Consider the following 57,671-nt stretch of genomic DNA (forward strand, 5'->3'; position numbering starts at 1 on the left):
AGACATTTCGTATTGGTTGTTTTTGTCACTGCGTATTATTTAGTCTTTTCTGCTTGAATTTGAGCTTTTATCTTTTGGGTAAATTCAGGGATGTTTGCCTGGCGATCGGCTTCTACGTTTTGAGCAATGATCGACTGGCTCATAGAATCGTTCCATGCTTTCATTCCTGGTACTTCTGCAAGTATGTCCCAGTCAAGTTGGCTAGAACCAAAAGTGCTTACAATGATGTTGACATAATAAACGTAGATATCAGCCATCGTTAATTTGTCTCCTGCAATCCAAGGGGAGAATTTACATAAGCGACTTAAGGCTGTGACTCCACGTGTTAATACTTGGCGTACTTCGGCTTTAACGGGTTCTGGAACGTCAGTACCTGATAATACATAGGGTATAAATCGTCTGCTTGGTAATTCCAAATAAAGCTCTGCTATTTTCATTATTTGACGGACAACAGCACGTTCGCCTGCATTTTCAGGGTATAGCGGAGTTGCAGGGAATGTCTCTTCTATAAAGTCACAAATAACACTCGATTCTGAAAGATGAAGGCCTTCTTGCGTTGTGATAGCAGGTACTTTTCCCGCAGGACTGATTGTTAATAGCTCATCACTACCACCGTAAATGAGGTTTTCTTGGAATGGCAGTTGCTTGTATAGAAGTACATGTTTCACTAGGTTGTAATAGTTACTAGCGGCAAAACCGTGCAAAGTAATCATAATCAGTTTTCCATCATTAACGTGAAGGGTGCAATGTGTAAGTTAAACGTATTATTACTTGTTTTAATCCGGTTATATATAAGGTAAAACGTGAATCACTATTGCTTTTAAAGCAATAATAAATCGTAATAGAGAAATGAATAATGCCGTTTTTTAGATCAATATTGATGAGCTATATAAAAGAAACGGTGTCGAAATGAGCGTTAAAACTGACTAAACCAACTATTATCAGTGGATAAAATAGGTATTTTTCTGGTTGTTTTGTGAACCATAACGCTTCTTTTTACGTAATTATATTGATGAGTATGGGTAGCCACAAAGTACACGATTTCGACTATCTGTAGTGAAGTCGAAGAAGAGTGAAACGTTGTTGTTACGATAGGTTTGGTGAGTAGGAAACGATGAAAAAATCACAGTTACCAGAAAAGATATGTGTCGTTTGTCAAAGGCCGTTCAGTTGGCGAAAGAAATGGGAGCGAGATTGGCCTATGGTTAAATATTGCTCCAAACGTTGTCAGTCTTTACGACATCAGAATAAAAAAGAGATCACCACCAATAATTTAAGTTAAAGGATGATTATGAACGCCACCCCTTACCGTTTACGACTCATTTTAGGTGACCAATTAAATGCCAGTCACTCTTGGTTTAGCCAAACCGATCCACAAACACTCTACGTCATTGCTGAAATGCATCAAGAGGCTGTCTACGTAAAACACCATGTTCAAAAGGTGTGCGCTTTTTTTGCTGCAATGGCGCAATTTGCAACAGCGTTAGAAAGCGCGGGGCATCGGGTAATACAGTTAACCTTAGATGATACTGAGCGATTTGAAAAAATAGACGATCTATTAAATTATCTTATTACTGAGCATCAAATTACTCACTTTGAATATCAGCTCCCTGATGAATATCGTTTACGTAACATGCTCGATAAATATTGCTTGTCGCTATCGATATCTTCTCAAGTTTATGAAAGCGAGCACTTCTTTCTCTCTGAAGCGCAAATTGAAAAAGAGTTTAAGCCGAACCATCATCATCGCATGGAACCCTTTTACCGTAAGATGAGAAAGCGCTTTAATATACTGATGGAAGAGGGAGAACCCGTTGCAGGGAAGTGGAATTTTGACAGTGCAAATCAAAATAAATTAAAGCGTACTGAATTTGATAGTGTGCCTACGCCTTTATTATTTGCGAATGATGTCACTGATATTCTTGAGCGTTTAGAACGACATAATATTGAGACGATAGGCCAAGCAGATAAACAATTATTGTGGCCTGTGAATCGGCAGCAAGCGAGTGAACTGTTGGCATTCTTCTGTCGTTATTGTTTGCCATTGTTTGGCCAATTTCAAGATGCGATGACGTGCAAGCTTGATGATATGCTCACTCAAAAGCAATGGAGTTTGTTCCACAGCCGTTTATCTTTCGCATTAAACGCAAAAATTCTCAGTCCTAGGCAAGTGATAGATGCTGCCATTATGGAATTTAACCAACGACCTGATGATATTAATATTGCACAGATTGAAGGCTTTGTGCGTCAGATATTAGGTTGGAGAGAGTTTGTTCGCGGGATCTACTGGCGAAATATGCCAACCTATCAAAACTTGAATAAGCTCGGCGCTTCATTGTCATTACCAAGTTGGTTTTGGACAGGTAATACAAAAATGAATTGTATGCACCATGCGATTAAACAATCACTTGATTTTGCCTATGCACACCATATTCAACGGTTAATGATTACCGGTAACTTTTGTTTATTAACAGGCATTAAACCTGATGAAGTAGACGAGTGGTATTTAGGGATTTATATTGATGCGATTGAATGGGTAGAAATGCCAAATACGCGTGGAATGAGCCAGTTTGCAGATGGCGGCATTGTTGCTTCTAAGGCTTACGCAGCCAGTGGTAACTACGTGAATAAAATGAGCGACTATTGCTCAGATTGTCACTATAACGTGAAGCAGGTGAGTGAAGAGACAGCGTGCCCACTAAATGCGCTATATTGGCACTTTATGCATACACACATTGAGCAGTTTAATAATAATCCCCGCACCAGAATGGTCTATGCGAATTGGAAGAAAAAATCAGCAGAGCAACAACAAGCTATTTTAGATAAAGCGAAACTGTTGTTATTGGATATTGAGGGGCTGTAGGTTTTATTCATTAAAACTTTGAGGAATGTAATTTGTTTTTGCCTCGAAGTTTGTTTCAGCATATTCGCTCTAACAGCACGCTAAGTGATGACGAATACGAAAAGTTTGTTACTGCTTTAAATTCAGCTCCAGATCTTGCAGCTTTAAAAGGCATAAAAAAGCTATTTAAACGAAAAAACCCTTGGGAGTGAGTGCCCCATTATCATTCAGAGTAAATACTCATTCATATCGCATTAACGTGATTTTGGATTAGTTTTTGTTATGTATCTAGCTTTGTGTTCTTAATTAAAAATCCGCTCTTATGTTTTATATGTGATTTATATTTAATGGTCATAAAGTGCTACCAAGTTCATGAATTTGAATGCTAAAGCCAAGTATAATTACTCAAATTTTTAATCATAAATATTAATATGAAAACGATAACTAAAATTCAATTGCGTAATTTCAAAAAATATAAGGAGTTTAGCTTAGATTTAGATCCCGAACTCAACCTCTTAATAGGAGATAACGAAGCAGGAAAGAGTACTATTCTCACGGCTATCGAATTAGTGCTTAGTGGGAGCAAGAGCAAAGTTGAAACTTCAGGGCTTGAAACTCTATTTAACACGAGCATTGTGCAAGGATTTTTAGTTAGTGATAAAAAAATTGAAAACTTACCAGTCCTCATTGCCGAATTACACCTTAATGAACAAGATAACCCATCATTAAATGGTAAAAACAATATAGATGGAGTTACGGCAGATGGGCTTCAGCTTATCTGTGAACCAAATGAAGATCTCAGTTATGAAATTGCACAAGTACTAGCTCAACCTGAAGCTAATTTCCCTTTTGAATACTATTCTATTAAATTTATTACTTTTGCTGGCGAAGCATATACTGGCTATCGTAAGTTCCTGAAATACCTAACACTTGATAGTTCACAAATAAATAATGAGTATGCTACTAGAGAGTATGTAAAGACTGTTTACGAATCACATGTTGAGCAACCACAACGGATCGGATTGCAAAATGACTATCGCCAGCAGAAAGCTAACTTTAAAGAGAATAACTTAAAACCTATTAATGACAGTCTAAAGAACTATCAATTTGCGATTAGAACAGGAACAAAGTCTAATCTAGAAACGGATTTAACCATTACAGAAGATGATGTTCCACTCGACAACAAAGGCAAAGGACGGCAGTGTTTTATTAAGACTGAATTTGCGTTGCAGCAAAATAACCAAGGACAAGATCTTGATGTTCTCCTATTGGAAGAACCTGAGAATCACCTCAGTCATACCAATATGAAGAAGCTGGTAGATCGAATTTCTGAATCCGAGGCAAAACAAATCTTTATTGCTACTCATAGCAGTTTGATTAGTACAAGATTAGATCTTCGAAGAACAGTTTTTATGAATAGTTCTTCAACTGATCCACTTTTGCTAAAAGATCTGCCTAGAGATACAGCTAGATTCTTTATGAAAGCACCTGACAATAATGTTCTGGAATTTGTGATGTCACCCAAAGTTATTCTGGTTGAGGGTGATGCTGAGTACATGCTCATTGAGCAGCTATATAAAAATACTACAGGCTCAACACCTGAACAGGACGCCGTGCATATCATTTCAGTTGGTGGAACAAGCTTCAAGCGTTATCTTGATATTGCAAAGTTGCTTGATATTAAAGTCGCAGTTATCAGAGATAATGACGGTGATAAGCAGACAAATTGTATTGATAGTTTTACTGATTATATCTTTGATAATATGCAAGTATTCTGTGATGACGATGACAAAAATTGGACATTCGAACTATGTATGCTAGTTGCAAATCCCAACATTTGCGATGAATTGTTTACGAAAAAGTTGAGAAAAAAACCTAAGAAAGACGAAAAAACGACACTTACAGAATTCATGTTAAGCCATAAAGCAGATGTGGCCTTTGAGCTACTTGATAACAAAGCTGAGGAATTAGTTTCACCCGATTACATTGCTAAGGCGTTTATATGGATAAACAAGTAATTTTTGCAGTAGCTGGTTCTGGTAAGACCAGCCATGTTATTGATACTTTAAATGAGAAGTCGCGCACTCTTATCATAACTTATACTGAAAATAATTTTAAAAACCTAAAGAGTCGAATATCAACTAAGTTTGGGTACGTTCCGAACGGGATTAAGGTGTATACCTATTTCACTTTCATATATTCATTCTGCTTTAAACCAATATTAGGTAATGCAGCAAAAGTTAAGGGTATAAACTGGGATATGCCGCCTCAATTCACGCTGCGCTTAAAAAGAAACGATAGATGCTATTATATTGACCAAAACGAGAGGCTTTACCATAACCGTATAGCTAAGATGTTCGAGCAATATAAAGTTGTTGATGAGATCATATCTAGGGTGGAAAAATATTTCGATAGTGTTTGTATTGATGAAGTTCAAGACTTTGCTGGGCATGATTTTAATTTTTTGCTTCAGATTGCGAATGCAAATGTAAATCAGCTATTGGTTGGTGATTTCTATCAGCACACTTTTGATACCAGTAGAGATGGTTTAACAAACAAGACGTTGCACGACAGTTATGAGAAATACAAGCAAAGATTTATCAAAGCTGGATACACGGTTGATACAGATACTCTCTCCCGTAGCTATCGTTGTAGTGCAAATACATGTGATTTCGTTTCGAATAACATAGGGATAATGCTTTTTTCACACAGAGAAGATGTTACAAATGTGGAATACATAAACAGCAAGGAACGAGCTAAAGAGCTTTTCACTTGTCCTAAAACTGTAAAATTGTTCTATCAAGCAAGCTATAAATATAAAGGATTTACTGAAAATTGGGGAGCAACAAAAGGTGAGGATCATTACGAAGATGTCTGTGTGGTTTTGAATCCAAATACCTTGAATAAATACTCTAAGGGTAAGCTACGAGAACTTCCTCCACAGACAAAAAATAAACTTTATGTTGCTTGTACAAGAGCAAAGCGAAATCTTTATTTAATACCAGAACGTCTTTTATCAGATTGTAAGTGTTGATTATTAAGCAGTTATGCCTCCAGAGGAAAATTTTCAAGGCGATGTTTGAAATTCGAATAGACCCTTATTTTTCCTAATATCTATCAGGCTGAATAGGGCTAATACTCTAGCCAATTTCTGTCCAAAAACAAGTTACCTAACTAGAAAAATGGATGCAGTTAATACTTGCATCCATTTTTTAATCACTCAAAGCTATAAAGAAATTTTTAGCTTTTGCCTCAAATAATATCCTCTAAATGTGCAGTAAAGAAGCTCCCATTCAGTAGAACAGCCATATTCATTCCAGATATTCTCTGATTATCGAGTAAAGATATCTCTTAAATCATCGTTACCGCAAATCATTACTCAAGCGGATCTTCTTTATCATTCTCAATGCATTACTAAATATGCTGTCAGAGATACTCTTTGGAAAACCGTTTGGTAATTCTGCTTCTACTTCCTTAATAGCCTTAGGCATATCTATCGCAAATTCTTTCATTATCTCTTCCATTCTCGCAGTATCAAATCCAACAGATTTAGCCGTATCAAGAAAATGACGAGTGTATATTTTATCAATAGGGTATTTCTTTCTTTTTGATGCTGTTAATCCCATTGCCAGTTTTAATGAGCGAATATTCATCCCTTTACCACCTAAGATTGGGTAGGCGGATAAAATGTCATAAAAGGGCGTAAGGTGATAACTGCCTTGTGCATTAATAAAAATGGAAAAGTTTTTTGCGTGTCCATCTGTTGCACCAATTAACCATTGAAATACCTGAAATCGCATGAAAAAATCATGATTTTTGAATGATTGACTAATTGTTTCGGATTATAAATCCCTATGCCTCTATCATATTTGCGATATCCCCGATCGGGGATAAAGTGGGTATTATCCCTTGTCGGGGATAAAGTGATACTCAAATACAAAATGAATGCAGCTTAAGTTTATATATTTATTGAATAATTTAAGTAAAAAATACGATGATAGCGACATATTTTAATTATTTATTTTTAGAAGAAAGTAATGAATAGAGTATAACTGGAGTAAGAATTTATAAAGGTAGTTGTCATGCGTGTACCATTTGGTTTAAAAAATAATAAAATCTATCACGTTCAGGATGTTCCTAATGGTTTAAATTGTGGTTGTGTCTGCCCAAATTGCTATCACCCATTGATTGCTAAAAACCAAGGGCAACATAAATGTGCGCATTTTTCACATCATTCAGGAACAGAATGTTCTGACTATCAAGTCATGAGTTATCTTCATAGGTATGCTCAACAACTCATTGAATCAAAAAAATATATTGTTCTACCAGAGTTTTCTTTCACACCAGAGGTAATTCTTTTAGATAACTCTATATTAAAAGGAAAAACAATATTTAAGCCAACAAGAAAAGTGAATTTAGATTTAGTTCAAAATGAATACGTATGGCAACGATATAGGATTGACTCTTTTGCCACATTGAAAAGTAGAGAATTGTTTATTGAAATAACAGTTACTCATGAAAATAATGAAGAAAAAGTTGAGGCTATACAAGCTGCTGATAAACCAGCAATAGAGATTATTCTTTCTGATTTACATAACAATATACAGTTATTTTCTGATGAAGAAATTAAAAAAGCTGTCTTCAATCCTAATAATGTAAAGTGGATTCATCACCCTAAGGCAATGAATGAAGTTAACGCAGAATTAAATAAACTGAAAGAAGAGCAAATTAAAAAAAACAAATTAATTAAAGCTCAGTTAGATGCTGATGAACGCAATAAATTGATTGAAAGTAAACGAAAAGAATTATGGCTAGAAAACAGAGATAAAGCGAAACTACGTTATAGAGAAGAGTTAAAAGAGGAGTTAGATTGGTTATCGAATGTTAATGCTAGTTGGATTAAAGCTTATGAATTACAAAAACGAGAGTTGAAACCATATTTCTTAGATTGGGTTAATCTGGATGAATGCGGTGAATTAATTGGATTTTCAGTTAAAGGAGATTGGATATTTGAATCTTGTCGTGATCACTGGCAGGCTCTTTTACTTACTCGCTTGTTTCAATTTGATATAAATGAAGGAATTAATGCTAATACACTAAAGAAATTTATTGAAAAGCATGCTCAATTAAATCTAAATATGCGACGTTTGAATATAGCCCAGTATAAAGCAAAAGAAAAAGCCGTTGAGAATGGCTCAACCAAAAATTGGAAAGGAGCATGGTATTTAGATTGGGAAGAAAATAAAAAAATAGAGTCACCATATTCTCCTATTATTAAATACTTAGAGTTTTTAGAGACGAATGATTTACTAAGTAGGACTAATGAAAAAAATGTTTTTTTCTTAAAGGATAACTCTCTTAAACAATACTTTTTGCGAATGAAAATTAAACAACAAGCATATGAAAAATTGAAGGATCAGGAGAGAAAACGTGAACAAGATAGAGTAAATTTAATTATCAGGAGAAATCAAATAACAAAAGACCAACAGAATCAAAGGGCTGCAGAGATGATTAAAGCGGATGAATTTGTTTTTTATCATCATGAAGGCAAGGGCATTAGATGCCAAAATTGTTTTTTTATTACCTCTGAATTTGAGAACCATAAAAATACTGAGTGTCCTACATGCGGTAAGTGTGATGGGTTTGTTGGAGAGATTATTACTAAAAATTTTATAGATAAAGCTGTTCATATATACCGATGTGATAATTCTTCTCGTAAGAGCTTATTAAACTTCCCGCAGAAATACCGTAAATATAACAACGGGATATAGTTATCCCGTTGAAATTAAATGGAATTAAAGAGGCATGCCATTAAGCATTGGTTGGCCATTAGATAATTCAAAGGAAGCGCTAAAATTACCATTTGGCTCGGCATTAAAGTATCTATCTACAACGCTTTTTAATGGTGAGATATTTGCAATAGTATTTGGATCTACAATAATATCAATTTGAGAATAAATATTGCGAATTACAGCATCATCAACTTCGTATTTAGGTATATTATTATAATTAGCAGGTTTGAGTTGAATATTTCCGTTTATGCTTGATTCGTTAATTGATAATGAAAGTTCTTTTGCATTGATACCGGCTTCAAAAAGTTGTTGTATTATTTCTTGTTGTTGTTTGTTGGAATTGTTATTTTTTGAATGTAACGAAAGATCTCCTAATTCTTCTAGCAGTTCTAGTTGGATACCTTCAATTGCTGTTTTGAAATTAAAACTTAAATCAGGTGTTGCGAATTGCTTCGCTTGAAGTGATACTTTTTGTATATCAATGTTAGTTGAAAAATTTGCTCCGGTTTCATTTTCAACAAGATTTATTGTCAGATTGCTATCTGATAGCCTTACACCTTCTTTTGAACGAGTGTTTTGAAAGTTTAAATCACCAAGATTAAAATCGATAGAGCTGTTATTAGCTTCAATGTTATCAAGTAGTGTAAGATTTATACCTTTCATATTCAGTGCAAAAAAGTTATCTCCCAGACTTATTGTCGGTAAATTAGCTTTAAGAACTTGTTCTTTGGAATCTGCAATTAGATTAACTGAAAGCTTACCAATATTAATTGTTTCTCTACGTGATTGAATTGCGCCTAGTTGAATATCAGCATTCAAATCAAGTTTTTGAGTAGTTGTTGAGAATGTGTAGGTAATATTTTCATTGAAGGTAGTAGCTTCTTTTATAAATTCAGCAGCTAAACCTTTATCTTTCGGTAATGAAAGTGTCCCGTTAACATTTGAACCAAAAAGGCCAATTTTAGCATTATGAGTCACGAGGAGGGGAAGCTTTTGTTGGCGCTTACCATCGATAATAAAGTAAAAAGAGTATTCTTCTTTTATTTCTTTCCCATTAACTTGGCTAGAAACACGTTGAACTTGTAGTAATTGTGGGTCAATACTCTCTAAAGCATTTAAAGCTTGAATTGGAATCTCTTGACCTACTTTTTCAATCATATAGTTATTGGCAGCAAAAGCGCCACCTAATAAAGCTAATGATATGCCGCTAGCAACTAACACCTTATTCATGTTAAATCCTTATTATTAATTATTTGAAATGAGCTTTTACTCATTCGCTTAGTATATATATAAAGTAAAAATAATCACGTTATAAATGCAATGGTAATTAGTGTAAGTTATTGATTCAAGATGTTAAAGGTGGTTTTTGTGTGCCACATATTTCGTGTCTTTCTTATGGTGTTTAGTTAAAGAGTTTAAATAAAAAAATGGATGCAGCCAATAACTACATCCATTCTTTTAATTACTCAAAATTAAAAATAAGCTTCTCGCTCTTATCCCAAATAACGCTTCTCTAAATGATCTTTAAAGAAATTAGCATTCAGTACATCACCTGTCGCTTGCTTCACTAACTCATCGGTTGAGAACAGCGATGCTTTGTTCCAGATATTGTCTGATAGCCAAGTGAATATAGGGTTTAAATCGCCGCTTAATGTGGCTTTCTCTACATCTACGGTTTGCTTCATTGCTGCCATAAATTGGGCTGCGTACATTGCGCCGAGAGTGTAGCTTGGGAAGTATCCGAAACTTCCGTCTGTCCAGTGAATGTCTTGCATACAGCCATTTTTGTAATTGTTTTTAGTTGATAAGCCTAAGTACTGCTGCATCTTTGTATCCCACAACTCAGGGATGTCTTTATAGCTGATTTTACCGTTCATCAAATCTCGCTCAATTTCATAACGAAGAATAACGTGAGCAGGATAAGTTGCCTCATCAGCATCAACACGGATGAAATCAGGGTTTACGCGCGTGTAAATGGCTTGGAGGTTAGTCGGTTCAAAGATGGCTTGGTCAGCATTGCTAAAGTTCTTCGTTACTAACGGAGACAGTTGAGAGATAAACTCTTGACTACGACCTAATTGCATTTCAAAGAACAAGCTCTGAGACTCATGAATACCCATAGAGCGAGCTTGGCCAACAGGCAGCCCTGCAAACGTTTTTGGTAAGCCTTGTTCATAACGAGCGTGACCCGTTTCATGAACGGTGCCCATTAAGGATTGAACAAAATCATTTTCATCATAACGTGTGGTAATACGAACGTCTGTCGGAACACCACCACAAAAAGGGTGCATGCTGACATCTAAGCGGCCATGATCGAAATCGAATTTAAGCAACTGCATTACATCTAAACTTAATTGGCGTTGTTGCTCTGTAGGGTAGTGGCCTTTTGGAAGATAAATAGATTCAGTTGCTTGTTTCTCTTGGATTTGTTGAATAAGAGTCGGAAGCCATGTTTTTACATTATCAAAGACGATGTCTAATTTTGCCGTGGTTGTGCCCGGTTCATACAAATCAAGCATGGCATCGTAAGGTGTTAATCCTGAAATGTCGGCTCGAATTTGTGCTTCTTCTTGAGAAAGAGCCACAACTTCGGCAAAGTTTTTACTGAATCCTGCCCAGTCATTTTCTCCACGCTGTGTTCGCCATGCATGCTCACATTTAGATCCTGCAAGGGATTGAGCTTGAACCAGTTTCTCTGGTAATGCTGTGGTTTGTTGCCATTGAGATTTCATTTCACGCAGACTAGCGAGTTCATGTTCAGAAAGAGATTCTGATTCTGCGTTAGTAAACCATTCAGCTAATTGTGGGGCATTACCAAGTTGATGTAGGTGAACAGACAGCTCTGCCATGGCTTCTGATCGTGCTTCATTACCGCCCGATGGCATAACAGCGGCTTGATCCCAACCACAAATAGCGGAGAGGTGTTCAAAGCGAGAAATTTTCAAATGATGTTGAACGAGTTTCTGATAATGGCTCATGAGGCGTCCCTATTTTTATTATTAGTAATATCGTTAAATTGTAACTCCCTAGTTGGTTATTTTTCAAATAAAAAAGCCTCATCATTATGACGAGGCTTGAAAATTTGGTTATGAATATGAAAGTAAATTAGCTTACTTTTACTGGCCATCCATAAGATTTGTATTCTTCCGCGAGTTTGTTTGCGATTTCAGCGGATACCGTTGCTGAAACCCATTTGCCAATGCCCATTACTTGATATTCTAACGTTACGTGATTCATTATTTATCTCCCCCGATTGATGTGCGTACTTTATCGATCTTGGTTCCAAATAACTTTCGTATTCAGGTCAAATGGTTCGATATTTGGGTTATTTTATATAAACGAGACAAATAAGTTAAATGTAAATATATGTGTCGAGTAATTACTCTGTTTTATAATTGATATTAATTTTAAGTAGTAATTAAAAGAAAAACCGATATATTAATTAATCTCACAATTAAATGGACATTAACGTGATTCTTGATTTTTGGGCGTTTTTTATCGCTATTCTCTTATTAACGATGACACCGGGGTTGGATACTGCTCTGGTTATTCGTAATACCACGCGTGGTGGCTGGAAAGACGGCATTACTTGCAGTTTTGGTATTTGTTGTGGCTTGTTTGTGCATGCCACTATGTCAGCCATTGGTTTGTCAGTGTTGCTAGTCAGCTCTTCTGAGTTGTTTACGGTGATAAAAACCATCGGTGCTATCTATTTGATATGGTTAGGCATTCAATCAATAAGAAGTACGTTTAAAGCAGGGGCAGGGCTGACGATAGAAAAGAACGTGTCGCATGAAGACATACCTTTAACGCTTTCGTTTAAAGAGGGTTTTTTATCTAATATTTTAAATCCCAAAACGGCGGTTTTCTATTTGGCATTATTGCCTCAATTTATTAACCCTGAATATAATGCGTTTCTTCAATCTTTATTGATGGCGAGCATCCATTTTATTATTGCGATGTGTTGGCAGGGAGGGATTGCGTTGTTGGTTGAAAAAGCAAAGCAGTTTATGTCTAGCCCAACGGTTACAAAAAGAATTGAAAGGATCACGGGGGGAGTATTAATTGCCTTGGGTTTCAATTTGCTGGTTTCAAAATAAATTGATGATGTCGATAAAATAAGAATGCTATTCTTGAAAAGAGCACCTAATTTAAGATGCTCTTTTTTATGGGATGGTTTAGCTGTCTTTTGATCGAACAGAGTCAATGACGTTACTCAGCTTTCCCGCTATCCCTGTTGTTGCTTTTGGTTTCTTCGCTTTTTTAGCAAAATGTACATGCACATCTTGTTGAGCAAAAGGAATCGAGATCCCTTCTTTATCAAAGCGCAATTTCACTTCACGAGTCACATCCCAATACACATCCCAATAATCTTCGGTTTTTACCCAAGGTCGTACAATAAAATCAACCGATGAGGCACCAAGAGTATGTACTCGAATATTAGGCTCTGGTTTTTTTAAGGCCGCAGGGTGAGCGTCAATAATTTCGGCTAAGATTTTTTCAGCGTGTTCGATGCTGTCTTCGTAGCCAATGCCAAACACCATATCGACACGGCGTAATCGTTCGTGAGTTACGTTTTTTATTACGTCTCCCCAAATTTTACTATTGGGTAAGATGATAATTTGGTTATCAAACGTTTTAATCGTGGTGTTTACTAAACTCATGTGACTCACTTTTCCTGATACGCCCCCTGCATCCACTAAATCACCCACATCAAACGGGCGATAAATCAGCAGCATCATGCCTGATGCAAAGTTGGATAGCGTATCTTGCAATGCAAAACCAATAATAATACCGGCAACACCGAAACCGGTGAGAACCGGAGCCAAATCCAAGCCAATTTTAGAAAAGGCAATGAGAATACCAATGAAGAAAATCAGTTTACTCGACATCGAAACAAAGAAATCTTGCATCAATTTACTCATACGTAAATGAGGTTGAACAACGGCTTTGAGTACCACACGTCGAGTCAGCCTTGCTAATAAACGAGTGGCAAAAATGATTAAGATAAAGACAAAGAATTTTAAGAGCTGATCAGGTGCGTGTTTGAATAACCAGTTACTGCCGTCGGTGATCCAATTACTTAAAATCGCGGCAATCACGGGAAAGCTTAAAATATCTTCCGTTAAATTGCCCGTAGTGGCAAAGACCTGACGTTTGTAGTTTGTCGTGCTGATATTTAATTGGTCAGCAATGTTAATCAGTTTAATTAACCCATCCGTTGAGTTGGTCACTTTTCTTTGAAAGAAGAGGTGCTCTAAGGTCAGAGAGGATTTCTCTGAATCAGACGAACGCTGAAGTTGATCCGCTAATAGCTGTTCTCTGCTTGAATCAAAACTCAAAGAGGCAGACAGAAACTTAATTTTTTGGTCGATAACTAACTTGAATGCATCGACTTTTGCTTGGTTTGGTTTGCCGAGTTTGTTTAACCAGCGGTAATTTTGAAGTTGATCTGAGAGGGAAGTGTAATAATAACTTCTTGATTCATTTAATGTGTTTTGTAAAGCGAGTTTATGCTCGACATCCGCCGTATCTATTTTATCTTTTTTTGATTTCAGCTCTTTGCCTAAATAGAGAAAAGAACGATCAGCATAACGAATTTGATCTTCAACTTCACTCACCAATAGTGGCGTATTTTCTGCGGTGTGCTTGTTGATTAACTCAGACAGAACGATTCTGAGTTCATTGTTTTTTTCTACTTGCTGCACGCGAATAACCGCTAAGTCATTGCCTTTGAATGAGGCCGACTCTTGCTTTAGTCGTGCAATTTCAGCATTAATATTTTGTAATTGCTCGATGTCTTGAGTTTCATTGGCATAGGTAAGGGATGAAAATAAAAGAAGAAAACAAAGTAAATAGCGCATATTACCTCTATGACCGTAAAGGGTGGGTCAATGTAACTTAAAGTAGTATTGTAGATAAAATGCATCGGGAGTGGCAGGTATTTTTAATAAAGCTTTGTCACAGATGTGAAAAAGCAGCAATTAATGCTGCTTTTGAAGGGTTCTGTTTTCTTGTTAACACGTTACTTAGAGTCGCTTGAGTTCAGTAATAATGGCTTTGATAAATGAAAAAGCAAAGCCAGCAACCATAACAAGAATAACAGATCCAAGTACCAGAGTTAATATTTCCATATATCACCTCGTTCAGTAAGTACGAGGTGATCATAACAAGTTTAGATGATACTTTGACCAACTAAAGGTTAAGGAAATGTGTCAAATAACAGTTAAATAATCACACTGTGATATATGCATCATTTCTATGCGTTAGTTAATACCGATTTCTTTTTCTTATTGTCTGTTTGATTAAAGAAAAGGTGCGTTTCTTCAATAATTATATGGCGAAGCGCGATTAAACCAATCAAATTTGGGATCGCCATTAAGCCATTTACAATATCGGCAATCACCCAGATAGTGTCTAAATGCATATAAGCACCTGAAGCCACTAAAGAGATAAAAATGATTTTGTAAGGTAAAACCCCTTTATTACCAAATAAATAGGTAACACAACGTTCGCCGTAATAGTTCCAACCTAAAATGGTCGTAAAGGCGAAGAACATCAAACCGACAGACACAAGGTAAGGGCCAATTTGGTCTGAGCCTAAACCAATAGCAAAAGCTTGTGTGGTCATTAGTGCACCCGCAGCATCACCTTGCCAGACTCCGGTAACAATCAATGTTAAGCCTGTCATTGTACAGATAATCACGGTATCAAAGAACGTACCGGTCATCGATACTAATCCCTGCTTAACACAAGAATCTGTTTTTGCAGCGGCAGCAGCGATAGGAGCACTACCCAAACCCGATTCGTTTGAGAATACACCACGAGCAACACCAGATTGAATGGCCAGCATAATAGAGGCACCGATAAAGCCACCAGTGGCTGCGGTTCCTGTAAATGCAGACGTAATGACTAATTGAAGAGCCGCAGGTACGGCTTCTGCTTGCATCACTAATACCGTAAGACAAGACACAACATAAACCACCGCCATCGTTGGGACGACTTTCTCTGCAACTTTAGCAATCGATTGAATACCGCCAAGGGTCACAATCGCTACCAATACGGTTAAAATACCGCCAGTTAACCATGCGGGTGAATTTAAGGTTAATTGCGCGGATTCAACAATGGCGTTAATTTGTGGAAAAGTGCCGATACCAAAACAAGCCACGCCTAACGCGAATAAAGCAAAAAGTTTAGCGAGCCATTTATTGCCCATGCCATACTCAATGTAATACATTGGGCCGCCAATCATTTGGCCGTTGCTGTCGGTTTTTCTGAATTTTACCGCCAGTAAACATTCTGCATATTTTGTTGCCATACCAAAAACGGCAGCAAGCCACATCCAAAATAGAGCGCCTGGGCCACCCATTTTAATCGCGGTTGCAACACCAACAATATTACCCGTACCAATAGTGGCAGAGAGTGCAGTACATAAAGCGGCAAAGCTTGAAACATCGCCTTTCCCCTTGCTTTCATTTTCTTCTTTTGAGAAGACCATTTTAAGCGCGGTTGGCAAATGACGTAGTTGGAATATACGAAGTCGGAACGTAAAGTAGATACCTGTACCAACCAATAATATCAATAGAGGTGGACCCCAAATGAAGTTATCAACGGTAACAAGTGTGTTGTGCAAGGTGTTCATGGTTTCCCCTTAATAAAGCATATAGTAAGGAGAAGAGAGAGTGGTGTACCAAAACCGAAAGATCGGCAATAGTATAGAGCCGAGATTAATCGGATCACTTTCTCCTCTGTCCTTTTGCCTGAGAGTTTCACCTTTATCATTTTTCAGATAAGGGCTTGCTCCTTCGGCGGTCGATTTAACGACTCTCTCCAGAGATTCCTCCAACTACAGTCCTCACCTTATTCATGGTTTTGAATTAGGCACCTGAAAGATTTACTTCTTCGGTGGGCGTTGCCAAATAATGGCGTTGCCGCTCTCCTGCAGTCTTCATCGGATCAACAAATTGTATAAATTTCTATCTGTACGACTCAAAATTTATGTGTGAACTCTATCATGTTTTTTAGCCAAATCAATGGGATTTTTGTTAATCAAGATCAGTTATTTAAATATAGAGTTAAGAAGAAGGATGGAATCGTTTGCTTAATTAGGGAAACCGCTAAAACTCAAACAATTAGCAAGGCAAAGTGTGCTAAAGTAGAAGAAAAGCGAGGTGTACTATGTTACGAATTGCGGTCATTATTTTACTGTTTGCATTAGCGATATTACTTTTTAAATTTAGAAGTAACGAGAAGGTGCAAAAATCGGTGGTTTATACATCAATATCAGGCGTTGTGATTTATGTGGCATATATCATGATTAGTGAATTGATTCGGTAAATTGTCTTGTCATTAACACAAAGTGTGGTGTTTATAGCTACACTAGAAAAATATCCATTGTTCGAGGTTAGCGCGTGAGTGTAGAAAATAAAAACAATAATGAAACTGAGCACGATGATGAGGTAATAATCATTGAAGAGAAATCTAAATCAAGCCATTGGGTTGCTGGCGTAACGTTAGTGATTGGCTTGATTGCGGGTGGATTAATTGGTTCAAGTGTTTCTGATAACAAATGGTCAGAGACTTACACTCAACTCGAATCTCAATCAAAAGACTATCAAGGTCAATTAAAAGACGCGAGCACGAAAAGTGCCGAAGTTGATGTGTTGATTGCACAAGAAAAACAAAAAGCGTTAGAAGCACAAAAACAAGAATTAGACGAGCAAAAAGCACAAGCAGTCGCTGAAGAAGCAAAGAAATACACGACATTAAGTAAAGAAGTGAAAGCGCTTAAATCGAAGAAAACCTCTTTATCTATGCAAGTTGAAGAGCAAAATAAACAAATTGACCAATTAACAAATCAAGTTGATCTGCAAATCACAATGCTAACGCGTTCGAAACAGCTTTTTCAACGTCAACTGCAGTTGAAAGAAGAAGCGGGTGATTTACAGGTTAAGATTGATGTCATTAGTGGTAATGAGAAGAAACTCGCGAAAGATTGTGCCGTTTACCTTGAAGGTAAAAGCTGGGACGCAAAATCGGATGTGTGTAAGAAGCAAGAGAAAGCAAATAAACAAATTTCTCAATTGAAAGACGAACTGCAATTACTGCAAATGGACATTAAAGAAATTGATAGTATTAGTGAAAGTATTGGTATGTGATTCACTTCGGTACTACTAATGCTACTGACGCATAGAAACCACAGTTGCTGTGGTTTTTTTGTATCGTAAATTTGAGATGAGAATGACTTGCATTTAAGTGATTCGCACATATTTTAAAAAATATACTACGCTGTAAGTTGTAATGAAGGGAGAGGTGTATGAGCAATCAATCCGCTAAATTTGTCCAAGGGTCTACCATGAGACATATTTTAGTGATGTCAGGAACGTCTTCCGTTGGGTTAATGGCGCTGTTTGTCGTTGACTTGTTAGATATGTTTTTTATCAGTTTGTTAGGGCAAGTCGAACTTGCTGCCGCTATCGGTTTTGCCGGAACCATTATTTTCTTTTCAACGTCAGTCTCTATTGGTTCTTCTATTGCGATGGGAGCGTTGGTTTCAAAAGCCTTAGGCGCAAAAGAAAATGAAAAAGCGAAACAACTTGCCAGCAGTACATTGGCCATCGCCTTTATTGTAAACACGATTATTACGGTCATCATGTTTTGTTTTATTCCCGATCTGTTGGCGATGATCGGAGCAAAAGGTGTGGTGGCTGAGCGCGCTCAAGCGTATCTCTCTATTTTATTACCAAGTACACCAATTATTGCGATTGCAATGGCGGCAGGCGCTGGATTGAGAGCGGTTGGGGACGCTAAGCGTTCGATGCTAGCGACCTTATACGGCGGTATTGTGAATGCGATACTAGACCCCATTTTTATCTTTGGTTTTGGGATGAATGTTGAAGGCGCGGCGATAGCGTCTGTTATCTCTCGGATCACCGTGTTGGCATTTTCATTGTACCCATTAGTGAAGACGCACCATTTAGTTAAATTACCGGAATGGTCAATGATCAAAAGGCATACGCCAGCCATTTTAACCATTGCCGCGCCTGCCATTCTCACCAATACTGCGACGCCTATTGGCAATGCTATCGTGACTGCGACCTTAGCGCCATTTGGGGAAGATTTTGTGGCGGGCTTTGCGGTTGTTGGACGATTAATTCCCGTTACTTTTGCGGTTATTTTTGCAATGTCAGGGGCGGTTGGCCCTATCATTGGCCAAAACTTTGGGGCGCAACGGATTGATAGGGTGAAAGATACATTGCGTAATTCACTCTATTTCACGGCTATTTATTGTATTTTTGTTTCGTTAGTTCTCTTTTTACTACAAGATTACATCGTCTCTGCATTTAGCTTAGTAGGGGATGCGGCGACAATCATGGTGACATTCTGTAGTGTGATTGCGATTACGTTTATTTTTAATGGCGCAATGTTTGTTGCAAATACCTCGTTTAATAATCTAGGTAAGCCTTTGTATTCTACCGCACTTAATTTGAGCAAAGCGACGTTAGGTACATTGCCTTTTGTTTACTTTGGTTCGCACTGGTTTGGTGGTGTAGGCGTACTTTATGGGCAAGCGGTAGGCAATATTGTGTTTGGGATAATCAGTTTGATTGCCTTGAGACTGCACGTTATCAGCATGGTAAAAGAGCATTGCGCTGCGGTGTGTACAGAAGACACATTGGCCGATATTAGCGTTACCATGACGCCATTTTGTAATAACGATGCGGTTATTATGCAAAGTGGAATTGAAGATAATGATGATGTAAATAAGCCATTACTTGTAAAATAACGACCTAAGAAAAATAAAAATGGCGGCGTCTATGAGTATATAGACGCCGCCATTTTTATTGTTACCTTATATGCTTATTTATTGTCTTTGTTTAGTTTTCGACGCAGATAGCCAAAACCAAAGAGTGAAGATAAAGCAAGTAGGTTGAGTGAGCCTGCATATTCAAGAGAAATAACAACAGGATCGTGGTCAGAAGCCGAATACATATCGTTGTATTTTGCCATGTCACCCGTGTACTTTGAGCTGTATTCAAACAAGTTACTTTCTGTGGCATTAATGTGCCAATCTTCAATTTGAGTGACTCGTTTTGCAAGAGATTCATTAGCAAGTGCGTGATCAAGATTACCTAATTCCCCTGAGTAGGTATAAGAGAAGGTTTCTGTGCTGTGTAACAAGGTATTTAGATTAAGGTATCCGTACCCTTTTTTGATTTGGCTGCCTGTTTCTTCATAAGGAATAGGGTTACCGGCGGCATCGTTTCCAAGAGTGGTATAAGACGCCGTAAAGATGTCGCGATCGTATTTATTTGGGCTGTAATCTGTCAGCGTAAGTAATGGGTCTTCCATGCCATACGCATTCATGTCACCTAAGATCAGAATATCGCCTTCAACTGTACTTAATTCATCACCAATGGCTTTTACTGCTGAGACTCTAAAGCGGTTACAATTGCCTTGTAAGTCAGGCGCTTCTGAGTCTTCATTGAAGTTCTGCCATTGTTCAATACACTCTGATCCTTTTGATTTTAAGTGATTAACGACAACGGTTAGCGGCTCTTTGGCTTCTTTTACAATAAACTCTTGAACCAAGCTGTGGCGTTGGTATTTATCATACGCAGGGTTTGATTCAATAGTGCCGTTGTTATCTCGAGTGACGGTGTTTGCCGTAACGTGTTGCTCCGGTGTTTTTATTACGCGTGCATCACCTTCTAATCTTACTTTGTCAGGACGATACAACAGGGCGACCATAATGGCGTCAGAGCCTAAATACTCACCTTGGTATTTATCCGCAGCGTCTATCTCAACGTATTTATAGTGATCTTCTTTGTCTTCAAATTGTGCATTTAACACGGCAGTGAGATCATGAATGGCACTGTTTTCACCAAAGCCATTATTTTCAATTTCCATCAAACCAATAATGTCAGCATCAATGGCGGTTAAGGCCGATAGAATTTTTGCTTGTTGAATTGCAAACTCATCAGCTGTTGTTGCGCCACGGTTTTGACCTGTTGGGTTTGCATCACCGTTTATAGAAACAGAGGTGAAGTAGTTTAAAACGTTAAAACTGGTAATAGTTAAATCTTCATCATCAATGCTTGGTTTGTCAGTACGTTCTACATTGAAGAGCGTAGAGCCATCGGTATTTAAGGCTTTAGTAATGATGTTTTCTTGTGTGATGGTGTTACTTGCAACCAAGCGATATTGACCGTAAGAATAAGCAACCACTCCTTCTAGTCCTTCAATTCTAGCACCAAGACGAAGGTAAGAATCGGCACTGCCATCTTGGTCGATATCAGAGGCAAACTCTGGGAAGTAAGGCACTTTTCCGTTTGCGGCTTTGTTGTCTGATTCTATGGTGATTTGACGCTTAGCATTCTCTTTTGCTAGCTGAATGGCCTCTGTACTTTCGGCTGCAAATAACTGAGTTGGTTTATACAGTGGTGCACCATGAGACAACACCATATTGTTGCGTTTACTGTCGTAATCAAAACTGAAATTACGCGTAATTCGTAAATCGGAATGAGAGGTTAATTTAACGTGCATGCCTTCGTGACGCTCTAATGCATCTGCTAATGTTTCATTCCCATTGATGATCAGTTCTGTGACATCAACAGGAGATTGTGAACCTTGAACAACGACGTTATTGGTGTCTGGTTTTAATTGTGTTTGGCTGTAATATTCTTGAACTTTTGCTTTAACACAGACTAATGCACCCGGTTGGATCTCTTGGGAAGGCGCGCTGCCAGTACTGACGAAAATACCTTCAGAGCTGTTTGGATCATTGTCATCGTTTAGGCCTTGCAGGTAAAAGCCTTTTAATAAACTGTCGCCCCGAGCAGTCACAATGCCTTGAACAAAATACTCGTCGTCTGAAATAAAGCCACTCGTGATTAACGGCGATTTATTTCCTGTACCTTGAATCTCATTAATCTCCGTAAAAGTAGGGGTCGTGCCTGAATCGGTTTCACAAGCAAAAGGGGCTGGAGGAGTAATGCCTTCTTGGTAAGTACCAAGGCCATCAATATTGTCTTTTGGTAACTCAAGCCACATTGTTGGATCAAATGTTGTACTTGGACTTAATGTTGAACGGACAAAGCTCTTATCTTTGCCCCAATCTACGTCGCCATCGACCCCAATACGGTCGTGTTCTATCCCATCTTTAAACAGCATGTAAGTGTCATCGCCGTTATGATTTACGATGCTTTCAATATTATTGGTTACGGCTTTGATCGCATCAGAGGCACGACTGTTTGAGATGACATAAACGCTCTTTGCATCAAGCGTAATGGCAGAAAGATCAAGATCCTTTTGCCATTCGTTTAAACCATTGTATTTTGATTTAAGAACATACCCCGCGAGAGAAACTGAACTGTCTGCTGTGTTACTGATTTCTAACGATTTATTGTAACTTCCGCCTTCTACGTATTGAGATATAATCACATCCGCGTAAGCGCTGCCTGAGAGTGCTAAGCCAATAGCTGCTGCAAGTGTTGTTTTTAATTGAGTTGTTTTCATTTCACTGCTTTCCATAGTCACGTTATATGAATGATTCACTGTTATTTGTTTTTTCTATCGATTAAACTTCTCATATTGATATGTCACATTCATTTCTTTTACATGAATAGTGAGATCTTAGACGATGTGGAGAGGCGTAAATTTGGCAGAGGTCAATTTACTAACAGGAATCGTTATAGTGAGTATTTGAACAGTTGAGCTCTAATGTAGAGGCTGTGCAAAAGTAATCATGCCAGAAAATTGGTAGTTACATTGAATGTAGATATAGCTCGAAATTGCGCAATAGAAGTGACTAAATTAGGGATAAATCGTTGTTCAACATGCAATGATAGAAAACATCAATATTAAAAACCATTAAGCTAGGTATCTATGAAAGTATCAACATTATCGACACTCATTGGCATCGGATTGTTCTCTGCTCCCGTGCTTTCTTTTGATAAATCTAATACAGTACCTGTTTCTGTATTGTTGGCAACAAGCTATGAAGAAGGGATAGAGGTTGATAAATATTGGGTCAGTGAAAAGCTCGATGGAATAAGAGCGTATTGGACGGGGTCAGAGTTACTTACTCGTAAAGGTCATAAAATAATGGCACCAGATTGGTTTATTGCGCCGCTTCCTAAGCACGCGATTGATGGTGAATTATGGGCCGGACGTGGTGGTTTTCAGCAAGTAGCGAGTACCGTATTAGACAGCCAACCTGATGATGAGTTATGGGCAGAAATTACGTTCATGATGTTTGATATTCCTCATTCTATTGGCATGTTTCCTCAGCGTTATTCTGACTTATCATTATTGGTGCAAGGCCTAGCAACTCCCCACCTTAAATTAGTAGAACACCACCCAATTAGCAGTGAAGATGATTTACTCAAATCCCTTGAAGAGATGGCAGTGAATAAAGGCGAAGGCTTAATGCTTAGAAAGCTCGATTCTATTTATCGAGCGGGCAGAAGTGATGATCTGATCAAGTTAAAAAAACACTATGATGACGAAGCGATTATTGTGGGTTATACCGATGGAAAAGGTAAATTTGAAGGGATGGTCGGGGCGTTAATATTGCAAATGCCAAATGGACAAGAGTTTAAGATTGGCAGCGGATTAAGCAATGAAGTGCGAGAAAATCCACCAATATTAGGGCAGCAAGTGACTTATCGTTATAACGGATTTACGGACAGTGGTATTCCTAAGTTTGCGCGATATATTGCGGTTCGTGAAAAATATTAATAGAGTTTCTACATGGATAGAAACTCTATTTTTTAATGCGGCTAGCGGCTTGATATTAAATCGTTTTAACACTGTCACGAATCATTAATGTCGGTTCTAGTTGAATTACACGATTAGTATCAGATTTAGTGGCAATCTTTTCTAACAATGAATCAACGGCTTGTTGGCCTAAACGATGCTTTGGCTGATGAATTGTGGTTAGCGATGGTGTGATGTATTTCGCCATATTAATATCATCGTAACCAACCACTGAAATATCATTAGGCACCGAAATCCCTTTTTTACTCGCGCAATTAATCATGCCCATTGCCATCATGTCATTACACACAAAGAGTGCGGTTGGTAATGCCCCTCTTGCATGAAGAGCGTTAAATGCACTTTCACCGCCTTCACATTCAAAATTTCCTGAGGCGATCCAGTTTTTATTGATGGTTAATCCTGATTCTTCCATTGCTTGTACAAAGCCACTTAAACGCTGTTGCGCTTGCAGTTTATTCAATGGACCCGTTAAACAGCCAATGTCTGTGTGTCCTTGTTCTATTAAGTGTTTTGTCGCTAAATAACCGCCGTGATGAGAATTGTCTTGAATTTTATCGCTTGGAAAATCAATCAAGCCCCAATCCATCACCACCGTAGGAACGGCTTGATAACGAGAAAATAATTCAAGTACTTGATGCTCTATTTCGGTACACATTAGAAGCAAACCATCAACGCGCTTTTGAAGTAGGGTATCTAAGCTTGAATGAACACGTTCGGCATCGCCTTCGGTATTACATAAAATAAGGTTATAACCTTTCTCATAACAACGACGCTCTACGCCTTTTACCACTTCCCCAAAAAAAGGATTGGTTGATGTCGTCACGAGCATACCAAAGGTTTTCGTGTGATTTACTTTTAAGCTGCGAGCTAATGCGGATGGGGCATAGTTGAGTTCTTTAACCGCAAATGCGACGCGATCTGAAATGTCTTCACTCACAAAACGCGTTTTATTCAATACATGGCTGACAGTAGAGGTTGAAACGCCGGCATGTTTGGCTACATCTTTGATCGTTGCCATAAAATCCAATCCTTTGTTTGTGTCTTTGACTGCGTTATTAATGGCAGTCAAAGGCACTGAAATAGAGAGTAATGATCAATGCTCTAATAGAAAACGCTCTACTTCGGTGATAGAAGGAATAGAGGTTTGAGCACCCATTCGTGTTACTGAAATTGCCGCTGCCGCGTGAGCGAATTTAATCGCATCATCCAATTTACGACCAGATTGTAGGCCAGTTAAAAATGCACCATTGAAGGTATCGCCTGCGCCTGTGGTATCGGTAGCTTGTACTCTAAAGCCTTCCACTTGACGGCCTTTGCCATTTTTACTGATCCACACACCTTTGCTACCTAGGGTGATCATCACGGTTTCAATGCCTTTTGCATGAAGCGCATCTGCTGCGCGTTGTGCGCTTGCCATATCCGTTACTTCAATGCCTGTTAATAATTCGGCTTCAGTTTCATTTGGCGTAATCATATCAACAAGTTGTAATAAGTCATCACTTAATTGCTGAGCAGGGGCTGGGTTTAATACGACTTTCGTTCCGGCCGCTTTTGCAATTTGTGCTGCTTTTTCGATGGTTTCAATAGGGGTTTCAAGTTGCATTAATAAGGTATCAGCCGCTTCAATTAACCCATGATGAGGTGCAATGCGTTCTGCGGTTAAACGTGCGTTTGCTTCTGCTGAAATACAAATGCTGTTTTCGCCCGTTGCTGCGACTTGGATTATAGCGATACCTGTTGGGGTGTTCTCTTCGATCATTACCGCTTCGGTATTAATGCCATCAAACTTGAATGCTTCAATCATTTGTTGACCAAAACTGTCATCACCAACACTGGCAATAAAAGCAACATCTGCGCCTAATCGAGCGGCAGCAACCGCTTGGTTTGCGCCTTTACCACCAGGAATAACGGAATAGCTGTGACCGTGTAACGTCTCGCCCGGACGAGGGAAAGAAGCCACTTGTAGAACGTGATCTGCATTTACGCTACCTAAAACAACTAATTTATTCATAATGTGCCTTTGTTTCTTATTTTAAAATTGCCGGAAAATTGGCCTTAAAACGTATGGATAAATGGGTGAGAAGACTCTGTCATTTAGCGATACATTTTCTATGAGATTGAAGAGAGAGTGGAGCACTGATACTACGTTGTGAGCGCATCAATGCTCCAGTTGTATTATGTTGTTACGGTTTTATTTAGTGATAACTTTTAGCTCAACAGGGATATATTTAGCAACCGTTTCGCCTTTAAGTACTTTATCTGCCGTTTCAACACCCAGTGCACCGATTAAATCGGGTTGTTGAGCGATAGTTGCGCCCAAGATGCCACGGTTAACGGCTGCAATGCCATCTTCAGTGCCATCAAAGCCGACGATTAATACGTCTTTACCTGACGCTTGCACAGCGCGAAGTGCACCCAATGCCATTTCATCATTTTGAGCAAATACCGCTTGCGCATCAGGGTTTGCAGCAAGCATGTTTTCCATTACGTTTAGACCTTTAGTGCGGTCGAAATCAGCCGGTTGGCTACCAAGTAGCACTAAATCACCGCTGTTTACTGTTTTCATGAAACCTTCGCCACGTTCACGCGCAGCAGACGTACCTGCAATACCTTCCAGTTGGATAACGCGCGCTTTTTGGCCCACTTTTTCCATGATGTATTTACCCGCCATTTCACCACCAGCCACGTTATCAGACGCAATATGGCTCACTACATCACCACGGCTTGCACCACGATCAAGCGTTAGGACAGGAATTCCAGAACGGTTAGCCATGCGAATTGCATTTGATACCGCATCTGAATCGGTTGGGTTAATCAAAATGGCTTTAACACCACGAACCGTTAGATCTTCAACGTTTGAAAGCTCTTTACTTGGATCATTTTGAGAATCCAGAACAATCAGTTTGTAGCCTAGTTCTTTTGCTTTTGCTTCAGCGCCTTCTTTCATTGTTACAAAGAATGGGTTGTTCAAGGTAGAGACGACCATTGCCATTGTATCTTGAGCCGAAGCCGTCGATGAGAAAGAGGCAGAAAGTAGTGCCGCAGAGATTAAGGTTGCTAACTTTTTCATTCTATATTCCTTATAAGGGTGTAGGGCGACACAATTCAAACAGGGTACGTTTGGTTGTGCCTTTTTATAAAAATAATAATATTGATAGAGCTAATTTTTAGTACAGCTAACGAGTTACAGGGTGGTTCTTTTGGATTTATTTGTTTTTATTATCGACTAATACGGCCAGTAAGATAACCACGGCTTTTGCGATCATTTGGTAGTAAGACGATACATCTAATAAGTTAAGTGCGTTGTTCAAGAAGCCGATAATCAGAGCACCAACAAGCGTACCCATAATACGACCTTTACCACCAGCAAGGCTTGTACCACCAAGAACAACCGCAGCGATAGCATCTAACTCATAACCCATACCAGCGGTTGGTTGAGCTGAAGAAAGACGAGACGTTACGATTAAGCCAGCCAAAGCAGCAAGTAGACCACAGATAGCGTAAACACCAATCTTAACGCGATCAACATTGATGCCCGATAAACGTGTTGCTGATTCATTGCCACCTAGTGCGTACACATAGCGACCAAAACGTGTGTGATTTAATAAGTACCATACTGATGCGAACACGATAACCATTAACCAGATTGGCACTGGGATACCAAGTGCGTAACCCGTACCGAACCATGAAAAGCTATCAGCAACATCAGTAAAGCCAGTAGAGATAGGGCGGCCTTCTGTGTAAACCATGGTTACACCACGAAGCAACGTCATCGTTACCAGCGTTGCGATAAAGGCTTGAACCTTACCTTTGGCAATGATAATTCCGCTAATCGCACCAAGAATCGCACCTGCAAGTAAAGAGGTCGGAACCGCAATGATTGGGTGGATCTCAAGGCCAATCATCGTAGCGGTAAAGGCACCACAAAGCGCCAATACTGAGCCAACACTCAAATCAATGCCAGCGGTCAAAATAACTAATGTCATACCAACAGCGATGATCGCGTTTACCGAGGTTTGACGTAAGATATTTAGAATATTGTCGACAGTAAAAAAGTTGTCGTTTAAAAAAGAAACCACGACAATGAGTAGCAATAGCGCGATTAACGATTTTTGCTCAATCAGCCATTCTTTTGAGAACATGCCGCCTTTCTTTTTTTGCGATTCAGATGGAGTCATAGATTTAGTGCTCATGCTGTTACCTCGACGTTTTGCTGAACAGTTTTACCTACTGCACAAGCCAATAATTTTTCTTGATCGGCATCTTTAGCCATGAATTCACCACTAATATGGCCTTCATGCATCACTAAAATGCGGTCACTCATTCCTAACACTTCTGGCATTTCAGAAGAGACTAAAATAATGCTCATGCCTTCGGCTTTAAATTGATTAATTAATTGGTAGATCTCTTTTTTCGCACCGACATCAACGCCACGTGTTGGCTCATCTAAAATAAGGACTTTAGGGCGAGTCATAAGACCTTTGGCAATCGCTACTTTTTGTTGATTACCACCAGATAAGTTACCAATGATTTGATCACGAGAAGGGGTTTTGATATTAAATAAGCGAATGAAATCTTCAACCGCAGTCACTTCTGCTTGATGATCAAGTTGAATGCCTTTTGATAATTGATCCAAAGAACATAACGACATATTTTCTTTGACGGATAGACCTAATACTAAGCCGTCGCCTTTGCGATCCTCTGAGATATAAGCAATGCCATTTGCCAGCCCATCACGAGGAGAGATAGGGTTAATCATTTTGTTATTAAGTTTGATTGCTCCACACGTCATTGGTGCAGCACCGTAGATGATTTTCATTAACTCAGTACGACCGGCACCCATTAAGCCAGAGATACCAAGGATTTCGCCGCGATCTAATGAGAAACTAACATTCTCAACACCAGGACCAGACACATCGAATAATTCTAATGATTTATCACCGTGTGTTGCATCAATACGAGGGTATTGCTCATCTAATCGACGGCCTACCATCATTTCAATTAAGGTATCTTCATCAATCTCGGCAACCACACGTTCACCGATGAATTTACCATCGCGAAGTACGGTAATGTCATCACAGATCTCAAAGATCTCTTTTAGACGGTGAGAGATATAAACAATGCCACACCCTTCATCACGTAATTCATTAATCACTTTAAACAGAGATTCGGTTTCAGTATCCGTTAACGCATCCGTTGGCTCATCCATAATGATAACTTTAGATTTGAATGACAACGCTTTGGCTATCTCAACCATTTGTTGCTCACCTAAACTCAGTTCACCTAACAGTTGGCGAGAGTGGTGTTTTACATTCAAACGTTTAAGTAGGGCGTCAGCATCGCTGTACATCTCAGCCCATTTGATGCCACCAAAGGCATTGGTTTTCTCACGGCCTAAGAAGATATTCTCAGCAATCGTTAATTCAGGAATAAGATTCAACTCTTGGTGAATAATACTGATACCAGATTCTTGAGAATGCTTAGGACCATTAAAGTTAACCGCTTTACCTTCGTAACGTATTTCACCCGCGTCCATTGCATAAATGCCAGTGAGAGATTTCATTAAGGTCGATTTACCGGCGCCATTTTCGCCCATTAATGCCATTACTTTACCGGGATAAACATTAAGGCAAGCGCCATCCAATGCTTTCACACCGGGGAAGGTTTTTTCAATCCCTTTTAGTTCGAGAATGGGTTGATTCATGAGTGATCCTTTCATTATTTACTACTGTGTAAGTTGCTTAATTATCGACACTAGGGTGACTTAAAAAACAACGCCAGATTGAAAAATAACATTCGCGTAAGGAGTGCATTCACCAGTACGAACTATCGCTTTACTCTGGTGAGAATGTGATTTGAATTCTTCGTGAGGGATATAAGAAATCGTGATTGGTTTACCACGCAATTCTTCTTCGATTTGGACAAGAGTCATTAGCTCATCATGCAATTGTGGGCTAACCGTTTTGAATTCTTGGGCAACAATTACACCTTCAATTTGCATCTCAGCAAGCGTTGCTTTTACGGTATCAATGAAGGTTGGTATTCCCTGAATTAACGCTAAATCGATTCGTTGTGATCTGTCTGGAATAGGTAAGCCAGCATCACAAATTGTAATTTCATCGGTATGGCCTAGAGAGGCAATTATGTACGATAATTCAGCATTTAATAGTGTGTTTTTCTTCATGAGAATACCCTTGATTAATAATTGATGAGCATTTACTGCGTGTTTTATACTCATCGAAACGTTTGCGTAAACGTTTCGATGATGAATTTAGAGCAATAAATGGCTTTTTGCATCAAGGAATGTAACTAAGTGTGATCGAGCGCAGAATTACAATTGATAGAGTGGTGAATAGGAGATCTTGGTCAAATTTTGGTGAGTGAACTAGTTATGAGGAGGGGCATTACTCAAGAATAATTTCAATAGTTTATTTTTAATTTGTTATTGATTAAGACTAGAATGCGTATTGTGTGCTTTATGATATTATGGTTAATCGGTGTTGTTCAGCACCAAAAGTAGGATTAATGTAAAACTAAACTCTTCATCGCTAATTAAGGCACCACAATGAGAAAACGTTACACGACGGAAGGCGATACAACGTCTAAAAAAGAGAAAGAAGCTTATCCAATACTCGCATTGTGTGAAAATTGCGTAGGCAGTTATACGGTTATTAATGAAGGTGAACGAACTCATGTTGCATGTGCTAAATGTGGCGCGGATGATTAATCGTTTTATCTATGTATAATCTGGCATTGTATGTTTTATCGGTATCTCAAATTTATAAGTAAGGAAATAAAATGAGCGCAATTGGTAATTTAATCTGGTTTCTGTTTGGTGGCGTGTTTATGGGTTTAGCATGGTGCTTTTTTGGGCTTATCGCTTTTATCAGCATTATTGGTATCCCTTGGGGAAGAGCGTGTTTTGTTATCGCGGGCTTTTCATTTTTTCCTTTCGGTAAAGAAGCGATCCGTCGTGATGATTTAACGAAATCTGAAGATATAGGAACGGGTAGCCTTGGTTTTTTAGGTAATGTTCTGTGGTTTATTTTTGCTGGCTTCTGGTTGGCGATTGGTCACGTAATATCGGCAATTGCTTGCTTTGTTACTATCATTGGTATTCCATTTGCGATACAGCATTTAAAACTTGCTGCTATTTCAATTGCACCGATCGGTCAGACTATCGTTGATAAAGAAGTGGCTTCTGTGGTTCGCAATGCGAATGCTAAAATAGAAGCGGATAAGTGGAAGTAATTCTGTTCTAAAAAAGGACATCAAGTAATAGGTATGTACTTATTCTATGTCCTTTTTATTCCTACCCTCGTTCTTCATTATCGCCCGTGATTTATTCAGTTTGCGTAAACTGCGAAAGACAATACTAATCTGCTGTCATTTATTTGATTTGGTTTAAAAATAGACAATAATTAGATTGATTCTCAATTTAGTTATATTTGTTTTTTATTCGAGTACATGAGGTGAATAATGGCTCCAATGGCGATATCAAATTATCTTGGGTGGCTAATTATATTATTAGGCAGTTATCCTTTTCTTTTAGTTGCGATTAATATTTGTACCTACGAACCAATGCGTAGAAAAGTGAATATCTGGTTTAATATTCTCTGTATTTTATTAGTGGTTTTTCTTTTGGTTATGCATATGAATATAGACATTGTTTACGGTAAAGAACTGCTTGATGCTTGGTATAGTAATAATCCACGTAAGTAGAGGTTTATCCGTAGATAAGCACTTTTAGTCCTATAGTTCTAAGGTAAATGTATGATGAATAGATCAACGTTGCATCATTAGCATTTACAACGGAAAGACTTGATGTTTCTTATGTTGATTTATATATCGCGTCACTAACACCAGATTTATTGGCTTCTATTGTTGATTTACTTTCTCCTTCGGTTGTTCAAGATCTTCCTCCCTATTTTTAAAACATGAATACTCACTCTGATGCTAATTTTGGTTGACTGAAATGATCTCCGAAAACTATTTATTAGGTGAGATCTTCTGGCGGTGAGTTGTTTACGGATGAATAAACAGTTGCATTGAAAGGGCGTTAATAGATACGTTTATTGTCGGCGTTGATGTGGAAAATATCATATCTGCGAAGCGATTAGAAAAAGTAGGTTTACCGTAAGGGAAGAAGGCAATGACGGTATTATCTTTGATGAAGATAATTTCGTAAATAAATATTAAAAACAAGTATATAGATAACTCTTTACTTGCCTCTTCTATTATTTTGATTAAAATCCCCTCACATTTATTTGGTTAGTGATTACATAATGAAAACGCTAATGGTTAGTACAATAATAGCATCAACAATGCTATTAACAGGCTGTGTAACTTTTCCTACTCAAGAGTCTGAGAAAGTAGAGGTTATTTGGGATGAAGTCGATGCGGTCAAAGATTGTGAACGTATGGGCATTGTATTTGGTTCAGAAGGTCATTTTTATGATTACTGGCTACATGCAGATAAAGACATGGTTTGGGGCTCATTAAACCAAATGCGAATTAAATCTGCTAAATTAGGCGCTGATACTCTATACCTATATCAACCTCTCAGTTTTTCGAGTTCAGTGACTATGTTTGGTAATGCCTATTTATGTGGAAAACCAGAAGAAAATAAGACGGCAGTGTTACCAAATTAAATCTTGTCTGTTGGGTCACGGATATGACGAGACACAACGATGAATGAATAAGAAGGGGCAATCATGAGATTAAAAATCAATCAGGGTTGCTCTTTTCTTTATCTAGATCAAAGTGTCTTGTTAGCCAGTTAGCGACAAATCAGGCTTTATTCGTTACCATTTAAACCAATTACAATAATTAATTGGCTAAGTATTATGAAAATTTCTGTTGATGGTGGTTCTTTTAAAGTTTCAGTCGAAACCGAATATGAAGGATTGATTGCTGAAGCAACTCATATATTCCACACTACACGCGAAGAAGCGGGATCAAACGACAGAGCTATTCTGCGTTTTTTACAAATCATCATTGAACACCGTGAAGATAATGATGCGATTGGTTATGCATCAATGGGATTACTCGGCTGGTATAACGAGATGATTTTTCCTGTGTTAGATAAAGACATCGAATTAAATTTACCTAAGATTTTACCTCATTTACTTAATCCAGCAGGTGATCTTACGGCAACAAGTGAAACGGAAGGAAACACCTTTAAACATTGATCGATTATTATTTCTAAACAAAAAATAAACGCCCTAATGTGATGACATTAGGGCGTTTTTTGTTGGTCGCACTTTTTAATTATCTTGAATTAGGTTATTTTAATTATGCTGTATTGTGTTGCGAATTACCTGTCTTTGTCTCATCATAATGCTTACCGCTGTCTTCTCTTCTTCTAATTTTTCTGCCTATTTAAGGATATTAAATGAGCACTCGAGCCCCACGAATTTTAATTGCAGGATCGACTGGCTATTTAGGCGGTCATATTGTGAAAGAGTTATTAAAAATCTCGTCAGATTTTAAAGCATTAGGGCGAAACAGAGCCAAACTTGAAGCGATTGGATTAAGGGATAAGCAAATGACACTTGCCGAAGTAACGGATGCCAAGTCTTTGGTCGGGTGCTGTGATGGCATTGATGTCGTTATTTCTTGTGTCGGTATCACTCGTCAAAAGGATGGACTCGGTTACATGGATGTGGATTTTCAGGCAAATGTGAATTTGTTACGAGAGGCTGAAAACGCGGGCGTTAAAAAGTTTATTTATATTTCGGCTTTTAATGCTCAGAAATACAAACAAGTAAGATTATTGAATGCGAAAGAACGTTTTTCTGAGTCATTATTAGCATCGACAAAATTAATTCCTTGTGTGATCCGACCAAATGGGTTTTATGCTGATATTGAAGCCTTTTATACAATGGCAGCCTCTGGGCGTGCTTATGTTTTTGGTAAAGGAGAGGTACGATTAAATCCAATTCATGGTGAGGATCTGGCTCATTTTTGTATAGAAGCTATTGATAAAAAAGAAAAAGAATTTGATGTGGGTGGCTCTGAGGTTTTATCTGCGATGGATATTGTGAATCTCGCGTTTCAAGCTCAAAATAAACAACCTAAAACGACCGGTTTACCTGATTGGATAAGATGCATTGCGGTATATATTACGTCTAAATTACCTGAAAAATTTGGAGGGCCTGCGGAGTTTTTTCTTACGGTTATGGCACAAGATATGATTGCACCTAAATATGGGAATCATAAATTAGGTGAGTATTTTCAAGCTATGTTTGAAAAAGATAAATAAAGAGTGATAATATTTTTTTGGAATAAATAGATTGGTACTTATATCAATTCATGGAGGGAATGATGAAGATAGAAATAACAACGGCACCAGAGAAAATGGATATTGAAGAGATCCGTACGCACTTACGTCAATATAATATGCCTCACCTAAAAGACATTTTTCATACCGAGGTAATGTGCACGACCAAAGATGACTCAGGGAATAAAATGGGTGGCCTTGTTGGTGAAGTATGGGGTGAATGGCTTATTGTTAAGTTCTTATGGGTGGATGAAAAACACCAAGGACAGAGTATTGGAAGTCAATTATTGGTAAAAGCAGAGAACTTTGCTAAGAGTAAAGGCTGTCATTCTAGTTTTCTTGATACCTTTAGTTTTCAAGCTAAGCCTTTTTATGAAAGACACGGCTACAAGGTTAAAATGAAACTTGATAACTTCCCCATTTCCGGTCAGCGCTACTATATGGTTAAATCGCTATCAGTCTAAATATACTTAAATGGTGAGGCCGTTGGCTGTAAATTAAGATAAATACGGATTACATCAATACGCCAAAGAGCGTTCACTTTACACTGACGCAAAACCATTAATGATATAGATCATGAGCCAAGAAGAAATTCAAAAAACGATAGCGAGTTTTACTTGCATAGAACAAGCGTTGGAACATTTTGACATTGGATTTGATAGTCGATTTATTGATGATAATCGAATTCAATTAATGAAACGTTTTAATGGTTATTTATTATTGGCAAAACCTGATGATTGGTTCTCGGCTCGCCGTGCATTGAAAAACGCTTACTGCAAAGTACAGCGAAGTTATTTAAGTAAACACACTCGTTCTGCTTGCCGGGGATGCACTACATGCCAACGCAGGTAAAAAATGCCCACAATACACATAATATTGAGGGCGTTTTTATTGTTCTACAACGGTAAATTACTTAACGTTTAATGTATTCATTTGTTGTTGTAGTTTATCCAATTGCTGCATTTTTGCTTTTAATTGAAGCGACTCAGAGCTAATAGCCGCAGGATTCATTGTTTGACCCAGTTGCATTGGGTAATCAGGCAATGTGTTAAAGAACTCACCTAATACGTCTTGCATTGGTACAAATAACCACATGTTATCGGCCATCCAGCGTAGGTACATGCCTGATTCGTGTGGTGCTTTTTCAAATGGGTCAGCACGTAGGTGAATAATTTGAGGCCAGTTTGGTGTTAAGCGAACGGCATCTGCAATGTTACCTTCCATAACAGCGAAGTTCAGTTTCCAATCTTTCCAACGAACTGCATTCAATTCTCCATTTGCGGTGAAATACAATAGAGATTCACGAGGGCCTTTATCTACTTTACCTTCAAAGAGGGGTTTGAAGTCGTAACCATCGATATGTACTTTGAACTCTTTGCCATTGGCTTTGTAGCCTTTAGCCAGTTTTTCTTTTACATCAGGTACGCCTGCAGCATCAAGTAACGTAGGTAGCCAATCTTGGTGAGCCATCATTTCATTAATTTTTGTGCCTGGTTTGATGGTTCCCGGCCAGCGAACAAGCTGAGGAACACGCATTCCACCTTCCCATGTTGTGCCTTTTTCACCATAGAACGGAGTGGCACCGCCATCAGGCCATGTTGCTGTCTCTGCACCGTTATCGGTTGAATAAATAACAATGGTATTATCCGCCACGCCTAAATCGTCTAGTTTATCCAGAAGGATACCAACTTGGTCATCGTGCTCCATCATGCCATCAGCATAAATACTTACGCCCGATACGCCTCGGTATTTTTCTTGTAGGCGAGTCCAAACGTGCATACGAGTGGTGTTGTGCCAGATGAAGAAAGGTTTATCAGCTTTAACGGCTTTTTCCATAAACGCGAGTGAAGTGTCTAGGAATTCTTCATCCGCATGTTCCATACGTTTACGCGTCATTGGGCCGGTATCTTCGATTTTACCGTCAGCGAATGACTTAATTACACCGCGAGGGCCGTAATTCTTACGGAATTCAGGGTCTTTAGGGTAGTAGTATGTTTCTGGTTCTTCTTCTGCATTTAAGTGGTAAAGGTTACCGAAGAATTCGTCAAAACCATGGTTTGTTGGTAGGTGTTTATCTTGGTCACCAAGGTGGTTTTTACCAAATTGCGCCGTCATATACCCTTGCTCTTTTAATAAGTCAGCAATGGTTGGTGCCCAATCAGGAATACCGTGATCAGAACCCGGCATTCCAATAGTTAGCAAGCCTGTACGGAATGGTTCTTGACCTGTGATGAAAGCGGCACGTCCTGCTGTACAAGATTGTTGTCCATAGTGGTCAGTAAAGAGTGCGCCTTCGTTAGCAATACGATCAATGTTTGGTGTGTCGTAGCCCATCATGCCTTGGTTGTAAGCACTGATGTTCCAATAACCTACATCATCCCCAAAAATAGCAAGAATGTTTGGCTGAGAAGCGGCCATTGTTGCTCCTGATGTGGCAAGTAGGCCAACACCAATAGCAATCTTATTTAAATGATTACCCATAGATAACTCCAATTAGTTGCGATTAATTATCTGCACTCTAAATGAGAAATAAAGGCTCGTCGCTTTATAGGCGTTATAACCAAAAGTTATCTTTGTTTATAATTCATTGATTTTGTTCTATTTTAACTAGAAATACAACGTCTGGCTTATTGATGAGAAGTGAGACCTTTCTCAAGAGTTTGACGTGGTAATTCTTTAAATATCTTAGCGTATCGTATGGCATAACGTGACCAACGATAGACGTCACTAGCAATCGCAGCATCAAATACGGTGATTGTCTCTGGTTGTCTTAAAGCCCGTCGAAATGCAAAGAGTTTGCTTATTTGTTCGAATTCTTTAGGGGTAAATCCGACAGAGTACTTGAATGCATTACGAATGGTTTTTTCTGAAATACTATTCTGGCTTGAAAGTAACCGGATTGCTTCTGTAGATGACATCTCTATCATAAAATCAATGCATTTTGGGATGAAATCTTTTCTAGGTAAGCGACTTCTTCCTGCTGATGCTTCTGGACGCATTGGGGTTGGATGAAAAGAAAGTAGCTCTACAATTCGCATGAGCAATATGGCACCAATATTTGAGGTATGATCTGGGAACGCTTTGCTGGCTTTTTTTGCGACTTCTTTTAACTCTTGAGCATAATTGATATCAATGTTTACAGGTACCATGCTGTGACAAAGTTGGTTGAATTTTTTGTTGTCACTTTTTACATCACAGACCAAAATTGGTGAGTGAGCGGGGATTTGAAAACAAAAAGGAAGTTGGCTTTGTTCTGAAATCAACGCGAATTGATTGTCTTCACATTGAATGCCATTTAAACGTAAACCTCCGTTGTTTAGATCGAGTAATAACAAGGTTTTTGAATGAAATAATAAAGGTAAATGAAAACTAAATAAAACGAGTGGATCGGGACTTTCGAATAGATAGAAATTTACGTTATCGCGCTTGATGCATTGAAAGGTAAAATTAGCCATGTCTAATGATGAAGAAAAATGAGGGATCAATGTGTGACCATGAAATAAATCCCACAGTTTTTCGCTAAATTCATCAAATGTAAAGTGATCGGAATGTCTCATTTTTCTACCTTTAAATTCATTAAGTAATAAACAGAGCTCAATGTGAGCTCTGTTTATTTGGTAGGTATTTATTTACCCGCGTTTGAGATTTTTTCCATGTTCATCATTTGATCCATGACTTTATCAACTGAAAAACTTGGAATTTCTTGACGAGGAGGGAATTCTTTAAAGCTTTCTAGCATTTTTGCGACTGTAGCCTGTGCTGGAACGAGTAAGAACACATGGTCAAATGTCCATTCATCATAACCAAATCCTTGGTCTGCTTTTTCGTACGGGTCCACTTTCAGATCGAAGATCATTGGAATACGTAACGTAGTAAGTTCTCGTGTCCAGACTTTCCAGCCCTGATGTTCTTGGATTTTAAAATGCAGTTTCCAACGACCATCACGCATCGCAAGTAGATCACCATCATCAGACCAATAGAAGAACTCTTTACGAGCACTGTCTTTTGTTTTTCCTGTTAGGTAGTTTACTTGGTCATACCCATCTAAATGGTTTTTATAGGTTGTGCCATTATTTGCTTTGTAGCCTTTTAACAGCTCTTGCTTGATGTTCTTGTTACCTGCAATCGCGGTTAGGGTTGGTAACCAATCTTCACCAGCAAATAGGCCGTTTAATTTTGTTCCCGGCTTAATGTGTCCAGGCCATTTAACAACGGCTGGAACTCTAAATCCGCCTTCCCAGCCGGTATTTTTTTCACCACGGAATGGACCAAATGACGCATCGGGCCAAGTCGCATTCATCGGGCCATTATCCGTTGTATAGATAATTACGGTGTTATCACTGATACCCAGATCATCTACTTTGTCGAGTAGTTGACCGACGATGCCATCATGTTCAACCATTCCATCTGCGTAATCACCAAGCCCTGTTTTACCTGAGTTTTCCGCTTTGATATGTGTTCGTATATGCATTCTTGTTGCGTTGTACCAGGTAAAGAATGGTTTATCTGCTTTCACCGCTTTGGTCATGAAGTTCATTGCCGCATCTAATGTTTCTTCATCTACGGTTTCCATACGTTTACGTGTTAATGGACCTGTGTCCTCGATTTTACCATCGGCGTAAGAGTGAATAACGCCACGAGGTCCGAAGTTCTTACGGAAGCTTGGATCTTTTGGATAGTCGGGATTCTCGGGCTCTTCTTCGGCATTCAAGTGATAAAGATTACCAAAAAACTCATCAAAACCGTGATTGGTTGGCAGCATGTCATCACTGTCACCTAAGTGGTTTTTGCCAAATTGACCAGTGGTATACCCTAAATCTTTAAGGGTTTGTGCAAGGGTTATATCTTCTGCTTGCAGACCCTGTTTCGCGCCGGGCATGCCTACTTTAGTTAAGCCTGTACGGACCGGCATTTGACCGGTAATGAAAGCCGAACGTCCAGCAGTACAAGATTGTTGGCCGTAATAAGACGTAAATAAGGCACCGTCATTGGCTATGCTATCAATGTTCGGAGTTTCGTAGCCCAGCATGCCTTGGTTGTATGCAGAAATATTTCCGTAACCAATATCATCACCAAAAATCACGAGGATGTTGGGTTGCGCTGCTGCATAGGCAACATGAATTCCCGAAATGGCTAATCCAGTAGCAATCGCGGTTTTCTTTATTATTTTATTCATGGATTTTTCCTAAAAGAATGTATTTTTCGATCAGGAGAATATTTGAAAGAAAGGCTTATAGTGCTGCAAAAACGGAAATAACGCTGTATTGGAAATGGTTATGTTGCTCATAACTGCAAGTTATAATTAATCATGTAAGTAAAATGTTGATTATTTTATTGCTGATGTTTATTTTGTGTACTATACATTAACAGATGCTCTTTTATTAATGGAAACAGGAGTTTATATGGAAGTTAAAAAGGGAAGCCAACGTAGATTAAGTATTCTAGCAGCCGTTCTAATGGGCGCTTCTGGCTATACTGTCGCCGCTGAGAAACCAAACATCTTAGTTATTTGGGGGGATGATATTGGTCAATCAAATATCAGTGCTTACACCTTTGGATTAATGGGATACAAAACACCGAACATTGATAGTATTGCTAAAGAAGGGATGATGTTTACCGATTATTACGGTGAGCAATCTTGCACTGCTGGACGTTCTACATTTATTACCGGGCAGAGTGTTTTGCGTACCGGATTAAGTAAGGTTGGGCTCCCTGGCTCTGATATTGGCCTACAACCTGAAGATGCAACGATTGCTGAAGTACTAAAACCAATGGGTTACATGACAGGTCAATTTGGTAAAAACCACCTTGGCGATAAAGATGACATGCTGCCAACAAACCACGGTTTTGATGAATTTTTTGGCAACCTTTATCATCTAAATGCTGAAGAAGAGCCTGAGAATATTGATTATCCTAAAGATCCTGAATTCCGTAAAAAATATGGTCCTCGTGGTGTTATCCATTCTTATGCCGACGGGAAAATTGAAGATACCGGTCCACTAACTCGTAAACGTATGGAAACCGTGGATGATGAAACTGCGTCTGCGGCAATTGATTTCATGGGGCGTGCGGTGAAAGCCGATAAGCCATTCTTTGTGTGGTGGAGTGCGACGCGTATGCACTTTAGAACACACGTGAAACCTGAGCTTCAAGGTTCAACTGGCATTAGTAACTACGCTGATGGCATGGTTGAGCACGATAACCACGTTGGGGAATTATTGAAAGCCGTTGATAAGCTGGGTATTGAAGACAATACGATTGTGTTCTATTCAACGGATAATGGTCCACACATGAATACATGGCCTGATGCGGGTACAACGCCGTTCCGTAGTGAGAAAAATACGAACTGGGAAGGTGCATACCGTGTTCCTGCTATGGTTCGTTGGCCGGGTAAAATTGAACCGGGTGTGGTTTCTAATGAAATTATGCACCACATGGATTGGTTACCAACATTTGCCGCTGCTGCGGGGGATGACAAAATTAAAGAAAGTCTAAAGAAAGGGGTTAAACTTGGTAATAAGAGTTTCAAAAACCATCTTGATGGCTACAACTTCTTACCTTACTTAACTGGTAAAGAAGAGAAAAGTCGTCGTGAAGAGATTTTCTACTTTACCGATGATGGTGACTTAGCTGCGCTTCGTTATAATCAATGGAAAGCGGTATTCATGGAGCAACGTATGAAAGGTACGTTAGCAATTTGGGCAGAACCTTTAGTTATTCTACGTTTACCTAAATTGTTTAATTTACGTATGGACCCATACGAAGTGGCTGATGTAACGTCAAATACGTATTACGATTGGTTATTGGATCGCGCTTATATGTTTGTCCCTGCTCAAGCCTACGTAGCGAATTTCTTAGCTACGTTCGAAGAGTTCCCTCCACGCCAAAAAGCAGCAAGTTTCAGTTTGGACCAAGTAATGGAAAAACTGCAACAACCACATAATAGTAAGTAACATAATATTGTGTATTAATCGGGCTCTTCGGAGCCCTTTTTATTTTTAGTCGAAACCTTCGTTAATTCACAGAACCTATAGCTTGGATGGAAAATAGACGTTATATAAGCTATATCTAAATGATTGTTATCTTTAGTTTTAAAGATAAAGAACCAAATAAATACCAATACAAGGATGTATATGAGCAGTAAAAGAATCGTCTATGGATTTTTCGTGGTATGGATGAGCATAATGACATTTTCATCAACTGTATTTTCTGCGGATTTTGTGGGCAGTGATACGTGTGTTGGTTGTCATGAAGACGCGGTTGACGCATGGAAAGGCTCTGATCATGAAATGGCCATGAAACACGCGGATAAAGACAGCGTGTTTGGTGATTTCAATGAGGTAATATTTGAGTTTAAAGGAAAACCAAATCGTTTTTTTAAGAAAGGCGATGAATATTGGGTCAATATCGAAGGGCCTGATGGTAAATTTCATGATTACAAAATTAGCTACACCTTTGGGTTCGAGCCATTGCAACAATACATGGTGGAGTTTGAAGATGGGCGTATTCAATTAATTCCATTCGCGTGGGATTCAAGAGAAAAGAAAGAAGGTGGTCAACGTTGGTATCACCTTTACCCCAATATGGAAAAAACCGATGAGTTCTATTGGACTAATACCGGTCAAAATTGGAACTTCATGTGTGCCGATTGTCACTCAACCGACGTAAAGAAGAATTACGACGCGAAGACGGATACCTATAATACCAGTTGGTTTGAAATTAATGTCGGTTGTGAAGCCTGTCATGGCCCTGCAAGTGAGCATATTGCATGGAGTGAAAACCAAGAGAAAACCACCAACCCCCATTATGGTTTTGATCGTGATTTAAGTAAATCAGTAAAAGAGTGGGTGTTTAAAGAAGGGCATACAACGCTTCAACCAAAAGAGATTACACAAACTGACCAAGTCGTGGTGTGCGCGCAATGCCATAGCCGTCGAGTTCAAATTAATGAAGATCAAGCACATGTAGAAGGATCTTTATTAGACAGTTATTTACCGAGCTTAATTACTTCTGATTTATACCATAACGATGGTCAGATCTATGATGAAGATTATGTATACGGTTCTTTCATGCAATCAAAAATGGCAGAAAAGGGCGTAACTTGTACTAATTGCCATAACCCGCATTCAACCAAATTAGATATTCCAGAGCAAGCCGTGTGTAGCCAATGTCACATTGCATCGGAATATACACCTGAAAAACATACCTTCCATGAAGCCAATACAGACGCATCACAATGTACAACGTGTCATATGCCAGAAACAACGTACATGGGCGTAGACGCAAGACGAGATCACAGTTGGCAAATACCAAGACCCGATTTAAGTAAAAACATCGGGACACCTAATGTGTGTACTCAATGTCATGAAGAGAAAGACGATGTGTGGGCAGATAAAAAAGTCGGTGAATGGTTCCCTGATTCTGCTTATCGAAATCAGCAACATTTTGCTGTGGCATTCTATGCCTCAGACATTAATTATCGCGGAGCAGGAGATGCACTTTCATATACAGCACAAGATGCAAAACAATCAGGCATTATTCGGGGTTCTGCTTTACAACGTTTAAGCGCGTTTCCAAGTAAAAATACCTTAGTGGCATTGGGTCGAGCGGTAAAACATGATGATGAGTTAATTCGTCTAGGGGCTATTCAAGGATCGGCAGGATACCCATCTCATGATCGTTGGCAGATATTGTCGCCCTTACTAACGGATAACGTATTGGGTATTCGTGCTGAGGCAGCGGGAGCATTAGCGGCGTACTGGCCTGAATGGAACCCACTTCAACGTGAGCAATTAACGCCAGCACTTAATGAGTACATGAATGTTCAATTGTTTAATGCAGATAGAGGTTTTGGTCGGACTAATTTAGGTAACGTATATCGAGCACAAGGTGAGTTTGAAAAAGCAGAAGAAGCGTATTTAGGGGCGATTAATGTAGAACCGTACTTTGTGAACAGTTACGTAAACCTTGCGGATTTGTATCGAGTTCAAGGCGATGAAATGAAAGGCCTTACGTTGATGCAACAAGGGATCAAAGCACAGCCTAAATCTGGCGCATTACGTTACAGCGCTGGATTGTCATTATTGCGTTTAGGTAAGAAAACAGAAGCATCGAATTACTTTAAACAAGCAACAGAAACTGAAGCACAAAATGCGCAGTACTGGTATGTATATGGCCTTTCTTTAGAGGGGATAGATGCCAATAAAGGTGCGGTAGCATTAGAGAAAGCATTCAGTTTAAGTGGTAATCCTCAACATTTATTCGCTCGGTGTGATCAATTGTTAAAAGCCAAATCACCACAAGCAAAACAATGCATTACCCAATTGGAGCAATATGCCCCTAAAAATGTGATCGCAGATCTTAAGAAACGGCTTTATTAATGAGCACTATAACCAATAGTTATGATGGATTTAACTAGAATGGATTATAGATAAAAAATCAGACAAGTGGACTTAAGGAGAAAACATGAATCAAACTCAACAGGCTATTACCTCGCTTATTTCTCAAGTGGAGAAATCAGTGATTGGTCAATCCCATGTGGTTCGTTCACTTGTCATTGGGTTATTAACTCAAGGACACGTTTTATTAGAGGGCTTACCGGGAACGGCCAAAACGCGCTCGGTAAAATCGCTAGCGGATAATTTGCATACGTCGTTTGGGCGAATTCAATTTACGCCCGATTTACTGCCATCCGATGTGACGGGTACAGAGATATACCAAGAGCAAAATGGCAAACCGCAATTGCATTTTCAACCGGGGCCTATTTTTAACAGCATTGTATTGGCGGATGAAATTAACCGTGCGCCAGCCAAGGTTCAAGCTGCATTGTTAGAAGCAATGGCAGAAGGCACCATTACCGTTGGTGATCAAACCCATACATTACCAGAATTGTTCATGGTACTTGCAACACAGAACCCAGTAGAGCAAGAAGGAACCTATCCGTTGCCTGAAGCGCAAATGGACAGATTCATCATGAAGGTGTCGGTTGATTATCCAGATGATGACGCTGAATTAGATATTATTCGCCTTGTGCGAGGGGAAGAGTCCGGCAATAAAATACGTCAAACAGAACAATCAGAAGTAGAAGCATCGATTCAATTAGATCCCTCAATGGTTATGCAAGCTAGATCTGAGCTTTCGTCTGTCGAGGTTTCTGAGATCAGTGAGCGATACATTGTTGCTTTGGTTATGGCGACACGTAAACCTGAGCGTTATTCAGAAACAAACCTGTCTCGTTGGATAGAAATAGGATCGAGCCCTCGTGCATCAATTTCACTTGATAAATGTGCGCGTGCTTATGCTTGGCTGCAAGGTCGAGATTATGTAGAGCCTGATGATATTCGTGCAATGGCACATTCGGTATTGGGGCATCGTATTACACTGAGTTATGACGCATTGGCAGACGGTGTGACTCAGCAGCAAGTGATAGACGAATTATTGGATCACGTTGTTATTGGGTAGGGCTTTTTATGAGCGAAAAAAGCACAGATACTCGTATTCATTGCGAATACAGCCAATTAGTAAAACTGCAATCTCAAGCAAGAGCGTTCAGTTTATTACCGAATTTAAAATCAGGTACTGCTTTGTCTGGTCGTCATTCGTCTATTTTTCGTGGACGAGGCTTAAATTTTGAGGAGCTAAGACATTATCAACTCGGGGATGATATTCGTAATCTTGACTGGAAGGTAACGATGCGAACCGGAAAGCCTCATGTTAGATCGTACACCGAAGAAAAAGATCGCAACTTTATTGTGTGTGTCGATCAGCGTAGCAGCATGTATTTCTCTTCTATTGACACCATGAAATCGGTGGTGGCCGCAGAATTAGCTGCACTGACCGCATGGCGCATTCTTCAAGACAGTGACAGAGTGGGATTTGTCATCAGTTCAAGCGAGAAAATTCATTGGTTAAAACCCAAACGCTCCCAAGGGGATTTACTCCATCGATTGCAATTGTTATCCAATGAAAATCAATCTCTTGATGTAACAAGTAAAGATATCGATGATGTTGGGTTTTCTCAATTTGTTACTCTATTGGGTAGATTAAAATTGAAAGAGGCCACTATCATTATCTTCAGTGATTGGCATGGCGTAACGCCTGATGAGATCACCCATTTAAAGCACCTTCAAAAACATAATGATGTATTAGGGGTATTAATCTCCGATCCTTTTGAATCTCACTTTCCCTCACAAAACAGTGATTGGGTTGTGGGTGATGGATCGTATCAGCTCAATTTAAGTGATGCGAAGAAGTTTGATTTAGCCAATAAAGGGTTGAGTGAACATCAAGATTTAAAGAAAGAACAATTGATTCAATTGATGGCAGCAAAAGGACTTCCGCTTATTGAAGCCGATACGTCTGGCAATCATATAGAGCAATTTAAGCGAGCAATTGGAGGCAGACGATGAGTATTCATGAGCCACCAAGCAGTTATATGCTAAGAAAAATGAGTGAAGTAACCGTTCCTGATCATGTGAGTTGGTTTCCTCAAACCATTGGTTGGAAAATTGTCGCGGTTATTCTGGCTGTTTTTATTGTTTATCAAGCGGTTCAATGGAGTAAAAAATGGTGGGAAAATCGATATCGTCGTGAAGCGATTGCGTTAGTCGCTCTACTGCAGAATTCGATGGATAAACAAAATACGCCACCATTACTTAATTATGATCTCTTTGAAGTAATGAAAGCGGTATTAACTTATTTAAACCCAAATAAAGCCAATGTATTTGGCGAGGCTTTTCTCGTTGATTTAGATTATTACTCAACCAGTGATGTTCTATTTCATGACGAATTGGGCCTGAAATGGATACGATCGTTAGTACAACAGAAACACGCGCTATCATCACAAGAACTGGCTGAATTAATCGTACTGTGTCAGCAATGGCTTGCGGATCATGCTGAGCCACAAGTCGAACAAAAAGGAGAAAAGCATGCAGTTTAATCAACTGGAGTTTGCGAATCCTTATTGGCTATGGATGCTGCCACTACCTATTATTATTTATTGGCTTATTCCTGCTTATCGAACTCGTCAATCAGCAATCAAAGTGCCTTTTTTTGATGTGTTAGTACAAGCGTTAGATGAAAGCCCTTCTGAAGGCGCGAGCCAGCTAAGTGCAAGTCATTGGCAAAAAGCCTTTCTTATTATTTCATGGTGTTTACTGATTTTTGCATTAACTAAACCGACTATTTTGGGTGAACCGCAAACACGTGTAAGTTTAGGTCGAGATGTAATGGTGGTAGTGGATTTATCTGGTTCGATGGCAGAGACCGATTTCGTCTCTAAATCGTCGTCTAGCAAAGGTGATGTTCAAAAAATATCACGCTTAGAAGCAACCAAAGAAGTGTTAGCAGATTTTGTTAACACCCGTAAAGGTGACCGCTTAGGGTTAATACTTTTCGGTGATGCGGCGTTTGTACAAACCCCATTTACCGCCGATCAGAAAGTGTGGTTAGAGCTATTAAATCAAACTGACGTTGGAATGGCAGGACAAAGTACCCATCTGGGGGATGCAATAGGGTTAGCGATTAAAGTATTTGAACAAAGTGCAACAGAGGAAGAGAGCAATAAAGACACCTCTGAGAATAACGTAGCAGGGAAACCTCGCGAGAAAGTCGTTATCGTCTTAACAGATGGTAATGATACTGGAAGCTATGTTGAACCGATTGATGCAGCCAAAGTAGCGGCAGCAAAAGGCGTTCGTATTCATATGATAGCAATGGGCGATCCAAGAACTGTAGGTGAGCAAGCGTTAGATATGGATGTGATTAATCGAGTGGCTGAGGCGTCTGGTGGAAAAGCGTTCCAAGCAATTAACCGCGAAGAATTAGAGCAAGCTTATGAAGCCATTGGTGAGTTAGAGCCTCAATTGTATGAAAGCACCACTTATCGACCAAAACAATCGGTTCATCAATACCCAATAATGTTGATTGTCGTGATGTATTTACTGGCATTTGGTTTTGCGACCATTAAGCGTCATGTTAAATCGGGAGAAAAGCATGTTTGATTCCCTGATGTGGCAACAAATTGTCGACCAATTTCATTTCGTCCGTCCGTTATGGTTATTGGTCTTAATTCCGTTTGGCATTGTCATTTATTTACGCTGGAAACAAGACTCAAAGAATGAATGGCAACAACAACTTCCTAAACATTTACGCAGTGCACTAACGATTAATGAGGCGGGATGGAAAAAACAATTGCCGCTTAAATTACTCAGTGTGTCGATGTTTGTGGCGATCATTGTGTGTGCAGGTCCAACTTGGGAGCGTGAAGCGTCTCCTTTTGGGGAAGACAAAGCGGCTTTGCTTATTGTGCTGGATAACAGTGAATCGATGTTGCAAAAAGATCTTGCTCCAAATCGTTTAGAACGTTCAAAGCAAAAGATCCGAGATTTAATTGCGTTGCGTAAAGGTGGAAAAACCGGATTGATTGTGTTTTCTGGCTCCGCACATCTAGCGATGCCATTAACCAAAGATGACTCTGTTTTTGCGCCATTTTTAGCCGCTATTCAACCGGACATCATGCCCATTGAAGGCAAGAGTGCAGAAACCGCATTGCCATTAATCGAGCCGCAGTTGAGATCTGAAAGTGTAGGCACGGTATTGTTGATTTCTGATGGTGTAAACCCTGCAACGACTCAAGCTTTTGAAACGTATTTCTCAACGAGTAAACATCAATTGTTGGTACTTGCCGCAGGGAATGGAGATCGAGCCAGCGATAACCCAATGGATCTTTCATCACTCAAGTCATTAGCGAATAAAAGTAATGGCAGCGTGGTTGAGGTCACGATCGATGATAGTGATGTTAAGGCATTAAATGGCAAGATTGAACGTCATATGCAACTTAATAATGAATCGGCAATGCCATGGAAAGACATGGGGTATTTTCTTTTATTTCCTATGTCGTTACTGATGCTATCGTGGTTTAGAAAAGGGTGGTTAGTGAAGTGGTGTTTAGTGGCACTGGTTGTATTCCCTAGTTTTTATTCTCTGCCAACCTACGCAGAAACGGTGAGTTTAAAAGCCAAAACAAATGAGCCCGTTAAAGAAGTGACGCTATGGGAAAAAACAACTCAGTCGTGGATGAACTTATGGTTAACTCCTGACCAACAAGGGCAATGGTACTTTAATCAATCGGAATATCTTGAGGCTGCGAAAGGGTATAAAGATCCTCTTAAAAAAGGGATTGCGTATTACTATGCTGGAGAATACAAATTAGCTCACAGTGCTTTTTTACAAGTGAAATCGGATGTAGGGATTTTTAATGCCGGTAATTCACTGGCAAGACAAAGAGAATATGTTGCTGCTCGTGACGTATATCAGTTGTTGTTAAAAAGAGATCTTGATGATGATCTGAAAAAAAAGGTCGAAATTAACTTGGCAATAATGCAAGGCATTGTTGATGAAGTTAATCGGATGAGTAAAAGCCAAGAAGGGGGAACCGATGGACCGGAAGAATCTTTGGAATTAGGTGACGATAAGCCGAAAACGGGCGATGGTGCTGATGAAGAAGTCGATGCTGCAATGATGAAAGAAGAAAAACTGAATGCGAATGAAATCTTAGGAAGCCAAGAGTTAGCTGATAAATGGTTACGTCGTGTTGAGGCGGATCCTAAGTATTTTTTACGTGCCAAATTCCAGCTACAGCTTCGAGCTCAATCGAATACAGAGCAGCCAAATACCGAGTTATCTGAGCGTGAAAAACCAAATAATAAAGAGGTGAAGTAATGTCTCAAAATAATGATAAACGTCGCGCAATACACCTTTGTCTTTTGGTTGTGATTGTATTAACGGTTCTGAGTTTTAGTGCTCGTTCTCATGCAGCCGAAAAGCTGGCTGAGTCAGACCAAATCACAATCACAACGTGGTTAACTGATACGGATATCGGCAAAGAAAATAGTGATAAGACACCGCCAACGTACGCCGTCAATCAACAAGTTATACTATATATTGAAGTGGTTACGCCAAGGTGGTTTACTGGCGGAACTCGCATCGCCCCTATCGAAATTCCAAATGTAGTCGCAAAACAACGCAATCAATTGGCAACAAACTTTACAGAAAGACGAAATGGAACAACGTGGACACACCAACGTTGGGAAGTGACGTTATACCCACAATCAGAAGGCAATTTTGTTGTTCCGCCAACAGCGGTTGAGGTTCAAGTCTCACGAGACGGTGGTGGTAACGCTTCTGGTGTGTTGTATACCGATCCTCAACAATTTTCAGCCATAACACCTTCTGGATTGTTAAGTGATGAATCTAAATGGGTTTCTGGTTGTGATTTTTCGATAGAACAAGAATGGGATAAATCGAACGATGAATTAAAAGCGGGTGATGCAATAACTCGTACGTTAACGATAAAAGGATCTGACACATTAGCGATGTTAATCCCTGAGTTGATTAGTGCCACATCAACCGTTAACTATCAAACGTATGCTCAGCCAAATCAATTAAGTGATTCTCAAACGCGTGGCGATTATTTGTCTGAGCGAAAAGAATCGGTCGTTTATGTGCTTCAAAATGGGGGAGAACTGACCTTCCCCCCAATTAATTTAACCTGGTGGGATACCGATGCTCAAGAATTAAAAACCATTACGCTTGATGGAAAATCGTTTGCTGTCACTCATACTTTGAGTTCTTGGTTACATCAATATTGGCAATTATTGAGCGTTTTGGTTAGCTTGGGTTTAGTTGTATTATTTATCGCAGTTAAAACAATTCGTTATTATCAAACTCATCCATTACCGGCTTGGTTTGTGTATTCAAAAGCGGTGAAAAAACAAGAGTGGGGAACCGTACGAGTTTTTCTTTATCGAGCACTGAGATCTAGAAATAACCAATTGGAATTAAAGCAATATCGTACGACAAAGGATTGGCAGCAAGAGACGTCTGACTTTCAAACCGATGCAATTACAAAGACGTTGTCTAGGCGTTTATGGAAACAGATTTCCCAACCAATAAATGGATTGTCTTCTCTGTGGGGTAAATGGAAACCAAAAGAGGTATTTCCTCAGTTGAGTCAACAGCGAGAAAAATATGAGAAAAACCAAGAGTATCAACACAAAAGTGATGATTAGAGGTTGTGTCATACCTTTAGCTCTATACAGTGAATGCAGGATAAATCAGCAGTGTCAGTAGTTATGAAAAGTACAGAGCTTAACCTTATTCCTATCTTCGTTGCTATTTATGAAGAGAAGAACCTTTCTAAAGCAGCAGCAAGGATGAGCATTAGCCAACCTGCTGTCAGTAAAGCATTAAAAAGATTACGTGAAATTTACGATGATCCTTTATTTCATCGAAATACATCAGGAGTAGAGCCAACGGTATTCTCTTCTGATATTTATCCAGCGATGTCTGCGGCACTGAAGAATTTCACCTCAACATTATCGGCCTCAAGGGAGTTCGATCCTAAAACATCTAATCGTATTTTCTCTATTGCTGTCGTATCGACAGTGAGTTATTCATTGATCCCTAAATTAGTGAAACACATTCGTTTATGCGCACCGAATGTTTCATTAGAAATTCATCCTCAATTTACAGAGGATCTTGAATCTGATCTGCGTTTACAGCGGTATGATTTAGTTATTGATATGGCAATCCGAGGTCGTACGATTTTAAAGTCTGAGGTGATTTATACCGAAAGGTTACGAGTCGTTTGTAGTGAAAGTCACCCTCGAATTGGGGATTCCATTTCATTAGACGAATTTTTAAAAGAAGAACATGTTGCTGCATCACGCTGGCACAGTCGCAGTAGCTTGTTAAATGCTGATGATATTGGAGAACTTGAGGCTCGAAATATTGTAATTAGAGCTGCAGGGGCATTTGAAATGATGCCGATTATTGGTTCAACAGAGATGATCGGAATGTTGCCACAATCGGCAATTGATGATTTAGGTGCGTATTACAATTTAAAATCATTAGATTTACCTTTTGGTCGTCAACAACATGACTTGTGTACGATTTGGCATCCGAGTAGAACGGCTGAAAGTGGACATAGATGGTTGAGACAACAAATTCAAAAAGCAGTGAAAATAGAGTTAAACACGGATTAAATTCCATTATATTGCAGGGCTCTTTATGAGAGCTGTGACGTTATTGCTTTAATTGAGCATAATAAAAAGCAGCATTGATTTCTCAATGCTGCTTTTTTCGTATATTTAACAGGTTAGTTGCTTGTGACTTCTGTTAATACGTTTCCGGTTGCGCCACTTGGTTGAGTTATGCCTAAGATACTTGATAGCGTTGGGGCAATATCATAAGGTGTTATTTCTCGACTTACTTTCTCGTCATCAATATTGTATCCCGCAAAAATGACGGGAACATACGTATCGTAACGCCACGGTGAACCGTGAGTTGAGGCAATGGTTAATCCTCCCATGTCATTGATGAAGTTACGCGGTTGATAGACAACATAAACATCGCCAGAACGTGTTGGGTAGTAGTTATTTTTAACCAGTTGCATAGTATGAGTATTAGGGACTTGATTTTTTTCTATATCAGAACTTGTCACTGCATAAGCAATCCCTTTTACTTTAAGAAGTTCTTCTGCGACGGCTTTTTGAACTTTTTCAAGGGAAACTCCTTTCTTTTTAATGACATCATGATTTAAATAAATATAAGGCTGAGCATATAAACGAATTGCGTCTTCGCTTAACCCAAACTCTGTTTTTAAACGAGTTAATAATTGAGGAGAGATTAATTTTTTCTGATCAAAGAGCGCAGGTTGTTGAGCCCCTAATGCATTGACTACCGCAGGTGCTTCGGGCGCGCCGTGATCGGCAGACAGTACAATCAGAGTGTTTTCTAATCCAACTTGCTCGTCGACATTTTTCAACAGCTTCGTAATGGTTTTATCCAATCGAATTAAGTTGTCTTCGGCTTCTAAACTTGTAGGGCCATACATATGGATCACATAGTCATTTGCTGAAAAGCTGACGGCTAAATAATCGGTAAATTTTCCTTTTCCTAGATTCTCTTTTTTCAGCAGTGTGCTTGCGAAGTTTTCTGTAAGCTCATCACCAGCAGGGCTTAAGGTTAACATCGTGCTGTAATATTTATAGCTCGCAGGGCCGTATGGATGAGGGAAGGTACGTTTGAATCCGGCAAGATCTACTTTGTAATCGGGATTGCCTTCTTTTAATGTGTATTGTTCTGGAGGAAGGGAGAGCTCCCATCGTTTACCTGAATACTGTGAGGCCAGTTTTTGTTTGTTCCACGCGGTGACCCATTCTGGATATTCATTATAATAGTAAGTACTGGTTACAAACTCTGATTCTGCTTTTGAAAACCAAAACGCTTTACCTGAATGGCCACCAAGAGAGATTGCGCCTCTGTCTTTTACTGAAACGGAAAATATCTTTGATGCCCCATTACTGGAAATAGCTAACTCATCGCTGAAGGTTGTGGATAAAATCGGGTCAGGTGATCGCCCATCTTTGGTTGCGACTTTTTGGGTTGGGTCAATTTCTGTGTCTTTATTTACACCGGCACCTGAGCTCAGCATATCGTAATTGCCATCTTCTACGTTATAGACCAATCGTTCCTTGTTTCGGTCATACCAAACGTTACCGACCATACCATGAACACTCGGTGGAGCGCCGGTTGCTAGTGATACGTGTCCAACAATGGTTTCTGTATTACCATGTTGATAATACGCATTGGTGTAATAGGTACCATCATCCATAAGATAACGAAAACCATCATCACCAAAATTGGCTTTGTATCGTTTGAGCAAATCTCCCCTTAAGGCATCGACGGTAATTTGCAGTACGAGTTTGGGCTTTTGGTCCGCAGCGAACGAGGTCATTGGAATGATAAGCGCTCCCGTTAGTGCCATATAATGTAATGTTTTATTTTTCATTATGGGTTCCTTGCCAAAGTATGTTGGTAGTGTGTCTTATTATTTTGTGTCTTTTACTAAACGCAGTCCCATATCAGACATGATTATGGACTGGCTTGCAAAGTCTCGACGGTAGTTTTCTGACTCATCCGCGTCATAAGAAAAACTGCTGCCCCGCACCGATTTATGTGCTAAACCACTGGCTTCTTCACGAGCATTTGTTGGGTTATCTTGTGGGGAATAACGATAAAAATTATCGTCATAAGCATCACTTACAAATTCACCCACATTACCAGTCATGTCATATAAGCCTAGTTCATTGGGCTGTTTCATTCCAACAGGGTGCGCTTGGTTTTTTGCGTTTTTTGAATACCAAGCCACGTCATCAATATTGTTTGAGCCACTATAAATATAGCCTTGACTCAATTTTCCGCCTCGAGCGGCATATTCCCACTCAGCTTCAGTTGGAAGGCGGTATGTTTCTCCCGTCATTTCGTTCAGTTTTTCTATAAAGAAATTCGCTTGTTGCCAGCTTAAATTGTTCACCGGAATATCAGGAGATTGGAAATAACTTAAAGAGGAGCCCATAACCGATTCAAACAATTCTTGAGTAACTTCAAATTTGGAGATAGAAAAGTTATTAATGCTAACAAGGTGTACTGGCTTTTCTGCTTTATTCGCTTGGTTTGAATCTGATCCCATTAAGAACTCGCCACCTTCGACTCGTACCATATCTTGATCTATTTTTTGAGAAATAGGATGGGGTGGAGTACTCATGCAGCCCATTAAGGTCGTGCTTAGAAATATCGATACAAATAATGTTCTTATATTAGTAAAAAAAGAGACTCTAAACATGATGTCCTCTGCAGTAATGATTGAGTATTTATCATACAGTGAAAGGACTTTCCAAATAGGAATAACGTATATAACTAATTCGTTTGTTCTTTTTGTTTATTATGAAGTTAGAACTTGTTTGGTGACTTAACTTGAAGGGTGGATTAGGTTATTCATTAGGTAAGTTCTCACTATTAATTTTGCTAGAAAAATAGGAATTAAAATGATTATTACTCAAGGTCCTCAATTTCAAGGTAAAGCCTCGAAGCGATTGCATGTTATGGCAAAACCCATTGGGGCGGTGTGTAATATCGATTGTACTTATTGCTATTATTTGAGCAAAGAAGACTTACTTGATTACAAAAAAGGGTGTTCTCCACAAATGGATGATGAAACCCTGGAAATCTATATTCGACAATATATTGAAGGTCAAAATACCCCTGAGATCATTTTTTCATGGCAAGGTGGTGAACCGACGCTATTAGGATTGGATTATTTTAAGAAAATTGTCGTATTACAGAAAAAATACCAACCAGATGGGATTATTATCTCAAATGATCTACAGACCAACGGCACACTATTAACGCCTCAATGGTGTGAGTTTTTGGCTGAAAATAATTTCTTAGTTGGTTTAAGTATCGATGGCCCTGAATTGCTGCATAATGCTTATCGAACAAATAAAGCGGGTCGTGGAACGTTTAAGCAAGTCATGAAAGCGGTAGATTTATTGCATGAACATAGTGTGAAGTTCGCCACATTAACGTGTGTAAACAATCTGACAAGTCGCAATCCTTTAGAAGTGTACCGTTTTCTACGTGATGTCGTTAAATCTCCTCAAATGCAGTTTATCCCTATTGTTGAACAAAAAAGCTTTAGAACAGTCGCCCCTCAAACAGAACAAATGGACGTGCAATTACGTCAAGGTGATAAACGTTTAATTCCGGGTAATAAAGAATCGATAATGGAACCGTGGTGTGTCTCTGATGAAGCATGGGGTAACTTTTTAATTGCCGTGTTTGATGAATGGGCACAACACGATTTAGGGAAAGTGTTCGTTCAGTACTTTGAAGCGAGTGTTGAGACGTGGATGGGGCGTAAAAACCCACTGTGTACGCTCGGTGAAATTTGCGGAAAAGGGCTAGCAATGGAGCACAATGGTGACGTGTTTTCTTGTGACCATTACGTTTATCCTGAATATAAGATTGGTAACATTCATAATCAAGAATTAGATGAACTGGCATACAGTCTTAAGCAACAAGAGTTTGGTTTCGCTAAAGCAAAAACGTTAACGGCTCAATGTCAGCGATGTGATTATAAATTTGCGTGCCATGGTGAATGTCCGAAAAACCGTTTTATTAAAACGAGAGACGGTGAACCTGGCTTGAATTATTTGTGTGCAGGTTGGTATAAGTTCTTTGCTCATGCCGATAAATCGATTGCCTATATTTTGAAAATGCTAGGAAACCCAGTACAACAAGGGAAATACAGTGACGCGAAAAGAGCAGAAGCGCAAAGAGCCGCGGTATTCTCAACTAAATTTTAATCTTTTTATGTTGTAAGAGTAGAAAATAAGAATAAAAGTGTGGAGAGTAATCAGTGAATAATGCCGTTAAAAAATACGCAGCGATAGGACTCGTCAGTTTATTTGGGTTTTCAATCCCATCTCATGCCGCAACAGGTGCGGTACCGACAAACCAAACACAACGTATGACACCTGAGCAACAATTGGCGTATACCGCTCAAAATAAAAATGAAAGCATTGAAAAAAGAGCGGATGCGTTACGTCAACTTGCGCGTTACCCAAATCAAAATAGTTTGGTTGCCGTCGCCAGAGGGTTAAAAGAATCTAGCCCTGTCATTCGAGAGGCGGCGATAGTGGGTTCTGATCTATACCAATTTGAACATCGCTGGCGTATGCTTTCTCCTGTTTTGGATGATCCTGAAGCGAGTGTTCGTATGGCTGCGACTGCGAATTTACTTCGTGATTACAGTTCTATGAATACAGAGCAGAAAAAACAAATTGAAGCGCCATATAAAGCACTGGTAACGTACTTAAAGACACAATCCGATTCTAATTCTCAGCTGTTATTAGCGGATATATATCGTTGGCATGGAGAGTGGGCTAATGCAGACGTTATTTATCAAACTTTAGTAAAAAACGAACCTAAAAACAGTCAAGTTTGGCTTAACTTATCGGATAATTATCGAGCTCAAAGTCAAGATGCTGAAGCGTTAATTATTTTAGATAAAGGGATCAAAGAATTACCAAAAGAAGCAAGCTTATACTACTCAAAGGCATTAACCCAAGTGCGTTTGAATCAAAAAAACAATGCCGCTAAGTCAATAAAAATGGCAACAACATTGGCTGAAAACAATAGCTATTATTGGTATTTAAATGGTGTGTTGCATGAAGATATTGATTTATCTGTGGCAACAAAATCGTTTGAAAAAGCGTACCTGATTTCAGGATCACCAGAGCAACTTTATGCGTTATGTGATATCTATATTCGTTATGGCAATGAGAAAGGCGATGAGTGTTTAGAAGCGTTATCGAAGGTTGCTCCTGAGTATGTGATTAAGCAGTTGAAAGAGAAGCGAAAGTAAATCCCATTTTATATTTCGTTCTTTGATTTTTAGCAAAAAGCCCAAATTATTGAATTTGGGCTTTTTTGTATAACGATAAATACAGTGCATTTAGCTCTCAGGTTATTACTTTTTGGCATGAATTTTAGTTTGATTGATTTTCAAGCGTTGGCGTGTGATTGGTCGCATTTTGTTCAATTTAAATAGCGAAAATATTTAAGTTAATTATTATCCTTACATCAATAATTTCAATGGCTTAATGATGCTATTGTCAGTTTCAGGATGAAACCTAAGGATAGTTATGCAGGACGCTAATCAAGCACAATTTGAACTCGACGTTGCCACTATTAAGATACCATTACAAGTCTATGAGTTTTCAGGGAAAGAGAAACTAGGTGACTCTTATGAGTTTGAGATTACGTTTATATGTGAAGATCCAGAGCTTAATCTTGGTGAATGGCTTCAACTTCCTGCGCGACTTGTATTGCATCATCATAATTCTAAAGACTTTAATTTATCCCCCCGCTATGTTCATGGAGTCGTGGAGTCTATAGAGCAATTGAGCACCTCTTTTCGTTACAGTACTTATCGATTAACTCTTATTCCTATATTTTCGCTTTTGAACTATCGAACCAATTATCAAATATTTCAACACAAAACGGTTCCCGAGATCATTACTGAGATATATCAACAAGCAGGGATCTTAAGTCATCATTTTGAGATTGAGTTATTTAATGCGCATGAGCCTCGTGAGTATTGCGTTCAATATGGTGAAAGTGATTTTTACTTTATTCAGCGATTGATGTCAGAAGAAGGATTGGTTTCTTATTTTGAGCATAAAGAAGAAGGGAGTCGGTTAATTATTGCTGATGGCTCAGAAGCACATACTGAGTTAGCGTCATTATGTGTGGCCAGTGATAATGGAATGGCAAAGGAAGGCAATACCATTACTTCATTAATTAGAAAGCAACAAGTAAGCGTCGGCAAGGTATCGGTTCGAGAATTTAATTTTCAAACACCGAGTACTCATTCTTTTGGTGAGTCTACAATTGAAGATAAAGAGGATCAAACCTCGGAAAAGCCATTGACGCAATATGTGTATCCTGCCAATCAATCATCTTCAGATCTTGCGATTAAACACGCCTCATTGCATTTAAAGCAACATAGAGCAAGTAATCTGGAGCTGATTGGTGAAAGTGATTGTGCACAGTTAACTGCGGGCTATTTTCAACCAATCGTAGGCCATTCTAATCCTGAGTTTAATAATACATGGCTCTTAACTGAAGTCAGCCATCAAGGAAAACAACCTCAAGTATTAGAAGAACTTGCTGATGGAGTTTCGAATTATGTTGCTACATTTCGCTGTTTACCTTGGACTTTGCCTTTTAAGTTAGAACCAAAAACAAAACCTCTTATTAGTAGTACCGATACGGCGATAGTGACGGGGCCAAGTAACGAAGAAATTTATTGTGATGAGTTTGGGCGAGTGAAAGTTCAGTTTTATTGGGATAGAAATGGACAAGGTGATGAAACAACCAGCTGTTGGTTACGCACGTCACAAGGTTGGGCTGGTAATCAATATGGCCAATTTGTGCTGCCACGCATAGGGCACGAGGTGATCGTCAGTTTTATTCATGGAGATCCAGATAAGCCTATTATTACAGGGGCACTTTATAACGGAGATAATAAGCTTCCGTATGCACTTCCTGAACATAAAACACGAAG

Annotated in this window: 47 protein-coding genes, 1 pseudogene and 1 riboswitch (1 of these 49 only partly in view); of the genes and pseudogenes, 29 read left to right on the forward strand and 19 right to left on the reverse strand. The window is 39.1% G+C overall.

Features of this window, described 5'->3' with window-relative positions; genetic code table 11:
* Window positions 1–35: 35 nt before the first annotated feature.
* Window positions 36–713 carry a glutathione S-transferase family protein gene (locus A6E04_RS04705; protein WP_065610200.1) on the reverse strand — a complete coding sequence of 226 codons (678 nt, stop codon included), beginning with the start codon at window positions 711–713 and terminating at the stop codon, window positions 36–38.
* A 401-nt stretch (window positions 714–1,114) separates the two neighbouring features.
* Here A6E04_RS04705 and A6E04_RS20905 point away from each other — a divergent pair, with 401 nt between their 5' ends.
* The 4 genes from A6E04_RS20905 to A6E04_RS04720 all read left to right on the forward strand — a co-directional run bounded on the left by A6E04_RS20905 (window position 1,115) and on the right by A6E04_RS04720 (window position 5,876).
* A complete protein-coding gene (locus A6E04_RS20905; RefSeq protein ID WP_083198907.1) occupies window positions 1,115–1,282 on the forward strand; it encodes a DUF2256 domain-containing protein in 168 nt (55 codons plus the stop codon).
* Between the two features lie 9 nt (window positions 1,283–1,291).
* Entirely contained in the window at window positions 1,292–2,863 is a 1,572-nt protein-coding gene (locus A6E04_RS04710; RefSeq protein WP_065610202.1) for a cryptochrome/photolyase family protein, read from the forward strand.
* Between the two features lie 410 nt (window positions 2,864–3,273).
* The gene (locus A6E04_RS04715) at window positions 3,274–4,860 is read left to right on the forward strand and encodes an ATP-dependent nuclease (RefSeq protein WP_065610204.1); all 1,587 of its coding nucleotides are present in this window, start codon (window positions 3,274–3,276) and stop codon (window positions 4,858–4,860) included.
* A complete protein-coding gene (locus A6E04_RS04720) occupies window positions 4,845–5,876 on the forward strand; it encodes a DNA helicase UvrD (protein ID WP_065610206.1) in 1,032 nt (343 codons plus the stop codon). Before A6E04_RS04715 ends, A6E04_RS04720 begins: the two co-directional genes overlap by 16 nt.
* Before the next feature lie 328 nt (window positions 5,877–6,204).
* Here the strand turns inward: A6E04_RS04720 and A6E04_RS04725 are convergent.
* Window positions 6,205–6,672: pseudogene (locus A6E04_RS04725) on the reverse strand (HipA domain-containing protein); the annotation flags it as partial.
* A gap of 252 nt (window positions 6,673–6,924) precedes the next feature.
* On the opposite strand from A6E04_RS04725, the gene A6E04_RS04730 reads away from it, so the two are divergent.
* The gene (locus A6E04_RS04730) at window positions 6,925–8,613 is read left to right on the forward strand and encodes a hypothetical protein (RefSeq protein ID WP_065610208.1); all 1,689 of its coding nucleotides are present in this window, start codon (window positions 6,925–6,927) and stop codon (window positions 8,611–8,613) included.
* A gap of 24 nt (window positions 8,614–8,637) precedes the next feature.
* Here the strand turns inward: A6E04_RS04730 and A6E04_RS04735 are convergent, their stop codons facing one another.
* The 3 genes from A6E04_RS04735 to A6E04_RS21545 form a co-directional block, all read right to left on the reverse strand.
* On the reverse strand, window positions 8,638–9,864 hold the full coding sequence (locus A6E04_RS04735; protein ID WP_065610210.1) for a YdgA family protein: 1,227 nt from the start codon (window positions 9,862–9,864) through the stop codon (window positions 8,638–8,640).
* A 263-nt stretch (window positions 9,865–10,127) separates the two neighbouring features.
* Entirely contained in the window at window positions 10,128–11,612 is a 1,485-nt protein-coding gene (locus A6E04_RS04740; RefSeq protein WP_065610212.1) for a carboxypeptidase M32, read from the reverse strand.
* A gap of 127 nt (window positions 11,613–11,739) precedes the next feature.
* The gene (locus A6E04_RS21545) at window positions 11,740–11,871 is read right to left on the reverse strand and encodes a hypothetical protein (RefSeq protein WP_139078752.1); all 132 of its coding nucleotides are present in this window, start codon (window positions 11,869–11,871) and stop codon (window positions 11,740–11,742) included.
* 221 nt (window positions 11,872–12,092) lie between these two features.
* Here A6E04_RS21545 and A6E04_RS04745 point away from each other — a divergent pair, with 221 nt between their 5' ends.
* Window positions 12,093–12,734 carry a LysE family translocator gene (locus tag A6E04_RS04745; RefSeq protein ID WP_012550384.1) on the forward strand — a complete coding sequence of 214 codons (642 nt, stop codon included), beginning with the start codon at window positions 12,093–12,095 and terminating at the stop codon, window positions 12,732–12,734.
* 78 nt (window positions 12,735–12,812) lie between these two features.
* Here the strand turns inward: A6E04_RS04745 and A6E04_RS04750 are convergent, their stop codons facing one another.
* Both A6E04_RS04750 and A6E04_RS04755 read right to left on the reverse strand, forming a co-directional pair.
* Window positions 12,813–14,498: a mechanosensitive ion channel family protein gene (locus A6E04_RS04750; protein WP_065610214.1), complete on the reverse strand. Its 1,686-nt coding sequence runs from the start codon at window positions 14,496–14,498 to the stop codon at window positions 12,813–12,815.
* A 395-nt stretch (window positions 14,499–14,893) separates the two neighbouring features.
* Complete coding sequence (locus tag A6E04_RS04755) at window positions 14,894–16,276, reverse strand: alanine/glycine:cation symporter family protein (RefSeq protein WP_023603371.1); 1,383 nt, start codon at window positions 16,274–16,276, stop codon at window positions 14,894–14,896.
* 96 nt (window positions 16,277–16,372) lie between these two features.
* Window positions 16,373–16,478: riboswitch (glycine riboswitch) on the reverse strand.
* A 567-nt stretch (window positions 16,479–17,045) separates the two neighbouring features.
* Here A6E04_RS04755 and A6E04_RS04760 point away from each other — a divergent pair.
* The gene (locus tag A6E04_RS04760; protein WP_065610216.1) at window positions 17,046–17,792 is read left to right on the forward strand and encodes a hypothetical protein; all 747 of its coding nucleotides are present in this window, start codon (window positions 17,046–17,048) and stop codon (window positions 17,790–17,792) included.
* Window positions 17,793–17,950: 158 nt separating this feature from the next.
* Window positions 17,951–19,420, forward strand: a complete 1,470-nt coding sequence (locus A6E04_RS04765; protein WP_065610219.1) for an MATE family efflux transporter — start codon at window positions 17,951–17,953, stop codon at window positions 19,418–19,420.
* A 74-nt stretch (window positions 19,421–19,494) separates the two neighbouring features.
* Here A6E04_RS04765 and A6E04_RS04770 read toward each other — a convergent pair whose 3' ends face one another.
* Complete coding sequence (locus A6E04_RS04770; RefSeq protein ID WP_065610221.1) at window positions 19,495–22,152, reverse strand: ExeM/NucH family extracellular endonuclease; 2,658 nt, start codon at window positions 22,150–22,152, stop codon at window positions 19,495–19,497.
* Between the two features lie 369 nt (window positions 22,153–22,521).
* Between A6E04_RS04770 and A6E04_RS04775 the strand changes: the two genes are divergently transcribed.
* Window positions 22,522–23,376 carry a DNA ligase gene (locus tag A6E04_RS04775; protein WP_065610223.1) on the forward strand — a complete coding sequence of 285 codons (855 nt, stop codon included), beginning with the start codon at window positions 22,522–22,524 and terminating at the stop codon, window positions 23,374–23,376.
* Between the two features lie 55 nt (window positions 23,377–23,431).
* Here the strand turns inward: A6E04_RS04775 and A6E04_RS04780 are convergent, their stop codons facing one another.
* The 6 genes from A6E04_RS04780 to rbsD form a co-directional block, all read right to left on the reverse strand.
* Window positions 23,432–24,433, reverse strand: a complete 1,002-nt coding sequence (locus A6E04_RS04780) for a substrate-binding domain-containing protein (protein ID WP_012550063.1) — start codon at window positions 24,431–24,433, stop codon at window positions 23,432–23,434.
* A 75-nt stretch (window positions 24,434–24,508) separates the two neighbouring features.
* Window positions 24,509–25,426, reverse strand: a complete 918-nt coding sequence (rbsK, locus tag A6E04_RS04785; RefSeq protein ID WP_065610225.1) for a ribokinase — start codon at window positions 25,424–25,426, stop codon at window positions 24,509–24,511.
* 180 nt (window positions 25,427–25,606) lie between these two features.
* The gene (gene rbsB / locus A6E04_RS04790; protein ID WP_065610227.1) at window positions 25,607–26,485 is read right to left on the reverse strand and encodes a ribose ABC transporter substrate-binding protein RbsB; all 879 of its coding nucleotides are present in this window, start codon (window positions 26,483–26,485) and stop codon (window positions 25,607–25,609) included.
* A 136-nt stretch (window positions 26,486–26,621) separates the two neighbouring features.
* Entirely contained in the window at window positions 26,622–27,608 is a 987-nt protein-coding gene (gene rbsC / locus A6E04_RS04795; protein ID WP_065610229.1) for a ribose ABC transporter permease, read from the reverse strand.
* Complete coding sequence (gene rbsA, locus A6E04_RS04800; RefSeq protein ID WP_065610231.1) at window positions 27,605–29,119, reverse strand: ribose ABC transporter ATP-binding protein RbsA; 1,515 nt, start codon at window positions 29,117–29,119, stop codon at window positions 27,605–27,607. The genes rbsC and rbsA overlap by 4 nt, the downstream gene beginning before the upstream one ends.
* Before the next feature lie 60 nt (window positions 29,120–29,179).
* Entirely contained in the window at window positions 29,180–29,599 is a 420-nt protein-coding gene (rbsD, locus tag A6E04_RS04805; RefSeq protein ID WP_012550068.1) for a D-ribose pyranase, read from the reverse strand.
* A 381-nt stretch (window positions 29,600–29,980) separates the two neighbouring features.
* On the opposite strand from rbsD, the gene A6E04_RS21260 reads away from it, so the two are divergent.
* From A6E04_RS21260 to A6E04_RS04840, 8 genes are all read left to right on the forward strand, one after another.
* Window positions 29,981–30,142 carry a hypothetical protein gene (locus A6E04_RS21260; RefSeq protein WP_017022793.1) on the forward strand — a complete coding sequence of 54 codons (162 nt, stop codon included), beginning with the start codon at window positions 29,981–29,983 and terminating at the stop codon, window positions 30,140–30,142.
* Between the two features lie 71 nt (window positions 30,143–30,213).
* The gene (locus A6E04_RS04810; RefSeq protein WP_012550070.1) at window positions 30,214–30,666 is read left to right on the forward strand and encodes a YccF domain-containing protein; all 453 of its coding nucleotides are present in this window, start codon (window positions 30,214–30,216) and stop codon (window positions 30,664–30,666) included.
* A 228-nt stretch (window positions 30,667–30,894) separates the two neighbouring features.
* On the forward strand, window positions 30,895–31,137 hold the full coding sequence (locus tag A6E04_RS04815; protein WP_017022792.1) for a hypothetical protein: 243 nt from the start codon (window positions 30,895–30,897) through the stop codon (window positions 31,135–31,137).
* A 563-nt stretch (window positions 31,138–31,700) separates the two neighbouring features.
* Window positions 31,701–32,066, forward strand: coding sequence for a DUF4156 domain-containing protein (locus A6E04_RS04820; protein ID WP_023603365.1), 366 nt, complete (start codon window positions 31,701–31,703; stop codon window positions 32,064–32,066).
* A 195-nt stretch (window positions 32,067–32,261) separates the two neighbouring features.
* A complete protein-coding gene (locus A6E04_RS04825) occupies window positions 32,262–32,606 on the forward strand; it encodes a hypothetical protein (protein WP_017022790.1) in 345 nt (114 codons plus the stop codon).
* 203 nt (window positions 32,607–32,809) lie between these two features.
* A complete protein-coding gene (locus A6E04_RS04830) occupies window positions 32,810–33,679 on the forward strand; it encodes an SDR family oxidoreductase (RefSeq protein ID WP_065610233.1) in 870 nt (289 codons plus the stop codon).
* Window positions 33,680–33,738: 59 nt separating this feature from the next.
* Window positions 33,739–34,161, forward strand: a complete 423-nt coding sequence (locus A6E04_RS04835) for a GNAT family N-acetyltransferase (protein WP_339373644.1) — start codon at window positions 33,739–33,741, stop codon at window positions 34,159–34,161.
* A gap of 112 nt (window positions 34,162–34,273) precedes the next feature.
* Window positions 34,274–34,549 (forward strand): nitrogenase-stabilizing/protective protein NifW, encoded by a 276-nt coding sequence (locus tag A6E04_RS04840; protein ID WP_017022787.1) that lies wholly within the window; start codon window positions 34,274–34,276, stop codon window positions 34,547–34,549.
* Between the two features lie 57 nt (window positions 34,550–34,606).
* Here A6E04_RS04840 and A6E04_RS04845 read toward each other — a convergent pair whose 3' ends face one another.
* From A6E04_RS04845 to A6E04_RS04855, 3 genes are all read right to left on the reverse strand, one after another.
* On the reverse strand, window positions 34,607–36,178 hold the full coding sequence (locus tag A6E04_RS04845) for an arylsulfatase (RefSeq protein ID WP_017022786.1): 1,572 nt from the start codon (window positions 36,176–36,178) through the stop codon (window positions 34,607–34,609).
* A 146-nt stretch (window positions 36,179–36,324) separates the two neighbouring features.
* Window positions 36,325–37,254 (reverse strand): AraC family transcriptional regulator, encoded by a 930-nt coding sequence (locus A6E04_RS04850; RefSeq protein ID WP_065610237.1) that lies wholly within the window; start codon window positions 37,252–37,254, stop codon window positions 36,325–36,327.
* A 68-nt stretch (window positions 37,255–37,322) separates the two neighbouring features.
* Window positions 37,323–38,873 carry an arylsulfatase gene (locus tag A6E04_RS04855; RefSeq protein ID WP_065610239.1) on the reverse strand — a complete coding sequence of 517 codons (1,551 nt, stop codon included), beginning with the start codon at window positions 38,871–38,873 and terminating at the stop codon, window positions 37,323–37,325.
* A gap of 226 nt (window positions 38,874–39,099) precedes the next feature.
* On the opposite strand from A6E04_RS04855, the gene A6E04_RS04860 reads away from it, so the two are divergent.
* From A6E04_RS04860 to A6E04_RS04900, 9 genes are all read left to right on the forward strand, one after another.
* Entirely contained in the window at window positions 39,100–40,650 is a 1,551-nt protein-coding gene (locus A6E04_RS04860; protein ID WP_065610241.1) for an arylsulfatase, read from the forward strand.
* Window positions 40,651–40,830: 180 nt separating this feature from the next.
* Entirely contained in the window at window positions 40,831–43,077 is a 2,247-nt protein-coding gene (locus A6E04_RS04865; RefSeq protein ID WP_065610243.1) for a multiheme c-type cytochrome, read from the forward strand.
* An 85-nt stretch (window positions 43,078–43,162) separates the two neighbouring features.
* Window positions 43,163–44,158: an AAA family ATPase gene (locus A6E04_RS04870; RefSeq protein ID WP_023603358.1), complete on the forward strand. Its 996-nt coding sequence runs from the start codon at window positions 43,163–43,165 to the stop codon at window positions 44,156–44,158.
* Window positions 44,159–44,166: 8 nt separating this feature from the next.
* The gene (locus A6E04_RS04875) at window positions 44,167–45,105 is read left to right on the forward strand and encodes a DUF58 domain-containing protein (RefSeq protein WP_065610245.1); all 939 of its coding nucleotides are present in this window, start codon (window positions 44,167–44,169) and stop codon (window positions 45,103–45,105) included.
* Window positions 45,102–45,635, forward strand: a complete 534-nt coding sequence (locus A6E04_RS04880; RefSeq protein ID WP_065610247.1) for a DUF4381 domain-containing protein — start codon at window positions 45,102–45,104, stop codon at window positions 45,633–45,635. The genes A6E04_RS04875 and A6E04_RS04880 overlap by 4 nt, the downstream gene beginning before the upstream one ends.
* The gene (locus A6E04_RS04885; protein WP_065610249.1) at window positions 45,625–46,698 is read left to right on the forward strand and encodes a vWA domain-containing protein; all 1,074 of its coding nucleotides are present in this window, start codon (window positions 45,625–45,627) and stop codon (window positions 46,696–46,698) included. Before A6E04_RS04880 ends, A6E04_RS04885 begins: the two co-directional genes overlap by 11 nt.
* Entirely contained in the window at window positions 46,691–48,418 is a 1,728-nt protein-coding gene (locus tag A6E04_RS04890; protein ID WP_017022777.1) for a vWA domain-containing protein, read from the forward strand. The genes A6E04_RS04885 and A6E04_RS04890 overlap by 8 nt, the downstream gene beginning before the upstream one ends.
* Window positions 48,418–49,767 carry a BatD family protein gene (locus A6E04_RS04895; RefSeq protein ID WP_065610251.1) on the forward strand — a complete coding sequence of 450 codons (1,350 nt, stop codon included), beginning with the start codon at window positions 48,418–48,420 and terminating at the stop codon, window positions 49,765–49,767. Before A6E04_RS04890 ends, A6E04_RS04895 begins: the two co-directional genes overlap by 1 nt.
* 63 nt (window positions 49,768–49,830) lie before the next feature.
* Window positions 49,831–50,742, forward strand: a complete 912-nt coding sequence (locus A6E04_RS04900; RefSeq protein WP_083198950.1) for a LysR family transcriptional regulator — start codon at window positions 49,831–49,833, stop codon at window positions 50,740–50,742.
* Window positions 50,743–50,855: 113 nt separating this feature from the next.
* Here A6E04_RS04900 and A6E04_RS04905 read toward each other — a convergent pair whose 3' ends face one another.
* Window positions 50,856–52,526, reverse strand: a complete 1,671-nt coding sequence (locus A6E04_RS04905; protein WP_065610958.1) for an alkaline phosphatase family protein — start codon at window positions 52,524–52,526, stop codon at window positions 50,856–50,858.
* A 63-nt stretch (window positions 52,527–52,589) separates the two neighbouring features.
* Window positions 52,590–53,315 carry a formylglycine-generating enzyme family protein gene (locus A6E04_RS04910; RefSeq protein ID WP_370527160.1) on the reverse strand — a complete coding sequence of 242 codons (726 nt, stop codon included), beginning with the start codon at window positions 53,313–53,315 and terminating at the stop codon, window positions 52,590–52,592.
* A gap of 271 nt (window positions 53,316–53,586) precedes the next feature.
* On the opposite strand from A6E04_RS04910, the gene A6E04_RS04915 reads away from it, so the two are divergent.
* From A6E04_RS04915 to tssI, 3 genes are all read left to right on the forward strand, one after another.
* Window positions 53,587–54,906 (forward strand): anaerobic sulfatase maturase, encoded by a 1,320-nt coding sequence (locus tag A6E04_RS04915; protein WP_065610261.1) that lies wholly within the window; start codon window positions 53,587–53,589, stop codon window positions 54,904–54,906.
* Window positions 54,907–54,959: 53 nt separating this feature from the next.
* Window positions 54,960–55,967 (forward strand): tetratricopeptide repeat protein, encoded by a 1,008-nt coding sequence (locus tag A6E04_RS04920; RefSeq protein ID WP_065610263.1) that lies wholly within the window; start codon window positions 54,960–54,962, stop codon window positions 55,965–55,967.
* A gap of 280 nt (window positions 55,968–56,247) precedes the next feature.
* Window positions 56,248–57,671, forward strand: partial view of a type VI secretion system tip protein TssI/VgrG gene (gene tssI, locus A6E04_RS04925; protein WP_065610265.1) — the 5' portion only. Its footprint extends 631 nt past the window's final position; 1,424 of the gene's 2,055 nt are visible here — the first part of the coding sequence; it begins with the start codon at window positions 56,248–56,250; its stop codon lies beyond the right edge, outside the window.

This window comes from Aliivibrio logei, from assembly GCF_001691055.1.
GTDB classification, from domain to species: domain Bacteria; phylum Pseudomonadota; class Gammaproteobacteria; order Enterobacterales; family Vibrionaceae; genus Aliivibrio; species Aliivibrio salmonicida.

Bases quoted from the DNA above. Each gene is read 5' to 3' on its own strand.
- A6E04_RS04705 (WP_065610200.1), bottom strand. From the start codon at position 713: ATGATTACTTTGCACGGTTTTGCCGCTAGTAACTATTACAACCTAGTG.
- A6E04_RS20905 (WP_083198907.1), top strand. From the start codon at position 1,115: ATGAAAAAATCACAGTTACCAGAAAAGATATGTGTCGTTTGTCAAAGG.
- A6E04_RS04710 (WP_065610202.1), top strand. From the start codon at position 1,292: ATGAACGCCACCCCTTACCGTTTACGACTCATTTTAGGTGACCAATTA.
- A6E04_RS04715 (WP_065610204.1), top strand. From the start codon at position 3,274: ATGAAAACGATAACTAAAATTCAATTGCGTAATTTCAAAAAATATAAG.
- A6E04_RS04720 (WP_065610206.1), top strand. From the start codon at position 4,845: ATGGATAAACAAGTAATTTTTGCAGTAGCTGGTTCTGGTAAGACCAGC.
- A6E04_RS04730 (WP_065610208.1), top strand. From the start codon at position 6,925: ATGCGTGTACCATTTGGTTTAAAAAATAATAAAATCTATCACGTTCAG.
- A6E04_RS04735 (WP_065610210.1), bottom strand. From the start codon at position 9,864: ATGAATAAGGTGTTAGTTGCTAGCGGCATATCATTAGCTTTATTAGGT.
- A6E04_RS04740 (WP_065610212.1), bottom strand. From the start codon at position 11,612: ATGAGCCATTATCAGAAACTCGTTCAACATCATTTGAAAATTTCTCGC.
- A6E04_RS21545 (WP_139078752.1), bottom strand. From the start codon at position 11,871: ATGAATCACGTAACGTTAGAATATCAAGTAATGGGCATTGGCAAATGG.
- A6E04_RS04745 (WP_012550384.1), top strand. From the start codon at position 12,093: ATGGACATTAACGTGATTCTTGATTTTTGGGCGTTTTTTATCGCTATT.
- A6E04_RS04750 (WP_065610214.1), bottom strand. From the start codon at position 14,498: ATGCGCTATTTACTTTGTTTTCTTCTTTTATTTTCATCCCTTACCTAT.
- A6E04_RS04755 (WP_023603371.1), bottom strand. From the start codon at position 16,276: ATGAACACCTTGCACAACACACTTGTTACCGTTGATAACTTCATTTGG.
- A6E04_RS04765 (WP_065610219.1), top strand. From the start codon at position 17,951: ATGAGCAATCAATCCGCTAAATTTGTCCAAGGGTCTACCATGAGACAT.
- A6E04_RS04770 (WP_065610221.1), bottom strand. From the start codon at position 22,152: ATGAAAACAACTCAATTAAAAACAACACTTGCAGCAGCTATTGGCTTA.
- A6E04_RS04775 (WP_065610223.1), top strand. From the start codon at position 22,522: ATGAAAGTATCAACATTATCGACACTCATTGGCATCGGATTGTTCTCT.
- A6E04_RS04780 (WP_012550063.1), bottom strand. From the start codon at position 24,433: ATGGCAACGATCAAAGATGTAGCCAAACATGCCGGCGTTTCAACCTCT.
- rbsK (WP_065610225.1), bottom strand. From the start codon at position 25,426: ATGAATAAATTAGTTGTTTTAGGTAGCGTAAATGCAGATCACGTTCTA.
- rbsB (WP_065610227.1), bottom strand. From the start codon at position 26,485: ATGAAAAAGTTAGCAACCTTAATCTCTGCGGCACTACTTTCTGCCTCT.
- rbsC (WP_065610229.1), bottom strand. From the start codon at position 27,608: ATGAGCACTAAATCTATGACTCCATCTGAATCGCAAAAAAAGAAAGGC.
- rbsA (WP_065610231.1), bottom strand. From the start codon at position 29,119: ATGAATCAACCCATTCTCGAACTAAAAGGGATTGAAAAAACCTTCCCC.
- rbsD (WP_012550068.1), bottom strand. From the start codon at position 29,599: ATGAAGAAAAACACACTATTAAATGCTGAATTATCGTACATAATTGCC.
- A6E04_RS21260 (WP_017022793.1), top strand. From the start codon at position 29,981: ATGAGAAAACGTTACACGACGGAAGGCGATACAACGTCTAAAAAAGAG.
- A6E04_RS04810 (WP_012550070.1), top strand. From the start codon at position 30,214: ATGAGCGCAATTGGTAATTTAATCTGGTTTCTGTTTGGTGGCGTGTTT.
- A6E04_RS04815 (WP_017022792.1), top strand. From the start codon at position 30,895: ATGGCTCCAATGGCGATATCAAATTATCTTGGGTGGCTAATTATATTA.
- A6E04_RS04820 (WP_023603365.1), top strand. From the start codon at position 31,701: ATGAAAACGCTAATGGTTAGTACAATAATAGCATCAACAATGCTATTA.
- A6E04_RS04825 (WP_017022790.1), top strand. From the start codon at position 32,262: ATGAAAATTTCTGTTGATGGTGGTTCTTTTAAAGTTTCAGTCGAAACC.
- A6E04_RS04830 (WP_065610233.1), top strand. From the start codon at position 32,810: ATGAGCACTCGAGCCCCACGAATTTTAATTGCAGGATCGACTGGCTAT.
- A6E04_RS04835 (WP_339373644.1), top strand. From the start codon at position 33,739: ATGATGAAGATAGAAATAACAACGGCACCAGAGAAAATGGATATTGAA.
- A6E04_RS04840 (WP_017022787.1), top strand. From the start codon at position 34,274: ATGAGCCAAGAAGAAATTCAAAAAACGATAGCGAGTTTTACTTGCATA.
- A6E04_RS04845 (WP_017022786.1), bottom strand. From the start codon at position 36,178: ATGGGTAATCATTTAAATAAGATTGCTATTGGTGTTGGCCTACTTGCC.
- A6E04_RS04850 (WP_065610237.1), bottom strand. From the start codon at position 37,254: ATGAGACATTCCGATCACTTTACATTTGATGAATTTAGCGAAAAACTG.
- A6E04_RS04855 (WP_065610239.1), bottom strand. From the start codon at position 38,873: ATGAATAAAATAATAAAGAAAACCGCGATTGCTACTGGATTAGCCATT.
- A6E04_RS04860 (WP_065610241.1), top strand. From the start codon at position 39,100: ATGGAAGTTAAAAAGGGAAGCCAACGTAGATTAAGTATTCTAGCAGCC.
- A6E04_RS04865 (WP_065610243.1), top strand. From the start codon at position 40,831: ATGAGCAGTAAAAGAATCGTCTATGGATTTTTCGTGGTATGGATGAGC.
- A6E04_RS04870 (WP_023603358.1), top strand. From the start codon at position 43,163: ATGAATCAAACTCAACAGGCTATTACCTCGCTTATTTCTCAAGTGGAG.
- A6E04_RS04875 (WP_065610245.1), top strand. From the start codon at position 44,167: ATGAGCGAAAAAAGCACAGATACTCGTATTCATTGCGAATACAGCCAA.
- A6E04_RS04880 (WP_065610247.1), top strand. From the start codon at position 45,102: ATGAGTATTCATGAGCCACCAAGCAGTTATATGCTAAGAAAAATGAGT.
- A6E04_RS04885 (WP_065610249.1), top strand. From the start codon at position 45,625: ATGCAGTTTAATCAACTGGAGTTTGCGAATCCTTATTGGCTATGGATG.
- A6E04_RS04890 (WP_017022777.1), top strand. From the start codon at position 46,691: ATGTTTGATTCCCTGATGTGGCAACAAATTGTCGACCAATTTCATTTC.
- A6E04_RS04895 (WP_065610251.1), top strand. From the start codon at position 48,418: ATGTCTCAAAATAATGATAAACGTCGCGCAATACACCTTTGTCTTTTG.
- A6E04_RS04900 (WP_083198950.1), top strand. From the start codon at position 49,831: ATGAAAAGTACAGAGCTTAACCTTATTCCTATCTTCGTTGCTATTTAT.
- A6E04_RS04905 (WP_065610958.1), bottom strand. From the start codon at position 52,526: ATGGCACTAACGGGAGCGCTTATCATTCCAATGACCTCGTTCGCTGCG.
- A6E04_RS04910 (WP_370527160.1), bottom strand. From the start codon at position 53,315: ATGGGCTGCATGAGTACTCCACCCCATCCTATTTCTCAAAAAATAGAT.
- A6E04_RS04915 (WP_065610261.1), top strand. From the start codon at position 53,587: ATGATTATTACTCAAGGTCCTCAATTTCAAGGTAAAGCCTCGAAGCGA.